This is a genomic window from Streptomyces sp. SX-6, assembly GCF_059089585.1.
This window is the reverse complement of record NZ_JBTHHU010000012.1, coordinates 111,488-166,996: the sequence shown is the minus strand read 5'-3', so window position 1 is coordinate 166,996 and position 55,509 is coordinate 111,488. Positions and strand designations below refer to the sequence as shown.

Here is a 55,509-nt window from a genome sequence, read left to right as displayed (position 1 = left end):
GTCACCCGGCTGCTGGTGCTGCACGAACTCGCCGCGGACGCATGGTCCGAGATGGTGCCGGAGGGGGAGCCGGAAGAGCAGGAAGAGCCGGAAGAGCAACAGGCCGAACGCATACCGACGCGGATCCGGCTGATCGTCACAGCGGCGGTCGCACTGGCGGTCGCCATCGCCGTGGGCCTGCTGATCGCCCGCCCATGGCAGGACGACGACAAAGGAAAGGGAGAAAGTACGAGCAGCGCGGCCACCCAGGCCGCGTTCGTCTTTGTGCAGGGACGCGCGCACCCGTGCAAGGTGGAGCGCAAGAGCGACGGGCTGCACGCCGGCTACAGCGACACCCGCACCACACTGATGGATTTCAACAGCACGGGCTGGGAAGTCCTAGAGGCCCAGTGCTTGTTGAAGCACCACGGCCAGGACCCGGGTGCCCCCGACGGTGCCTACGGGGCACGGTCGAAGGAAGCGGCCAAGCGCTTCCAGAAGCAGCGGGGCCTGGTCGTCGACGGCATCGTGGGGCCGGACACCTGGGGGGAGCTGCGCAAGTGAGCGGCGAACGTACCGTTCCCGCGGAATGCGGACGACTGGCCGCGGAATTGCGCGAGTTGAAGGACCGTACGGGCCTGAGCCTGGCCGCGCTCGCCGGGCGCACCCCGTACAGCAAGTCGTCCTGGGAGCGCTACCTCAACGGCAAGAAGCTGCCGCCGAGGCAGGCGGTCGACGCACTGTGCGGCCTGGCGGACGAGCCCGCCGGGCGGCTGCTGGCGCTGTGGGAACTGGCGGAACAGGCATGGAGCGGACGGGCCGGTGTGCCGCCCGAGGAGGAGCCGGCGGAAGAAGTCGAGCCCGCCCGGCGGCAGTTCGGCCGCCGTGTGAAGCGCACGTTCATCGTGTCCGGGGCGGCCGTGGTCGCCGCGGCCGTCGCCGTGCCGCTGTTGCTCATGTCCTCCGACGGACGGGCGTCCGGGGGCTCCGGGAACTCCGGGAACTCCGGGCCCGGCAGGGTCGCGGCCACCGCTTCGTACTCGCAGTCGTTCGAACCCGGCTGCAAAGGCGCCGAGTGCGACGGCGCGGACCCCATGCAGATGGGGTGCGGGGTGCAGGGCCTGGTGGCCACCCTCCTCACCCACCGTACGGTCGGCGGCCGCCGCCTGGAGATCCGCTACGCCGAGGTGTGCGGGGCCGTATGGGTACGGGCCGTGAAGCTGCGGCTCGGCGATCGCGTGGAGTTGTCCGTGCCGGGCGCCGACGCCAAGGTGGTCAGGGCCGTGAGCGAGCGGGACACGGAGGTCTACCTCTCGACCGCGATGACGGCCACCCGCGAGCCCCGCAAGGCGCGGGTCTGCCTGAAGCCCGCCGGCGGGGGCGACCCCGACTGTGCCGGTCTGCCCGGGGCGTGACGACCTGTGCAGGCCGGCCCGGGGCATGACGACGGCGGCCGGCCCTCCACCCCCGTGGGAGGACCGGCCGCCGCGTTCCAAGATCAGCATTAAGGAAGGCGAAATTCCGGAACAAGGCGCGAGCGGGCTCTGTGGCGCGGAAGTGACGATTCCGGTACGAGGTCTCCGCCCTGTACCGAACCGGCCACCGGTTCGGTACGACGCCCGCAGGCGCCGCAGGGGCGTACGCCAGGCAACTCTGATCAATCCCAAACACCACCGTGCGCAGGCCTGTTGGGAACTGACATGCTGAGTCGGGGCATCTCCTGCCAGAGGAGCGGCGGTACCGGGGGACAAGGGGAGGGCAATGCCACGTTGGAGGGCGCTACCGGAGGAACTCGACCCGCAGATCCGCGAGTTCACCGAGCAGCTCCGCAGACTCGTCGAACGCAGCGGGCTGAGCATCGGCGCCGTCGCGGACCGCACCGGGTACAGCAAGACCTCGTGGGAGCGCTATCTGAGCGGTCGGCTGCTGCCGCCGCGCGGCGCCGCGGAGGCGCTCGCCGAGGTGACGGGCACCAACGCCGCCCATGTGGGCACCCTGTGGGAGCTGGCGGAGCGCGCCTGGAGCCGCGCGGAGCTGCGGCACGACGAGACGATGGAGGCCGTCCGGGTCGCGGAGGCGCGCGCCGCGCTCGGCGAGTACGGCCCCGCGCCGGAGGCCGAGGCGAAGCAGGAGCGCTCCGCGGATGGCCCGGTCGGCACCGCCCTGCGCAGCGAGGGCACGTCCGCCCCCTCCCGGCCCCGGCCGCCGAAGGCGGACGGAGCGGACGGAGTGGACGTACGGGACAAGGCCATCCCCCTCACCCCCGACCGCGACGAGCAGCGCCACCGCCGCCGTAAGGCCGTGCAGTTCGCCATGGGCGCCGTCGGCGTGGGCCTGATCGCCGTCGCGGGGGTGCTGCTGCTCGGCGACGGACCGGACGGCTCGAAGAAGACCGAGCTGGTCGCCCCCACCCCCGGCGGCTCGACCAGCGCCTTGGGCCTGCCCGCCGGGGTCAAGTGCAACGGCGGCGCGTGCACCGGCAAGGACCCCGAGTCCATGGGCTGCGGCGGGCAGCACGCGACCACCGCGGGCTCGGCGACCGTCGGCACGTCCTACCTCGAGGTCCGCTACAGCCGCACCTGCGGTGCCGCCTGGGCGCGCATCACCCAGGGCGCCCCTGGGGACACGCTCAGGGTCAGCGCCGCGGACCTCACGGGCCACGGCCGGATACAGCGCGGCACGGACGGCCACACCACGATGGTCGCCGTCTCGGCCCCGGCGGACGCCAAGGCGTGCGCGGTGCTCAGGTCCGGCCGTACGGGCTGCACGGAGCCGTCCGCGGCGGCGACGGGCGGCGGGTGAGAGGCGTCCCACACCGGGTCGGCGATACGGGACCGGCCGGGTCGGATAGCCTGACGGGCGGATCTCTTGACACCGGGGGATCCGCAAGATGGGCAGGGACACCCACCCCAGTTCGCAGCAGGAGATCGCCATGACCCGCACTCCCGTCAATGTCACCGTTACCGGCGCGGCCGGTCAGATCGGCTACGCGCTGCTCTTCCGCATCGCCTCCGGTCACCTTCTCGGCGCGGACGTGCCGGTCAAGCTGCGACTGCTGGAGATCCCGCAGGGCCTGAAGGCCGCCGAGGGCACCGCGATGGAGCTCGACGACTGCGCCTTCCCGCTGCTGCGCGGCATCGAGATCACCGACGACCCGAACGTCGCCTTCGCCGGCGCCAACGTCGCGCTGCTCGTCGGCGCCCGCCCCCGCACCAAGGGCATGGAGCGCGGTGACCTCCTCGAGGCCAACGGCGGCATCTTCAAGCCGCAGGGCAAGGCCATCAACGACCACGCCGCGGACGACATCAAGGTCCTGGTCGTCGGCAACCCGGCCAACACCAACGCCCTCATCGCCCAGGCCGCCGCGCCGGACGTCCCGGCCGAGCGCTTCACCGCGATGACCCGCCTCGACCACAACCGCGCGGTCACCCAGCTGGCGAAGAAGACCGGCGTCTCCGTCGCCGACGTCAAGAAGCTGACGATCTGGGGCAACCACTCCGCCACCCAGTACCCGGACATCTTCCACGCCGAGGTCGCGGGCAAGAACGCCGCCGAGGTCGTCAACGACGAGCAGTGGCTGGCCGACACCTTCATCCCCACCGTCGCCAAGCGCGGTGCCGCGATCATCGAGGCCCGTGGCGCCTCCTCGGCCGCCTCCGCCGCCAACGCCGCCATCGACCACGTCCACACCTGGGTCAACGGCACGGCCGCGGGCGACTGGACCTCCATGGGCATTCCCTCGGACGGTTCCTACGGCGTCCCCGAGGGCCTCATCTCCTCCTTCCCGGTCACCTGCAAGGACGGCAAGTACGAGATCGTCCAGGGCCTGGAGATCAACGACTTCTCGCGTGCCCGCATCGACGCCTCGGTGCAGGAGCTCGCGGAGGAGCGCGACGCGGTCCGCGGACTCGGCCTGATCTGATCTGTTTCTCACGAGAGCGGCCCATCACCTTCCGGCGATGGGCCGCTCTCGCGTGTGGTCGGTCACGCGGCATGCCGCCGGGCCCAGAAGGCGTGCCGGGGCCAACGGCGTTCCGCGGCATGCACGGTGCGGTGATCACTGACGTACGCGTCCAGCACCTGCCGCACCCTGGCCGCGTACTCCTCCAGCACCCCCGCCCCCCGTCCGCTCAACCGCCCGTCGACGGCCTCGCCCGCGCTCATCCCGGTGTAGAGCGCGGTGAGGATGCCCTGCGACGACAGCGGATCGAACGCGGCAGCGGCGTCCCCGGCGGCGACCCAGCCCTCCCCGTACACGGGATCCAGCCGGGCACTGTGCGCGGCGGCCCTGCGCGGTGCCGCGCCCGGCTCATGCCCCTGCGTACGGTGCGCGACGTGCCGGGTGCCCAACAGCCGCTCGACGAACTCCTGTTGGGAGTGCAGGGTCGCCGCCGCCGGCAGGTCGGCGTCCGTGAAGTACGCGACCAGCCGTCGGCGGGACGGCAGGAGCGCGGTGTACCACCACCCGTCCGGTTCCGACTCGACCAGCGAGCGGCTGTCCGCCGCGTCGTCGTCCGGGCCGAGGGTGAGATGGGTGGCGATCAGCCGGTCGCGCCGGTGCCGCCGGGCACCGCAGCGCACGGCGAGGGCGCTGCCGCGCCCGGTCGCGTCGATCAGCCAGGCGCAGTGCACGGTGCGCGCCCCGAGAGCCAGCCGCCAGCCGTCGCCGTGCCTCAACGGGCGTCGTACGGCCGTACGTTCGGCGACCTCGGCTCCGGCGCCCCGGGCACCGTCCCGGAGCCGCCGGTCGAACACTTCCCGGTCGAGGTGCCAGCCGAGCCCGTACGGGTCGCGGATGAAGTCCACGGTGTGCAACGCACTCGAGCCCCACGCGGACACATTGCCGTGGCAGGCCAGATGCCCCGGCCCCGGCACCCGGTCGCCCACCCCCAGGTCGCCCAGGATGACCCGGGCCGCCGGTACGAGCGCCTCTCCGATCTTCGGGGGCCCCGTACCGGCGTCCGCCAGCAGCACGGACCGGCCCGCCCGGGCCAGCACGAGCGCCGCGGCCGCGCCGGCGGGACCGCCGCCCGCGACCACGACGTCGTAGCGGTCGTCGGTCACGGGGCCTGGCGGAACGGGTCGAACTTCTCGAGGTATCCGGCCGTGATGTCCTCCCTGTGGAAGCCGAGCTTCCGGGCCGTCTCGACCGCGCGGTTGACCGCGTTCGCCCCGCCCTGGGGGAGCCGCGCCTCGGGTACCAGGAGGTTGACCAGGTTGCGGTGGAGCGGCGCCTTGTCGAGCGGGGCCTCGGGCTTGGACTCCACGTGGATCTTGTCGGGGAACTTGCCGTCCCCGCCCGTGTAGTCGCGTTCCTCGACGATCCCGAGCTTGTACCAGTCGGTGACCATCTGGTTGATCTGGGCCGCGTAGTCGCCCTTCAGCCCGCGGATCCACACCGCGCGCCGTGCGAACGCGCCCTCGCGGTCGGGCTTGGTCTTGTCGTTGACGATGGCGAAGTCATCTTCCGTCAGCACCTGGTTGGGCACCCGCGCGGGCCAGAACGTGGGCAGGTACGGGCTGTACCGCGGCCCGAGCCCCTTGGTGGACTCGTACCCCGACCGGCAGCTCGCGGTGTCGGACTGCCAGGGGATCGCCATCCACCGGGTGAGGCCGCCCGGCACCTGGGCATACAACGGCCCGTTGACGGCCAGGGCCTCGTCGGGGAGGAGCAGAGGCCCGTAGTCCGGCTCCGGGGGCGTCCGGTGACGGATCCGGAAGGGTGCGGCGTACATGGTGGCGTGGCGGACGGGCCAGGTGACCTCGCACCCCGGGTGGAAGGCGTCGGCCAGCGCGCCGTCCAGGGCGGCCCGGGTCAGCAGCTCCGGCTGCTCGTCGAGCGGCGCATCGACGATCTTGGGGTGCGGCTCGCGCCGGCTCTTCAGCTGGAACGACCCGTCCACCCACTGCTGGAGCACCCATACCTGCGTCGGTGTCAACACCAGGTTCTGCAGCTCCGATTCGGCGGGGATGGCCATCCCGTCGCCGTAGACCCACGGCCAGGGCGACGGGGACGCGCCGTCGCGCCCGTAGTCCCGCATGGCGATGAACACCTGGCGGCGGAACTCGCGGTTGGCGTCGCCCGGATCACTGAGCCGTGCCTTCACCTTCTCGTCCATGAAGTAGTTCGGCCCGCCCCAGCCGAATTGGGCGGCGAAACCGTTGTTGACCCACTGGAGATCGCAGAAGTGGCTCAGGATGGGCTCGATGTCATCGGGGTACGTCACCGTCTGCGGCGGCTCCAGCCGGCCGTCCGAGACGAAGACGTCGTAGAGCAGGTCGTAGAGGGTACGGATGGTCTTGACGCCGGGCGCGTAGTCCGGCGGAGCGACCACGACCCAGGCCGGGTCGGCCATGAACGTCACCTTGTCGATGGTGACTTGGGCGGTGACCGGACCGTCCGACGTGTCGTCGTACCAGCCGTCGTTGTTGCCGAAGGTGACGAGCGGCGTCACCGGCTCGGTGAACGATCCCGAGTTCCCGCGTCCGCCGAGGACGAGCAGCCGCCCGCTGTCGTCGGTGCGCAACTCGCCGAGGTAGACCTTCTGCTTCTTGATCTGCCCGGTGTCGAAGGCCACCGGCTTGGCATCCTTGACGCCGCTGATGCTCCGTACGCCCGGGTCGTTGACCAGGGACGCGCGGTCCGCCACATCCGCGTTCCGCCGCCCGAGCAGCTTGGGGTCCAGCCGCCGGGCGTCGGGGATGTCGAGGGCGAGGTTGAAGTTGTACCAGGCCGCTTTCTGGTTGGCGAGGTGCGCACTCCATACGATCGTGGTGTTCGCGTCCGAGGCCAGAATCTCGCGGACCACGTGACCGGCGGCGTTGTAGCCGTACAGCCGGAAGCGGGCGGCCTGCCGCCTGATCGCCCCTTGTGCGTCCTTGTACGACCCGGCCGGTAAGGGCCCCTGGTCCGGCGACTCGGGTCCGATGAAGTAGTCGTTCTGGGCGGTGCTGTTGCCGACGCGGGCGAAGCCGATCGGCGGGTAAATGGCGACGCGCGTGATCGTTTGATCCATGGCAGGCCCTTTGTCCGGGGGTTGATGGGCGGAACTGTAGGGATGCGCCTGCACGGTGCAACAGTCCGCGTACCCCGGGTAGAAGGGTGATTCGGCCGACGTGAATTGGCTCTGCCCACGCGGGCCTTCGCGGTCACAGGTGCCGTGGACGCTCGACACGCGTGGGCATCCGGTCAAGTGGCCTGCGGAATCCCTGACTTCGTTGGCGTATTTCCCACGCTCGACACACACCACCTCGCTGCTAAGTTCCGTTGCTGTTGCGAACTCGTGGTAGGCCCGCGGCCCGTGGGCCCGAGTGCGTCATCGGAGGCCGGAGTGAAGGGCAGCATCTACATATCCGGCGCCGCGTGTGCGGCGCTGTTGGCAGGAATGACCCTGGTGGGCACGGCGCATGCCGCCACGCCGAAGGCGGCCCCGGAGTGCTCGGTGGCCGATCACGGCGACTGGTCCCTGGGCCCGAGGGACCTGCCGGTCAAGGCTCCGGTGGGCCCGCTCGTCAAGGGGTACAACAAGCTCGGCGGAGCGGCCAGTGCCAAGGCGTTCCTGGACAAGTGGAAATTGGACAACTGGGATTGGAACTACCCCGGCAACCATGGTTTCGCCGGGAAGCCGACGCACGTCACGGTGAAGTACGACAAGAAGCACGAGGTGTACCTGGACCGCTTCGGCTTCCCCGGCGGCACGTTCGTCTCGCCCGACGCGAAAACCAAGCCCGCGCTGTACGCGCAGCGGGCCATACCGCCGTCCAATCTCCAGACGTACCGGAATGAGGACGGCTCGTACGGTGCGACGTGCAACTACCACGTCTACCACCTTCGTCAGGACCAGTCCTTCACCGGCCTGAAGGGCTCCATCGCCCCGTGGTTCGGACAGCCCGGCGGCGGCGTCCAGATCATGCTCGACCAGCCGGTCCAGAAACTCCTGGACGCCCATGTCCTGGAGGAGGTCAAGTCCAACCGCAGGGCACACACCCCCCGGCACGTGGCCCGGCCCGCAACGCTGACCCGTACGACCGTCCGCACCGCCCTCACCCGTGCCGGTGTGCCCGACGCGTACTACCGCATCCCCGGCGTGCACACCCCGATCCTTCCCGCCTCGGAGTACTACGTGCTGCGGCAGGCCGGCGGTAAGTGGGTCGTCAGCCTGACCGAGCGCGGCGAGGACCGCGTCATCGCCCGCTACGCCGACGAGTCGGCGGCCTGCGACCGCCTGTACGCGGAACTGACGCGATAGCGGGGGCTGTTGCCGCCGGTCCGAGCGGCCGCCACAGCGCTCACCCGGACCGGCGGCGGTTCCACTCCTCCGCACTCACGGAGTTCATCATGCAGTCCCGCCACGCTCCGTTGATGAACACATGCCGGTGCCTCACACCGTCGGGGACGAACCCCAGCCTCCCCAGCGCTCCGTGCTCTTCGAGGTCCTTGATCCTTGCGATGTTGTCCAGAGGTATCCATCCGCCGACCCGCTCCAGCCGGAGCTCCTGGAAGGCGAAGTCGAGGATCACACAGTGGGCGTCGGTGCCGTAGCCGTGACCCCATTCGTCTGCGGCGATGGCGCAGCCGATCTCCTCGCCATGGGAGCCCGAGCGCACCAGGCGGACGAAGCCGATCGCTCGGTCTTCGCCGAGCGGTGTCACCGCCAGATAGAACTCGGTTCGCGGAGAGCGCTGTGCTCGCTCGACCACAGTCTCGAGCCTGACCCGCGTCTCGCCGAGGTCACGGCTGTCGAACGACAGCCACCTGGTGACACGGTCATCGCCGAATACGCGCTGCATGTCATCGGCGTCGTCGACGCGGAACTCGCGCACCGCGACCTTGTCGCCGAGTAGACGGAGAGGATAGGTCAAGGGAGCCTCCTCATCTGTGCGGGGCGCCCATCCAATAGACGCACCGCGAGACGCGGCAAGACCCCGCAGGCCACTTCCGGACACCCCTGAGTCATGCACTCCCGCGGAGCGCCGCCCGCACGGCCACCGCACCGCGCGCAGTGGCATCCACCGCCCCGGACACGTCCTCCTCGCGACAGGCCCGGCACAGCGTCTCGTCCCCCACGGGCCGGAACAGCAGCGGCTGCATGTGCCCACCCCGGCACTCGCGCAGCTGCGCCACGCGCGGCTTCTGCGGCGTGTGCACTACGGGCGGCGCCTCCGGCAGCTTCCGGACCAGCCGGTTGCGTACGAGCGCCGCCGCGTGGTGGACGGGCTCCGGGAGCCCGGAGGTCAGCTCCTCGCGCAGCTCGCGCGGACCGGCCCCGCGCAGCAGCCAGTCGGCGGCGAGCGGAGCCAGCTCCTTGACCTCCCGGCCGGTCAGGCGCAGGCGGCGCTCGCGGTGAGAGATCGAGGCGAGGATGAGCGCTGCGCGCTCGACGAGGTCATCGGGCAGGCAGGAGCGCGGAGTTGGCAGGTTCTGCGGGGCGGGAGGGAGGTCAGTGTTCTTCTCCTCAGTGTTTTCTGGGTAACGACCGACCGGCCGAGGGGTCGGTTCGCCGACGGTCGGTTTCGTAGCAGTCGGCTGCGAGGGCCGGTGGCCGTCGCGGACGGCGACGGCGTCGTCCGGCGTGAGCGGCACGTCCGCGACCAGCTGGGTCGTCGTCCAACGGCCATCGGCTCCCTGCCGCCGCCACTCGTGCGCGTAACCCTCCTCCTTCAGCTGCTTCTTGGCCCGCTGGAACGCAGCGTTCTTGAGCCCGGCGCGGCGGGCCGCTTCCGACAGCGACAGGTGGGAGGTGTCCGGCACGGACATCAGCCAGAGCAGGAGACGGACGGCGTCCGAGGAGAGGCGCGGGTGCCGGATGATCTCGTTCGGAACTTGGGTGAAGTGACGCTCGGGCGCGATATGGTGACGCAGCATTGCCTGGGTTCCTCACATTCCTGGGCGGTGCAGGCCCCCGGGTGTCCTGTCATGACACGGCGGGGGCCGCTTCGTTCGTTAGGTGAGCGTATGCACAACTCGGCGATGCTGACCAAGTGTTGGGTAACAGAGGCACCAGGGCTGGATGTGCGCATCGCGGGAGGGGCTCGCGCTCAATGGCGCGCGCCCTAGTTGAGACCTACCCGAGTGGGCATTGAAGCTCCGGGTGGGCACGGTTCGGGGAGCACATCACCAGCGCCACCGACAGGAACGTGGTCCCCCGGAGGTAGAACCCGAGCGAGACATCCCCATCGAGCGCCAGACGCTCAGCAGCGGAGGCAACGAGGGTAACCATCCATGTCGTGTTCCTCTCGTGCTCCGACGCGAAGCGGGGCGTATGTTCGGTGAGTTGATGCCCCAGCCAGTCCGCGGCCTCCTTCGGTTCATCCCAGGTGCCCCGGATCAGCTGGGGCGGTTTCAGCAGCCAGGACGCCGTTTCGATCGGCGGAACGTCGGTGGTCTTCCACTCTGCGACGGTTTCCCGGTACCGCTGTTGGACTTCGTCGGGGCTCGTGGCCGTCGGTGCCAACGAGGGCGGTGGGCGACGGATGCTCTCCTTGTCGAACGTCGCCTTCTCGCCGGTCCATAGGTACCCGTGAACGTGCAACTGGTCGTCCTGTCAAGAGCATTGGAAGGCGGCCCTCACTCCGGAGAGTGAAGGCCGCCGGTCAACGAGTGGCCGTGAGACCGTGTGTCAGGCCGTGAGGCCGAAGCGCGCCGGGTCGATACCGGCCGCATCCAGTTCCGCTGTGGTGAACCTCAGCGGCTCGGCGCCGGGCCGTTTGCTGTCGCCCATGGCCCAGGCGCCGTCGCCGATACGGGCGAGGGTCACGCACGCTTCGCCGTCGGGGTGGGTGTTGCCTCCGCATGCCTTGGCGAACTGGGCGCCGTCGAGGGTGAGGTTGTACAGGTCGGTCATCGCTGTGCCTTCCTGGTTGAGGTGAGTAACGGACACCGGGCTAGCCGTCGTGACCGGAGGCGCGTTGCCCCGGAGGGTTCCGCTTCATGGACTCCGCGAAAATCAGGGCGTTGATCAGCTTCCGGGCTGTGGCCAGTGGAACCGTCCCGAGGAAGATGGACGGCTCACTGCTGAGGGACGCGCGGCCCTCCAGCAGCGGCCACGAGTCCGTGTCCCCGACCTTGATGTCCATCTCCGCAAGCACTCGCCCGAGCATGAAAGCGATGTCATCGGCTTTCTTCTTGCCTGCCATGAAGGCATCGGCTTGCAGTGCGGCTGCTTCGGCATCCGTGGTCATGACGAGAGATTGTGGTGCATAAATCGAGTGAACACGAAGCGCATTCCCGTGATGTACTAAAGATCATGAACGGTAGGTGTCAGCCCATGCGGACAGGCGTTCCCGTGCGTCGTCCTGGAACAATGCCTGCTCTTCATAGCCGGTGAATTCTTCGAGGTATGTGGATACATCGCGAGGGTCACGGAACATCATCACGCCGGTGGAGGCCTCCACGGTCGCCATGCGTTCGTCATAGACGGTAAACGTGGTCAGTGGGCACCCTGGCAGATATGTGTCCACGGGGATGACTCCGAGCTTCACTGCGGGCAAGTGTGAGAGCGACACCAAGTGGTCGATCTGGACAGCCATGGCGTGCGGTGGGATCTTCAGGAAGCGTACGGCTTGTTCGGTGAGAATGAACGTGAACGACTTCGATTCGTCGTAGAGCACGGCCTGTCGCTCAAGCTTCTTGTTCATCACTTTCCCGAGATCGCCTTGTACGTCATCAAGGCTGGCTTTGATGTACTCAGGTGTAGAAAGCAGGCCGGTAATCATGGAAAGCAGGAAGAATCGGAACTCGGTGGTGATTTTCTCTATCTCCGCCAGCTCGACTTGGCCCTTGTCGAGTCCCTTGCGGAGGAGCGACCGGGAGTCCTGCCATTCGGTGTTGGCGATCCTGGCCAGCGCCGTTACCTCAGCGATGAGGCCAGGAGGTGCACCCAGCGCCCGCAAGATCAGTTCTACGTCCATGAGCGATGGGGTTCGTTTACCCGTCTCAATCTTGCTGATTTTCGATTGGCTCATGGAACAACGCTGAGCGAGCCGGTCCCCTGTGAGGCCGGCTCGCTTGCGTAGCTCTTTCAATGTCTCCGCCAGGTCAGCCTTGCTCTGACCCAGCTCTACAGGTTCAAGCGTCAAGCTGTTTCACGTACTCCGAGAACGGAACAGCCTCGGCGAGCGCGATTCGCTGCCATTCCACGAACGGTTCGGGGTCGCTGTCGAACAGTTCGCGGTTGATCTGCCTTCCGTCCGGCTCGTAGTTCATGAGCACGACGGTGGACCGGTCGAACATCCAGAAATCCTGGACGCCTGCCAGCGGGTTGGGCCGGTCCGTTACGTCAAGGATGCGAATGTCTTCCCCTGCCTCGAATTGCGGAGCGTAGTACTGTGCGAACTCGAACCGGAGGTAGTCCGAGAGTGGCCGCGTGACGATGTGCACTCGCCCGATGCTGCCGCCGGTTTCCCGGTGCTTCTGGATCAGTTCAATCCACTCGTCATCTTCCTCGGGAAGTTCCACCGGCCGTCCGGAGAGGAACCGAGAGAATTCCTCGGCTTCCTGCGGGACGACGTACTGCGGCAGCGTTTCGAGTCGCCACGCTTCCTTTGTGAAGTCCCGGAACTTGGCGTCCCAGGCGTCACCAGTCAAGAGCACGGAATGCCTCCCTCAGAACGCTCTCGGGGATCTTGACCAGTGCCTCACCGACCGGGGGCTGGAACGCCGTGGAGGCTTCGCCCTGGACGACGAACCCGCCGTCCGAGTCGTCGAGGTAGACGTTCGGGCAGTCCTTCTTGCCACACTCGCCCTGTCCGCTGCCCGTGAGCCGCGTAAGCGCCATGTGCCAACTCCCTCGGAGTCTGACCCTGGTTGGGCCGTCTGCATCCGACCGTAGGCAGGGCTGGCACGCGGCGTCCATGCCGTCTCGGGGATATTCCCGTGATGGACTAAAGATCAAGCTTCGGAGTGCCCCTGTGTCTCTGCAGCAGACGACGGATCGTGGCGTGGAGACGCGTCGGGCCCGTATCGTCAGCGAGTTCGAGGCGGTATGGGAGCGGGCGGTGCCTCGCGGAGTACCGCTTGGCGTGAGCCGCTACTTGCCCTTCAGGGCTACGCCGGACTGAACGTGCTGTGCGCGCCCTGGAATTGGAAGAGGAGTGCAAAGTGGCAGTAAAGTGGCCAATGTTATTTGGGTGGGGTTGAACTGCTGGTAGCAGGCAGGGGGCTCCTCGCGTGCGTGGAGGTGTGTGTGAAAAAGGCTCGCGGCCAAGCCGTATCCGACAACATGTGGGCTTCCCCGGCGCTCTTCTGCCTTGTCGCCTTCATCGCGTTCGTCGTGTTCCGAACCGATGCCGCGGTCAGGGCTGGATGGATCGCGTATTTCTGTGGGTGGGTGCCCCCTGTCTGCATGACGGTGTGGTGCGTGGTACGCCGCAAGTCGCTCGGCGTCGGCGGAGCGTTCGCGTACGCCTGCCTCGTGGTGGCTGGACTGCTCTTCTGGGCGAACCACGGCTGAAGCAAGCGAGGATGCCTCACGGTGCTGACGGCGTGTCAGCGGTGAGTTGGTGACGTTGCAAGTCTGGATATATCCCGATTGGCAACGTCACCAACTCACCGCTGACACGCCGTCATCCGTGCAGCAGCTCCGCCCGGCACCGCCCATGCTCACGCGGGTGCGGGGAATGCCCTGTTGCTCTGTCAGGATCCCGCCGCGATGATCATCCCCGGTTTCTCGGTCATTCGACACTTCAAGGAGACACTTCATGGCGGTCGAGATTGCCGGTACGGGCTACGCGCTCGGGTCGGACGTAGTCGACAGCACCGAGTTGGCCCTCTCTCACGGCCTGGAGCCCGACTGGTTCGTGCGCCGGACCGGTACCCGGCAGCGGCGCGTCTACGCCGAGGGCGAGAGCCTGCTCTCTCTGGCGGCTGACGCGATCGGCAAGGCCTGCGCGGATGCGGGCGTTGCCCCGCAGGAGATCGGCAGCGAGACCCTGCTGGTCTTCCCCCAGGTCGGCATTCCCACGTTTCTGGTTCCCTCCCAGGCGGTCCTGCTGGCCGGGCGCGCGGGCATCCGGTGCGCGAAGACGATGAGCGTGGACGGCTCGTGTGCCGAGGTGATTCCCGCGCTGGAGACGGCGATCACCATGCTGGAGGCGGGCCGCTGCGAGCGTGCGATCGTCGTGGCCGGCCAGGACGCGGTCAACCTCTCGGGCCACCAGGACCTCAGCCTGGCCGGCCTCTTCGGGGCCGGCGCCGCGGCCGTGGTCCTCACCCGCGACGCACACCATGGGATGCGGCTGGACGTGCGCGGCAGCCACTGGGAGACCCACCCGCAGCAGTGGGAACTCGGCATCCAGCCCGTCCACTCCAACCGCAGGACCGACGAGGGCTTCGAGGTCAGCTTCGGCTACTACACGATGCAGGGCACCGAGATCGTCCAGGCCTCGCGTAGGTTCGTCCCCCCGGTCGTCAACACCGTCCTCACCCAGGCCGGCTGGACCACTGACGACCTCGACGCGGTCTTCGTCCACCAGCCCAACACCCGGTTCCTGCAGATCGTCATGAAGGCCTGCAAGATCAGCATGGACATCGTCCCCAACCCGTGCGCCGACATCGGCAACCTCGGCCCGGCCAACGTCCTGGCCACCCTCGCCATGGCCCGGGAGGAAGGCACCCTGCAGCCGGGCACCCGGGCCCTGCTCCTGTCCTTCGGCGTCGGCTTCTCCTGCGGAGCCATCGCCGCCGTTCTGTAACACCACATGCCCGCAGCAACGGCGCCTCCGTGCGCCGTTTCTACGGCAGAGCGGGATCGGCGGTCTCGCCTCGAGGCGAGGCTTGTGCTGGACTGTGCACCATAAGTCCGTACGCGACGACGGGGTGAGCACGATGCCTCTTGAGGGCGAGTACGAGCCGAGTCCGGCGCAGTGGATACGCGAACAGGTCGACCTGTACGAGAGTTCGGACGGCACGCAGGGGACGACGCTCTGGGACACGGGCCTGCCCGTCGTCATTCTCACGACGCGCGGCGTGAAGAGCGGCAAGATTCGCAAGATTCCGCTGATGCGCGTGGAGCACGAGGGGCGGTATGCGGCTGTGGCTTCCAAGGGTGGCTACCCGCGGCACCCGGACTGGTACTTCAACGTCAAGTCCGACCCGCACGTGGTGCTCCAGGACGGGGCCGTACGCCAGAACATGACGGCCCGTGAGATTACCGGGGACGAGAAGGCCGAGTGGTGGGAGCGCGCGGTCGCCGCGTATCCGCCGTACGCCGAATACCAGGAGAAGACCGACCGCGTGATCCCCGTCTTCCTGCTGGATCCGTGTACGTGACAGGGCCGGGCAGTCTCATCTGACCTTGTCCCCGGAAGGCGAACTGCGAACTGACTCGGATCGCGTCAGTGGGCGTGTCAGGGGCGTGACAGGTGCGTGTCAGGGCCGGTCGCGATGGTTGGACGCATGAAGAGTTCGGCGATCGCGGTTTCAGGGCTGCGCAAGGCATATGGCGACAAAGTCGTGCTCGACGGCATCGGCTTCGAGGTCGCCGCGGGTTCGGTTTTCTCGATGCTCGGCCCCAACGGGGCGGGCAAGACGACGACGGTGAACGTCCTGACGACGTTGATGAAGGCGGACGCCGGGATGGTGCGCGTCGCCGGGCACGATGTGGCGGCCAAGACCAAAGAGGTGCGCGCCGCCATCGGCGTGACCGGGCAGTTCGCCGCGGTGGACGAGCTGTTGACCGGCCGGGAGAACCTGCGGATGATGGCGGACCTGAAGCGCGTGCGCTCCGGTGACCGGGTGGTCGCGGGGCTGCTGGAACGGTTCGACCTGGGGGAGTCGGCGGACAAGAGGGCGTCGGCGTACTCCGGCGGTATGCGCCGGAAGCTGGACCTGGCGATGACGCTGGTCGGCGACCCGCAGATCATCTTCCTGGACGAGCCGACGACGGGTCTGGACCCGCGCAGCAGGCGCACGATGTGGGGGATCGTCCGCGAGCTGGTGGCCGACGGCACCACCATCTTCCTCACCACCCAGTATCTGGACGAGGCCGACGAACTCGCCGACCGTATCGCGGTGTTGAACGGTGGCACGATCGTCGCCGAAGGGACCGCCGACGAGCTGAAGCGGCTCATCCCCGGCGGGTACGTGCGGCTGCGGTTCACCGACCCGGCCGCGTACCGGTCCGCCGCCACCGCGCTGCGCGAGGTCACCGCGGACGACGAGACGCTGTCGCTGCAGATCCCGAGCGACGGCAGCCAGCGCGAGCTGCGCGCCGTCCTCGACTGGCTGGACTCGGTCGGCATCGAGGCGGACGAGCTGACCGTACACACCCCCGACCTCGATGAGGTCTTCCTCGCTCTGACCGAGCGCACGAGCACGGAGGCAGTGGCCAAGTGAGCAGCATATCGGCGCCGTTCGGCGATACGGCGATCATGCTTCGTCGCAACTTCAAGCACACGGCCCGGAATCCGGTCACGCTGTTCAACGCGATTCTGCTGCCCATCGTCATCATGCTGATGTTCGTCTGGGTGTTCGGCGGCGCCTTCAATGTCTCGGGCAAATACATCGATTACGCGGTGCCGGGCATGCTCGTGATGGCCATCACCTACGGGTTGGGGCCGACCTCGGCGGCCGTGAACGACGACATGACGAAGGGTATCATCAACCGGTTCAGGACCATGGACGTCTCCTACGGCGCCGTGCTGGCCGGCCATGTCGTCTCCACGACAGTGCGCAGCCTGCTCAGCTGCGCGGCCATCACCGGAGTCGGCTTCGCGATGGGGTTCCGTCCGCATGCGAGCTTCCCCCAGTGGCTCGGAGTGGTCGGCATCCTGCTGTTGCTCGCCTTCGCGACGAGCTGGCTCACGGTCGCCATGGGTCTGGGGGCGAAGTCCGTGGAATCGGCGGGCATGGCCACCGTGCCGTTGATCATGCTGCCGTTCCTGAGCAGCGCGTTCGTCCCCGCGGACACGATGGGCGTCGGTGTGCGGCAGTTCGCGGAGTACCAGCCCTTCACGCCGATCATCGAGACGCTGCGCGCACTGCTCGCGGGGGGCGAGCCACAGGCCGGCAAGGCGATCGCGGCCGCCGCCTGGTGCGTCGGGTTCGCGCTCGTCGGCTACGTGTGGTCGGTCTCCGCGTTCAAGAAGCGAGCGTGACCTCGACCAGCCGGGGCCAGTCGGTCCGCGCCCCCTCCCGAGCCGCCTCGGCGAACTTCGCGTCGCCGAGGCGGCGTCGTGCTGCCTGCTCGATCCGGGCCGCGTCCGGGTGAGAGCGGTCCCGCAGCCCCATCACGCCCGCGCTCGCCGCGAGCAGCCGCGCCGCCTGCTCGTGCTCGTCGCGGCGCAGTGCCAGGTCCGCGACCCCGATGAGCATGTGCGCGATCGCCAGCGCGTGCCCCGCCTCGGACGCCGCCTCACAGGCCGCCGCGCGGTGCGCCCTGGCCTCGCCGAGGTCGTCGGCGAGGTAGCCGAGCAGGTCGTGCCTCACCGCGCGGAACTGCGCCCGCTCCGCTTCGTCGCCCAGCAGGGCTGTCGCGATGCGGAGTTGCTCGTACGCCTCCTCGGCGTTGCCGCCCCACCGGGCGAGCTCCGCCTTCGCGAGAGCCAGCGTGGCCAGCGCGTCCGGCCAGGTGACCCGCTCCGCGCACCGCTCCGCCTCCGCGACGGCGGCCGCGGCGGAGTCCTCGGCGCCCAGCAGCCAGTACAGCCGTGCCTGCCGCGACCGCAGCTGGATGACGTCCTCGATGGCGCCGACCTCGGTGACGACCGTGATCGCCTGCTCGTAGTGCTCGCACGCACCGGCGAACTCACCGTGCAGGGCGAGCCGGTCCGCGAGCTCGGTCAGGGCGAGCGAGATACCGCACCGCTCGCCGAGCGCCCGGAACTCGGCGAGCGCCGCCTCCAGGTACGCGCCCGCCTCCTGCCCGTCCTGGCCGAACGCGATCCGCATCTTGCCCATGTGCCACCGGGCCAGCGCACGAACCCAGGGGTCCTCGTCGTCCAGCAGCGGTTCGAACGCGGACAGGGACGCCCCGGGCTCCCGCAGTATGCGCTCCAGCGGGGCGACGAGCCTCACGTGCGGATAGCGGTGCCCGCCGCTCCCGCCGTGCCCGCTGAGCCGGTGCGCCTCGCGGATCCACTCCGCGGCCTGGCGCTCGTCGCCCAGCCCGGAGGTCACGAACATCACGACCAGCGCGTACACCGTGGCCCGGACCTCGTCCGTCACCTCGCCGGGCATCCTGGCGGCCGCGGTGATCAGCTCGACGCCCTCGGTCCTGAGCCCGCCGAGCCACCAGTAGAAGCCCGTACCCGCCGCGAGCCGCATCGCCGCCTGCGCATCGCCCGCGGCGAGCGCGCCGCGCATCGCCGCACCGATGTTGTCGTGCTCGGCCCCGAGCGTGGCCAGCCACTCCAGTTGCTCGGCGCGGCGCAGGTGCGGCTCCGCGGTCTCGGCGAGCTCGGTGAAGAAGGCCAGGTGCGCGTGGCGCGCCAGGTCCGATTCCCCGGCCTCCGCGAGCCGGTGCGCGGCGTACTCCTTGATCGTGCCGAGCATGCGGTAGCGCGGGGCGCCGTCGCCCTCGGCCAGCAGCAGCGACTTGTCGGCCAGAGCGGTGAGTAGCTCGAGCACCTGCTCCCGCTCGACCGCGTCGCCGATGTTGTCCGCGTCGACCGCGTCGACCGCGTCGTGCGCGTCGTGCGCGTTGTCCGCGCCCGCGCAGACCTGTTCGGCCGCCTCCAGGCTCGCCCCGCCGGAGAACACCGAGAGCCTGCGCAGGACCACGCGTTCGGCATCGGTGAGCAGTTCCCAGCTCCAGTCGACCACCGCGCGCAGCGTCTTGTGCCGCGGCAGCGCGGTGCGGCTGCCGCTGGTCAGCAGGCGGAAGCGGTCGTCGAGCCGGTTGGCGAGCTGGTCGATGGGCATCGTGCGCAGCCGGGCCGCGGCCAGTTCGATCGCCAGCGGCATCCCGTCCAGCGCCCGGCAGACGCGCACCATCGTCGCCAGCGTGCGGGTGTCGGCCGCGAGGTCCCGGCGCACCGCCCCGGCCCGGTCCCGCAGCAGCTGGACGGCGGGCGAGGACGCGATCTCGCCCGGGCCCGCGTCCCCCTCCGGCACGGCCAGCGGCTCGACCGGCCACAGCGCCTCCCCGGTGATGCCGAGCGGTTCCCTGCTCGTCGCCAGGATCCGCAGCCGCCGGCACTCCCCGAGCAGCCGGTGGGCGAACATCGCCGCGGACTCGATGACGTGCTCGCAGTTGTCCAGGATCAGCAGTGCCTCGCGCTCGCGGATCGCGGCGATGATCCGGTCCGTCAGCTCCGCGTTCCGGGCCCCGCCGAGCAGGGCGTCCCGCAGGCCCAGTCCGGCGAGCGCCGACTGCGCCACGTCGCCGTCCGCGCCGATCGCGGCGAGCTCCACCAGCCAGGCCCCGTCCGGCAGATCGCCGAGCAGCGTGCGCGCGGTCTCGGTGGCCAGCCTGGTCTTCCCCGAGCCGCCCGGCCCGATCACGGTGGTGAGCCGGTGTCCGGCGATGAGCCCGCGGACCGCGGTGACATCGGCGTCCCTGCCGACGAAGGTGGTCAGCTCGGCGCGCAGGTTGGTCCTGGGGCTCTCCTCGCGCCGCCCCAACTCGCCGCGCAGCAGGGCGACATGCAGCGCGGACAGCTCCGGCGAGGGGTCGACGCCCAGCGCGTCGGCCAGCGCCTCCTTCGCGCGCTGGTACACCAGCAGCGCCTCGCTGTCGCGGCCGGCCGCGACGAGGGCGCGCATCAGCGCGGCGACGAGCCGTTCCCGCAGCGGGTACGCGGCCACGAGGTCGGTCAGCTCCGTGACCATCTCCGCACCGCGCCCGAGGGTGACCTCCGTGTCGACCCACTCCTCCGTGGCGGTCAGGCGCAGCCCCTCGAGCCGGATGACCGCGGCGTCGAACGCGGCGCTGTCCTGCGGACCGACGTCCTGCATGGCCGCACCGCGCCACAGCCCGAGGGCCTCGCGCAGCAGCCGCACCCGCCGGGAGACGTCCTCGGTACGGGCCTGGCCCGCGACGACGAGGCGTTCGAACCGTACGGCGTCGACGGCGTCGGGCTCCACCGCCAGCCGGTAGCCGTCTGTCTGCCCCTCGATCACCCCGTCCGGCAGGACCTTCCGCAGCCGGGAGACCAGGCGCTGCAGGGCGTTCGTCGCGTCGGCGGGCGGGCGTTCCCCCCAGATCCAGTCGACGAGCGACGCCTTCGGGACCACGTGCCCCGGCCTGAGCGCGAGGGCGATCAGCAGCCCGCGCAACCGCGCACCCGGCACGTCGGCCGAGCCGTCGTCGCCTGTGCGGACCTCCAGCGGCCCGAGTATCCCGATCTGCACCCGCTGATTTTGCCATGGGTGTTCGGCAGGCATCTTTCGAAGCCGTAAGCGACGGTGCGACTCTGCCGGTCAACGGCTGCGGTGGCGATGGACAGTTCACGCACGACCCCGCGACCCCGCGACCCCGCGACCCCGCGACTCCTGAGGAGGAGCACCAATGTCGTCAGGCCTGCCCGACTTCGAGACGCTGCTGAGCTCGGCCCAACGGTCGGCCGTGCACCTGGAGATGCGTGACATCTACGGCGTCGGCGAGGAACAGGAGCACGTCACCGCGTGGCGGCGAGGCGAGCCGATCGACCCCGGGGCCCCGCACTGCCGGGCGTGGGCAAGCCTCGTCAGGGGCACGGTCGACCGTGGCGTCGTGATGCGCCGGGCACGCATCGTGTCGGAACCGGTGACGGAATACATCCGGTACGAGCACGCGATCACGCCCGTCAACACCGGTGCGGGGGAGCAGGTGAGATGGCTGCCGAGGCGGTCGGCCTCGGACATCGCGCTGCCGGGCAATGACTTCTGGCTGATGGACGACCGCATCGTGCGGTTCAACATCTTCACGGGGGACGGCGCGGCACTCGAACCGCAGGACAGCGAGGCCGCGGCGGTGATCGCGCTCTGCGCCGCGGCGTTCGAGGCGGTGTGGGAGCGGGCGGTGCCGCACGAGGACTACCGCTTGGCGTAAGCCCCCAACTCCAGCCGGTCCCGCAGCCCCGCCGCCGTGAACGCGGCGTCCAGGTGCGCGTGCCCCTCCGTGAAGTGCCCCCAGCTGTCGAAGTGGACGGGGACCACGCGCCGGGCGGCCAGGATGGCGGCGGCCTCGGCGGCCTGGCGGCTGTCGAGGGTGAGCAGGGCGCCGTCGAAGAGGCCGGTGCGGGCGGCGCCGGCGAAGAGGACGGCGGTGTCGACGGGGGCGAAGCGGTCGGCGATCTGCCGGACCACGTCCAGCGAGGCGTTGTCGCCGCTGACGTAGACGGTGGGCAGGTCGGGGGCGGTCAGGACGAAGCCGATCACCTCGCCGGTGACGGGTTCGCAGCCCTCGGGGCCGTGCTGGGCGGGAGCGGCGGTCACGGTCAGGGTGCCGCCGTCGGGGCGGGGCAGGTCGACGGTCTCCCAGGGGGCCAGGCCCCGGGCGGTGCCGCCGAGGCGGCCCGCGCCGCCGCGGGTGGTGAGGGTCAGGGGGACGTCCGCCAGCAGTGCGCGGCCCGCGTGGTCGAGGTTGTCGGGGTGCTCGTCGTGGGAGAGCAACACCACGTCGATCGGGGCGAGTTGGGCGGGCGTGGCGGCGGTGGGGGCGGTCTTGGTGAGGGACCGGCTGTCGCCTATGGGGTACTCACCGGGGGCGTCGAAGGTGGGGTCGGTGAGGAACCGCAGACCGCCGTACTCGATCAGGGCGGTCGGGCCGCCGAAGGTGCTGACTGGAGGGTGCTCGGTAGGCGTCATGCTCGTGTCCTCACGGGTAAGTGGGAGGTTTTCCGTGAGATAAAGGTAGCCCCGTCTCACGGAAACGCGCAAGGGTTAGCATGAGAACCATGACGGACGCCTCCGCGATCCCCGAGCCCGCACCGGGTGCGGAGCAGTACCGCGCACTCGACTTCGCCAACACCGCGCTCGCCCTGCCGGGCGGCCTGTACCTGGACCTGCTCGGCTCGCCCGAGGCGGCTGCGCAATGGCTGACCGAACGCGATCTCGTACCGGCCGGTACCGAGCTGTACGAGGTGTGCGCGGTCCGGGTACGAGCCCTGCGGGATCAGGTGCGAGCCCTGCTCGCCTCCCGGATCGACGCCATCCCCGCACCGGACGCGGCACTGCGCGCCGTCAACGAGGCGCTGACCGGCGCCCCCACGGCCGCGCTGCTGCGCTGGGATCCCGCGCAGGGCCTGCACCGGGTCCAGGCGCACCCCATCGACCAGGTCGTCGACCACGCCCTCGCGGTCATCGCCGCCGACGCCGCCGACCTGCTCACCGGCCCCGACGCCGCACGGCTCGCCGCCTGCGGCTCGCCCCCGTGCCAGCGCTACCTGCTGCGCACCCACGCCCGCCGCCACTGGTGCTCGGTGCGCTGCGGCGACCGTGCCCGTGCGGCCCGCGCCTACGCGCGCCGCACGCAGGGCGTGTGAACCTGGAAGAGGGGCGAAGTGCGAGAGGGGGCCAGTCATGATCGGGCTGCCCGGAAGAAAGCACAGGCACAAGGACGAGCGCAAGCGCGAGCAGCAGGAGAAAGCGGCAAAGGCCCGGAAGGGGAAGGACCGGGAGGAGAAGGCGAGCGAAGAGATCTATAAGCATAAGCCCGCACCCGAACAGAGCGTTCTTGGATGGGGCCACCGCGGCGAGTCGCCTCCCTGAAACGAACCGGTCATTCAGAATTCAAATGAGCCGGGTTTCCCGGATCCGCCGACCGCAGGTCAGGCCATGAATCGGAAGAGGACGATTTCACTTCTGCGGAAGTGATTGACCCGCCTCACCGGGCGCGATACCACCAAGGGACACGAGTTTCCCAACAGTTGAGGAGCGTCGGCATGCTGCGCATTGACGTCAGTATGTTCTCCGGCCGCCCTGACCCGTCCTGGATCATCACCGACGAGAGCACGGTGAGAAGTCTGTTATCGGACGTGGCCGACGCGGCGGAAGAAGCGGTGGGGATACCCGGGGCGGGGTACGACGGCCTGGGGTATCGCGAGGTCGTGGTCTCCGCGGTCAGTGACGACGAGCCCTGGCCCGAGTCCGTACCCCGCAGTTTCGCGCTGGGCACCCTGGGTGCCCGGAACCTCGGCCGTTCGGCCGAGTTGGCCCGCCGGGTCGTGGAGGACATGACCCGCCACGCGGACACGGAGCTGGCCGAGCACGAGCAGACGCCGCTCGACGAGGGGCTCCGCGACCTCGTACTCGGCGAGATCGACACCTTCGCGGCCGACCCGCCGGCCTGGACCCGGTCCCCGGTCCTCGCCGGGTACCCCGCGCGTACGACCGCTCAGGAAGCCGAACCGACCGTCACCTGCTACATCGAACTCGGCGCGTACAACCCCGGCTTCTGGAACACCCCGGCCGTCCAGCCCAAGAACAACTGCTACAACTACGCGAGCAACAGGCGCACCGACACCTTCGCCCAGCCCGGCCGGGCGCACGGAGCCATGACCGGGGTCATGGCCTGTCCGAACGTCGCCAACGCCGCCCTGGCCGACCGTCTCGTCCGGCGGGGCCAGTGCCTGCCGGACAGCGAAAAGCCCCGCTGGCTCATGGCACTTGTCGTCTGGCCGGGCACGGACTACCACTGGTACAGGTTCCACAACGGCAACTTCTGGGGGCACAAGCCTGGCACGACGCCGGCCCGGAACTACGACAACAGCGGTCACACGATCACGAATCCGGAAACGGCCAACCGCGGCGGCTACCGTGATTTCTGCGGCTACTTCTACGCCGGGAAATCGGTCGTCATCAGGTGAGTAGACCCATGCTGGTGGAACTGGAACTGTTCAGCGGTCGCCCCAATCCCCGTTGGTCCCTCGATCCCGGGGCCGCCGAGGAATTCCGCGCGCTGACGGCCGGACTTCCACCCGCGAGCCCGGTGGCCCCGCCCCCGCCCCCGGGGCTGGGCTACCGCGGCTTCACGGTCACGGACGCCGGCCGCGTGATCAATGTCTTCGCCGGCCGGGTGACCGAGGGGACGGTGTCCCGGACCGACCCGGACCGGTCCCTGGAGTACTGGCTGCTGACCCGGATGCCCCCGTCGCTGCGCCACCTCCGTTCCATCGTGGCCGAGGCGCTCGAGGACGGTCAGGACGACTGACGCAGCGTGCTCAGCGACTCCCTGGCAATCTCCGCCAGGGCGACCGGGCACAGCAGGTGCTCCAGCGGTGCGTCCCGGCCTTCCCTGATGCCCTGTTCGTAGAGGGCGCGCCCTCCGGGGCTGGTCAGCATGATGCCGACCTCCACGGCGGCCGGGCCGCTGCCGGGCGGGGGCGTGTGCTGCTCGTGCGCGCACGACGCGTCGGCGTAGTGCGACAACGCCTTCTCCAGCGCCGAGACGAGCTCGCCGATCGCGGATTCCCTCCCGTCGATGACGATGTCGGAGACGGCGATCCAGGACAGTGCCACCGCGACCAGCAGACATCCGGGGCGCTCCGCCGGGTCGGCGGTCCGGAGAACCGACGCGTGGTAGGAGATCTCCTCGGCGATCTCCGTCCCGGGCTCCGGGTAGCCGTTGAGCAGGGCCGAGAGCGAGTCGATGGCTTCCCGGGCTCCCACGTGCAACCGAGGCGGAATGTCCGTGGCGGAGCCGGGCTCGATGATGTCCATGGCGATGCGCGCGAATCCCGCGACGTTGCGCGGGCAGAGCCATGCCTCCCGTGGATGGTCCTCGTCCCACTCGGCATCCTGGTCGGCCAGTTCGGGCAACTGCCCGGCGAGATCCTCGTCGTATTCGGCCTCGTGCTCCTCGTACGGGTGCGTCTCATGGCCGCAGGGCCGGTCGCGCAGCGCATGGTCGGTGGCCTTCAACGCCGCCTTGGCTTGCGGCGCGACGTCGTCGCCGGACCCGTACGCGACGTAGGGAGCCATCAGGACCAGCCCGATCGTCCATACAAAGGCCGACTCCCCGCCGGGGTGGGCGACAAGGCGCGCGGCGCAGCCGAGGGCCGTGTGGTCGTACTCGTCGTTCCACAGGGTGTCGTAGTTCTCGTTGATCTCGTCCCAGGAGCGGGCGAGTTCGTCGACAGGTATGTCGTCAATGGGCATTGGGAGAGCCTAGTTGAGGGTTAGAAGGAGAGGCCGAGCGCCCTGTCGCGGTCGCGGGCCTCGAGTGCGTCGACGAGCGCGGCATGGTGTTCGTACCGCTCCTGGAGTTGCTCGGCCGCATCGGGTTCGGCGAGGGGCAGCAGCGTCGCGTACAGCGAGCGCAGCAGCGCGTTCGGGCTGACGGCCGTGAGCCGCGTACGGAGCCGGTGGTCGGCGGCGGCGAAGGCGGCCGGGTCGGACTCGCGTGCGGCCTTGGCGAGGTCCGCCAACTCGCGCCGGATCGCGGCGAGATCGGCCGGCGAGGCGTGCCAGAGGGCGTCCTCGACCAGGAGCGGACCCAGGGCGTCGCGGATGCGGCGGGCCTCCTCGGCGCGGGCGCCGTCCGGCTGGTGGGTGTCCAGGGTGTCCAGCGCGAGAACGGAGTTGCCCAGGCGGCGCATGGGTGACTGTTCGGCGGCGAAGAGGCCGCCGCCGGGGCCGGGGCGTACGGTGACCAGGCCGCGGGACTGGAGCAGCCGCAGGGTCTCGTTGAACGTGCCGACCGACACCCCGCAGGTGGCGCGGAGTTCCTCCTTGGTGCCCAGGCGTACGCCCGGCTCCGCGTCCGCGACCAGGGCCGCGATGCGCTCGGCGGCGACCTCGGCGCGGGAGGCCGCGGTGCGCTCCCAGTCGCCGCGCCGCAGGGCGGGCGCCTCGAGGCCCCCTCGGGTGTCGTCTGCGGCTGCCATGCGGCCTCCCCGTGCCTCAACTCGTAAATGATTATGGTCAATAGCATCGCATCTCTTGACGTCCTTTCAAAGCCCCATGCATGATCACGGTAATCATCATGATGGATTGGAGGGGACGCCATGATGACCGAGCAGGACTTCCGGGATCTGATGGCCGGGGTCTGCGCCCCGGTGACCGTCGTGACCGCCACCGAGGACGAGGCGCCGTACGGGGCGACCGTCAGCGCGTTCGCGTCGCTGTCCCTGCGCCCGCCGATGGTGTCGGTGGCCCTGGACCGCGGTTCGGGACTACTGGCCCGCATCCTGGCGACCGGGCGGTTCGGGGTGAACGTGCTCGGCGCGGAACAGGAGGCGCTGGCAACGCGGTTCGCCCGCCGGTCGGCCAGTCGTTTCGCCGGGGTCCGGTGGGAGTACGACCACGGGCTGCCGCGGCTGCCGGACGCGCCGGGCTGGCTCGTGTGCGAGCTGGCCTCGGTGGTCGAGGGCGGTGACCACCTATTGCTGCTGGGGACGGTCGTCCACGCCCGTACGTCCACGGCGGCGCCGCTGGTCTACGGCCACCGGACCTTCGGTACGCACTCCGCGTTCGCCCCCGTCGCGTAACCCGCGTAACTCCCGTCGTTTCAGCACATGTTCAAGGCTTTGGAGACAGGCATGAGCATCACCGACACTTCAGTCACTTCCGCCCCGACCACCGCCGAGATGGTGGCGCGGGCCACCGCGCTGCACCCGCTGCTGCGCGAGCACTCCGCCAGAATCGAGGCGGACCGCAGGATCACCGACGAGGTGATCGACGCGCTCACGGACACGGGGCTGTTCAAGCTGACCGTGCCGCGGCGCTTCGGCGGATACGAGGCCGACATGCGCACCCTGGTCGACGTGTCGTCCGCCGTCGCGGAGGGCGACGGCTCCACGGGGTGGGTCGTGGCCGTGGTCAACACCTGCACCTTCCTGGCCGGACTGTTCCCCCTCGAGGCACAGGAGGAGGTATGGGGCGCCGACCCCGACGCACGGGTCACCGGTGTCTTCACCCCCGCCACCATCACCAACCGCAAGGTCGAGGGCGGCTGGCGCACGTCCGGCAAGTGGTACTACAACTCCGGTGCTTGGCACTCGACTTGGGCCGTGCTGGGCATGCCGCTGGTCGACGAGAGCGGCGCCGTCGTCGACCAGGCGATGGCGCTGGTGTCGCGCACGGACCTGGAGATGCAGGACGTCTGGCACGTCGCGGGGATGCGCGGCACCGGCAGCAACTGCCTGATCGCCGAGGACGTCTTCGTGCCCGAGCACCGCGTCATCTCCGTGCCGCGCGCGATCGATGGCGAGCTGCCCACGGTGCACGGGCCGACGGGCCTGTTCCGCTCGGCGCTCGCGCCGCTCCTCGCCCTGGGCCTCGCCGGGCCCCAAGTGGGCATGGCGCGGGCCGCGTTGAAGCTGGTCATGGAGAAGGCGGTGACCAAGCCGATCTCGTACACCTACTACGAGACGCAGGCCGAGTCGGTCGCCGTACAGCTCCAGATCGCCGAGGCTTCTCTGCGGATCGACACCGCGCAGTTGCATGTGCACCGCGCCGCCGCGGACATCGACGAGGCCGCCGCCCGCGGCGCCGAGCTCGAGGTGCTGAAGCGTGCCCGGGTCCGCGCGGATGCCGGGCACGCCATCAAGAACGCCGTCGACGCCATCGGCATCCTGCTCGACGTGCACGGCGGCGGTTCCTTCGCCGACGCGAATCCGCTGCAGCGCATCTGGCGGGACTCGAGCGTCGCCGGCCGGCACTCGGTCGCCCAGCCCGCGGTGGGCCTGGAGGTCTACGGCAAGGTGCTGCTGGGCATCGAGGAGCGGATCACGCCCTTCGTGTGACGGGGCACCGGCCCGGCGCGGTGGTCACCACGCCGGGCCGTACGTCCCTGGTCCTAGGACCGAAAGGCGAGCAGGATCACGCCTTTCACCAGAGGCCTGGAGCGCACTCCACCGCCTACCGTCGAGGTCGTACGGATTGTTGACCCCGAAAGGGATGGACCATGACGCAGGCGGACTCCGGGCACGGGTGGAACGGCGACGAGCTGGACCTGGACGCCTACCTGGCCCGTATCGGATACGAGGGGGAGCGGGCGCCGACGCTGGAGGTGCTGCGGGGGCTGCAGCGGGCGCACGTCACGTCGATACCGTTCGAGAACATCAACGCGGTGCTGGGGCTGCCCGTGCTGCTGGACCTCGCGTCCCTGCAGGACAAGCTGGTGCGCGGCCGGCGCGGCGGCTACTGCTTCGAGCACATCGTGCTGTTCGCCGCCGTGCTCGAGCGGTTCGGGTTCGAGTTCACCGGGCTGATGGGCCGGGTGACGCTGGGCGCGCAGAAGGTGCTGCCGGCCACTCACGGTCTGCTGGCGGTCTCGCCCGTGGACGACGACCGGCTGTGGCTGTGCGACGTGGGGTTCGGCTCCGGCCCGCTGGAGCCGATCGAGATCGCCGACGGCAACGAGGTCGACCTCGAGGGCTGGTGCTTCCGGATGGAGCGGCGCGACGGTGCGCTCGGCGTCGACGACTGGTGGCTTCACCAGTACCGGGCGAACGGCTGGGAGGACCGGCACACGTTCACGCTGAGGTCGCAGTACACGATCGACTACGTGGTGGGCAGCCACTACGTCTCCACGCACGAGCGCTCGCCGTTCGTGAAGCGCCTGTTCACCCAGAAGTTCAGCGCCACGCAGCACGACCGGCTCGATGCCACGACGCTGACCACGTTCCGCCCCGACGGCTCGTCGACCGAGCGGAAGGTCGAACCGGACGAGCTGGGGCGGGTGCTGGAGGAGACGTTCGGGATCGTGGTGGGCGAGGACGTCCTGGACCGGCTGCGCAAGGAAGGGCTCGACTCGGCCTGAACCGGTGCGATCCGGCCATGTCGGGGCATGTGCGGTTGGCCGGTTCTGTCGGCCGGCCATTGCCGGGGTTGAATGCCACGACGATGATCACCAGTCGTATCGAACCGATCACACACAGGACTGGAGATCCCGACGTGGCACCCCGCATCGTGTTCCGCGCCCTCACCGCGGCCCTGGCCGTGGCAACCCTCGGCATGCCCCTCGCGCAGGGGGCGTACGCCTCCGAGGCGCGGGGCACCGCCGTGCACGCTGCGTCCGACAACCCCTTCCGCTGGATGGAGTTGGAGGGCCTCAAGGCCGAGTACCGCTTCATGTGCCCGGCGGGCGTCTGCGTGGACTACTGGTCGCTGGTCCTCACCGAGGACGTGGCGAAGCGGACGTACGCGGGCGGCCAGTTCTTCGTCTACGCGCCCGCGACCGGCGAGTTCGGGTTCTTCCTCGACACGGACATCGCACGCCGCACGGTGGACCACCCGCAGCAAGTACGTCTGATAGACAGCGACTTCCTCAAGTCGCACCCCCGGGTCGAGATCCGCTACGGCAACCCGGACCAGCCGAAGAAGGCCCGGGTCGTCGCCTCGGCGACGACTCTTATGTAGGCGTCAGCGCTTCAGGCCGCTGAAAACCGTGGCGATCTGGTGCCACACCTGCGGTTCCCGCGCGAGGTAGCTGAGGACCGGCACGAACAGTGCGGCGTTGTTGAGCGTGAACCAGCGCCGCAGACGCGGGTCGATGGGCCACGTGGGTGCCTTCCGCAGGGTGTGGTGCCACTCCAGGAGGACGGTCAGCTCCCTGTCGATGCTCTCGTGGCCGCTGGTGGCACGGACCAGGGTCTTCTGCACCGTCCGGATCCTCGGTATCAGCCGGGTCGCCTCCGCGTTCCAGTGACCGGCCTGCCTGCGCATCTCCCGGTGGATCGCCCACATCGGCAGCAGGAAGGCGAGGAGTTCGAAGGTGATGGCCAGCACGAGGAGCCCCAGGTAGGGGCCGCGCCACGGCAGGTAGTAGGGCAGTGCCGGGATGATGAACCACCAGACGGCGAGGTACGCGGCGGGCAGGCCGACGATGAGGGACTGTCGGAAGTAGAACCTGCCGATCGGGCCGAGGCCGAGCGCGCCGTCCGGGTGGCCCGGCATGAGGTGGTACGCGCACGGCCGGCGGCGCCAGATGGCTCCGTACGCGACCATGCGCCCGAGGCGCTGCCCTGCGACCACCCCGGCCAGGGGCTGGATGACCAGCCCGGCCGGATCGTGGGACGCGATGTGCGACAGATCGTTCGGGGCGTGCAGCAGGTCGATCGGGTGCACCGAGAGCAGCCAGGTCACGAGCAGGGCCGAACCGACCACCGCGCCCGCCACTTTCGCGTTCCGTCGGGCCATGAGCCACAAGTCCTCGAGGAATGTGCGGAGTTCGGGCGCCGAGAGGCAGATGGTTCCGCTGTCGACGAGGGTGTTCAGGGTGGTGTGGAGGGTGCCGCTCAGTGATTCGCTCAGCTCTACCCCGGCGAGGAAGGCGAGAAAGCCGCTGAGGTACATCCAGTCCCAGCCCAGATGGCCGGCCCCTTGCCCTACGTAGCTGCTGGCCACGATGGTCGGGACGAGCGAGGCCAGCAGGAGGCGGCGCCGGGCGGCGGACATCGGGTGGGGGCGGAGGGAGTCGACCGCGACGGTGCCGATGACCAGGATGGTCCAGGCGATGACGACCACCCGGACGGGGTTCTCCCTGCCCGCCGTGTACTCCGTGGCGGCCACCACGACACCGAGCAGTGCCGGCGCCGCGCAGGCGGGCCAGTGCCGGACGGTGCGGACGGCCGCGGGTATCCATGGCTGCACGCGCATGAGTGTGCGCCGGATTCGCGCCGTCATCACCCAGGGGTGCGACGGCGCAGTGGAGGAAGCAGGGGCGCACAGGCGCGCGTTCAGGCGGGCGTGAGGCCGAGCGAGCGGAGCAGCCGGTCGAGTTCCTCGCGGTAGATCTTGGCGGGGTTGGGGGTCTGTGTGCCCAAGTGACCGTAGATCTCCAGGGAGACCAGGCCGTGCAGGTGTCCCCAGATGCGCAGGGCGACGGCCACGGCGGCGGGCGGCAGGCCGGGGAAGGTCTCGCGCACCTTGTCGACCAGCTTGGGGTCGAAGTCGGACCACTCGAAGCTGCTGCCCGCGTAGAGCGGTTCGGCCTGCGGCCAGGCTTCGGCGGCCAGCCGGGTGAGGCCGGTGCAGATGCGGTGTTCGGCCTCCGGCGCGGCGCCGCTCTCGGGTGGGCGGTAGCCGGGTACGGGGGCACCGTAAATCAGTCGGAATCCCTCGGGGTTGGTGAGCGCCCAGTCCCGGAAGGCGCAGGCCCACGCCCGGATCCTGCCGGCCGGATCCTCGGCGGGTAGGGCATCGCGCGCCGCGTCCACAGCATCGGCGAGCGAGGTGTACAAGTCGCGGATGAGCGTGGTGACCAGATCGTCGCGGGTGGCGAAGTAGCCGTAGATGGCGTTGGCGGACATGCCCATCTCGCGCGCGATGGCGCGAAGGGTGATCGCGTCGGGTCCGCCTGAGGACATCAGCCCGAGGGCAATGGTCTTGATCTCGGCCGTGGTCTCGGCCCGCAGTCGCTCACGACGTCCTCTGGTGCTTGCCACGCACGCACTCTACAACGTCACTTTGCTGCTTGCCGTGCTAAAACTTCACGCCGTACAGTCACTGCACGGCGTCACATGTTCGGGGCGGCAACGCCCTTCGATCAAGGGGAGAGTCATGCACGTAGGAGTCATCGGCGCGACCGGCGCCATCGGGCAGCGCATCGTCACCGAAGCCCTCGGGCGCGGGCACCGCGTCACGGCGTTCACGCGCGACGCCTCACGCATCAGCGAGGAGCGGGAGAACGTCGTCTGGAAGAGCGTCGACGTCCTCGACGCCGACAGCGTCACGGCGGTCATCGACGGACTGGACGTGCTCATCAGCGGCTTCCAGCCCGGCAACGCCGCCAAGGACTTCGCCGAGACGGTCCGGCGCTCGATCGAGGACCCGACGGTCTACGCCACCGCCGCCAGAGCCCTGTTGAAGGCGCTGGACACCAGGCCGCACACCCGGCTCATCGTGATCGGCGGCGCGGGCAGCCTCGAGGTCGAGCCCGGACTCGTCCGGGCCGACTCCGACGAGCACCTGAACGAGAGCCTCGACTACCTCGGCCTGCCACGGGAGTACGCCGCTGCGGTACGAGGACACCGGGATGCCCTCAACGTCCTGCGCCTGTCCAACCGGCTGTGGACGTACCTGAGTCCGGCCGAGGAGATCGCCCCGGGCGAGCGCACCGGCCGGTTCCGGATCGGTGGGGACCAGCCGGTGCTCGACGCCGACGGGCGCAGCCGCATCTCCATCGAGGACACCGCCGTGGCGATCCTCGACGAGGTCGAACTGCCGCGCTTCGTCCAGCGGCGCTTCACGATCGGGTACTGAGTCACGCTCCGCGCAGTGCCGCGCGTACGGCCGCCGCGCCCCGTGCGGTGGCGGCCACCGCACCGGAGGTGTCCGCCACGCGGCAGGCACGGCACAGGGTTTCGTCCCCCACGGGCTGGAAGAGGAGCGGCTGCGTGTGGTCGCCCCGGCACTCGCGCGAGCGCGCCACGCGCGGTTGCTTCGGTGCCGACACAGGTCGCTGGGCGGCCACTGGCGGTGCCTCCGGCATCTTGCGCACCAGGCGGTCGCGGACGAACGCCGCCGGGTGGTGGACCGGCTCCGGGAGGCCGGTGGTCAGCTGCGCGCGCAGATCGCGGACGCTCGCTCCGCGCAGCAGCCAGTCGGCGGCGAGCGGGGCGAGCTCCTTGACCTCCCGGCCGGTCAGGCACAGACGGCGCTCGCTGTGCGAGACGGAGGCGAGGGCGAGCGCCGCGCGCTCGACCAGCTCATCGGGCAGATGCAGGGCGGGCGTTGGGGCGAGGGCTGGGGAGGGTGGGCGGTAAGAGTCCTTCTCCTTTTCCGTGTTTTCTTGGGGACGACCGACGGGCCGAGGTGTCGGCTGGCCGACGGTCGGTTTTACGGCAGTCGGAGGAGGACGGTGCCCGTCGCGGATGGCCCTCGCGTCCTCCGCCGACAGCGGGACGCTGGAGATCAGCTGCGTGGTCGCCCAGCGACCGTCGGCACCTTGGCGGCGCCACTCGTGGGCGTAACCCTCCGCCTTGAGCTGCTTCTTGGCCCGCTGGAACGCGGCGTTCTTGATCCCGGCACGGCGGGCCGCTTCGGAGAGCGACACGTTCGCGGTGTCCTTCACCGACATCAGCCAGAGCAGCAGACGCACGGCGTCCGAACTCAGGTGTGGGTGGCGGATGATGTCGTTCGGAACTTGGGTGAAGCGGGCCTCAGGCACGCTAAAATGCCGCAGCATCTCCAGGTCCTCCTACGTGACCTTGGTGGTGTAGGCCCCCGCGGTGTCCTGAGATGACACTTGCGGGGGCCGCTTCGTTCTCGAAGCTCGATGCGGCTGACCGTACACGCAACGCCGCCTTGTGTGCCTCCAGTTGGCGCTTCGGGGTGGCGGCTTGGCTTGATGGGAGGCGTGCGTGTCAGTCTTCACGCCGCTGTAGGTCTTGTGTGCGCCGTTGACCACCAGTGCCGGTGAGCGGCAAGCTCGTGCAATCCGAAGTAACCCCTACGCTGTGGGAGGTAGTTATGGCGCTGGTGTTCGTCGCCAAGGACCCCGACACGGACGAGCGGAACTGCCCGACTGTGTGGGTAGACCTTGAGGCGGAGGAGATGCTGTTCCAGGGGTGGAAGGTCGACGAGGCAGTGAGGGACGTGTGCCTGAAGACGGGGCCCATCCCGGAAGATGAAGCGGTCGTGCGGCTGCCGTTGCGCATGGTGGCTGCCATCAGGAGGGCGTGTGATGAAGCAGAACGGGCCGGAGTTCGAATTCGATGATGTGCTAGCCCGCTGCACGCGTTCCGCGGTCCACTTGGAGATGCGGGACGCCTATGCAGTGGACAACGAGGTTGGTCGTTTCGCCGATTGGAAGGCCGGGCACCGGCATGACCCGGCCGACCGCGCATCGTGGTGGCGTCCATGGCACTCGCTGATCGCTGAGACTGTAGCTCGTGGCGTTGTGGTGCGTCGGGCGCGCATCGTCTCTGAGCCGGTGAGCGAGTACATCCGATTCGAGTACGACGGAACGTTCATGAACGTCGCAGCAGGTGAGCTGGTCCGCTGGCTCCCGAGGAGCGAGGCGTCTGACCTTGCGTTGCCCGGTAACGACTGCTGGGTCTTCGACGGTGAGATCGTCCGCTTCGGGTACTTCTCCGGTGATGGTCAGTACCTCGGAGAGGAGTGGACGAAGTCCCCAGCGGTGGCGCAGCTTTGCTCGTCAGCCTTCGATGGCGTCTGGGAGCGTGCCATCTCCCACGAAGAGTTCAAGGTCTGAGCACCTGATCCAGCGGATAGCCAGCTCTCATGCCCCTTCCATCGTCATCCAGCGCCCAGGCTGCCCGTGAGGCTGTCGCTGCGAGGCTTCGCGACCTGCGCCTGGATGCTGAACTGACGGGGCGTGAGCTGGCTGCCCGTGCTGGTTGGAGCGCTGCGAAAGCATCTCGCATCGAGAACGCAAAGACACCACCGTCCGACGCTGACATCAGGGCTTGGTGTCTGACTTGTAACGCACCTGCGCAAGCTGCCGACTTGATTGCTGCCAACCGCACTGCCGATTCGATGTACGTCGAGTGGCGCAGGAAACAGCGCACCGGCCTGCGCAGGCTTCAGGAGTCGGCGATCCCCCTCTTTGAGAGGACACGGCACTTTCGCGTCTACTGCTCCAACGTTGTTCCCGGGTTGGTTCAGACGGATGGGTATGCAACGGCGTTGCTGTCAGCGATTGCCGATTTTCGACAGCTCCCCAACGATGTTGAAGAGGCTGTAGAAGCACGCTTGGCCCGATCTCATGTGATTCGTGAGGGAGATCACCGATTTGCCTTGATCGTCGAGGAAGATGTCCTGTACTACGGCTTCGGTGGCGTCGAGGTGATGGCCGGACAACTTGGTTATCTATTGGCCGTGATGTCGCTCCCGTCCGTATCGCTGGGGATCATCCCCCGTTCGGCATCTCGTCGCATGTGGCCACTTGAAACTTTCATGATCTTCGATGGCGAGCAGGCTGCGATCGAGCTTCTTTCGGCCGATGTGACCGTTACTGAGCCAAGCGAAGTAGCCCTGTACATACGCGCGTTTGCCGAGTTGGCGGAGATGGCGGTCTACGGGTCGCAAGCTCGCGCCATGGTGACCCAGGCCATTAGCTCGCTCGGGTAATTCACGTGCAATCTCGCGTAACAACGTAGAGGGCGTCACCGGGCCATCGCTAGCGTCGCTGCCGTGTACCTGAGCTGGCGGGGGTCGTCCGACACCCGCGTTGCTCAGCGATGCCGCAAGACGCGAGAGGCGTGCGGAAGATGCGCGATGCAAACCGGTGGAGCACAGGGGGCATGCCTTGAAGATCACTACGAGCCGCGACGGCACCCCCATGGTCACCGTCTACAAGCGCCAGCCCGGCGTCACCCCGGACAAGGCGCAAACCAAGCAAGTACCCGTACAGGAGCTGGGCAGGCTGCGAGACGGATGGGTTGTGTGCAGGTGCCCGCTGTGCTGGACGTAGCAGATGGCCGGCCGGGTGCCGGTGGCGAAGGAGGTATGTGGGTGTCCCCGAAACTGTCCGACTTCGAGGACCTGTTGGCCACGGCCCAGAGGTCAGCGGTCCACCTGGAGATGCGCGACGGCTACATGCGCGACGATCCGCTGTTCGTGGCCTGGCAGAACGGGCACCGGGACGACCCGGCCGACCGGGAGTCGTGGTGGCGTCCCTGGCTGACCCTGATGCAGCAGACCACGACGCGTGGTGTGGAGGTCCGCCGCGCCCGCGTCATCAGCGAACCGGTCTCCGACTACGTGCAGTTCGAGTACGACCTGACGTTCACCAACATCGTGGCCGGAGAGCAGGTCCGTTGGCTGCCTCGCCACCACGCCACTGGTCTTGCCCTGCCGGGCAATGACTTCTGGCTTCTGGACGACTCCACGGTGGTGGTCAACCATTTCGGCGGGGAGGGCCAGTTCACTGCCGAGGAAGTCGTCACCGAACCGTCGCTGATCAAGCTCTGTGCATCGGCCTTCGAGGCGGTGTGGGAGCGGGCGGTGCCCCATGAGGAGTACCGACCGGCCTGACCGCTTTCTGGACACAGAAGTAAGCCCCGCACTGAACGTCAACCGATGGCCGGACCGACACCGGCCCGAAGGAGCTGTGAGCATGGCCCAGACGCTGGCCGACTTCGCAGAGCTGTTGGGTTCGGCCCAACGGTCCGCCGTTCACCTGGAGATGCGAGACGCCTACGGCGTCGACGAGGAGCGCGACGACTACGCGGCGTGGAAGAGGGATGGGATCGCGCGGAACGACCCTGAGTCCGCGCACTGGCGTGGCTGGGTGAAGCTCGTCAAGGACACGGTGGGGCGTGGCGTGGTGATGCGCCGGGCGCGCATCGTGTCGGAGCCGGTGTCCGAGTACATCCGGTACGAGCACGCGGGCACGTCCGTCAACGTTGGCGCGGGCGAACTGGTGAGGTGGCTTCCACGCCGTTCGGCATCGGACATCGCCCTGCCGGGCAATGACTTCTGGCTGATCGACGAACGGGTTGTCAGCTTCAACATCTTCACGGGCGATGGCGCTGCCCTGGATCCGCAGATCAGCGAATCCGCGGCCGTGATCAAGCTTTGCGCCACCGCCTTCGAGGCGGTATGGGAACGCGCGGTCCCGCACGAGGAGTTCAAGGTCTGACCGGGCAACCCCAGCGGGGCCGATGGTGGCCAGGGCCCGAGGGCCTGTTCTGAGTTGAGATCACGGTGGCGAGAGCGCTGCTCGCTGACACTGCTGGGACCCGGGCTTTTGCCTGGCCAAGAACGACTGTCTTCCGCCGGTCACATTTCTCTGTCGCGATCCGTCAGGTCAGTGACAGCAACATGAAAGCCTGAAGGAGACGGCGATGGAAACACGTTCGATCACGGCGAAGGTCCCGATGGCTCCGCGGATGCCCGAGGACCCCGCGGAGCTCGTCCCCGAGCTGGCGGAGGTGTCGGCGGCGCTGTTCAAGGTCACCGGCAACGGTTCCGTACCGCGCTCCACGATCAGCCTGGTCCAGCTGCGTGCTGGTCAGATCGTCGGCAGCACCTACCTGACTGTTCTGCACACGGGCTTCCTGCGCAAGGCCGGGGAGTCGGAGGAGCGGATCACGTCGGTGGCGTCCTGGCAGGACTCGCCGTACTTCACTGGCGCCGAGCGTGCCGCGCTGGCACTTGTGGAGGCTGTACTTCAGCCGTCCGCAGATGGTGAGAGGGTCTCCAACGAGCTGTATGCGCAGGCAGCCGAGCACTATGAAGCGAAGGCGCTCGCCACGCTGATGTTCGCGATTGGCCAGGTCAACTTCTTCATCCCCGTAGCGCTTATCGCCAAGCCGGTGCCCGGCCGGTCGTTCACCGACCCGTGGAAGTGAGGCCCCCGGGTAGCGCTCGCGTCGGGCGCTACCCGGGTCGGTCAGCTCCTCGATCAAATCGTCGAGACGTGTACGGGACGGGCCGCAGAAGACAGGATGGGACAGGGCCGCACGGGCCGGGTATGGCGTCCCGACCTCCCTGACCCGTACGGCCGTTGTCACGTCGCGGCTGAGGCTCCGCCACCGCGCGCAGAGGATGTCGGCGTGGCCGGAGCCTCAATGCCCGTTATGCGAACGCACTCACTTCTGCTCGTGGTAGCTGATGTGGTGTTTGGCCGCGATGGGGTTGATCTTCGCGGGGTCCAACTGCCCGTCGGTGAACACCGTGGGCCCCGCCTCGATCAGGTCCTCGACGTAGTGCTCCCAGCCTCCGGGCGACGAGATCTGCAGGACGCGAGGGGGCGGGTCGGAGGCGCGGCGGAGTGCATGCGGGACGCCGCGGGGCAGTAGGGCGAAGGTCCCCTTCGACGCCAGGTGCTTCCGGTCGTCGAACTCGATCTCGAGGACGCCGTCCAGCACGTAAATGCACTCGTCCGCCTGGTGGTGGGTGTGCCAAGGGATGTCCTTCGCCACGGTTACCTCCAGCAGCGAGAACTGGCCTTCCGTGTCGTCGGCCTCCGCTGGCAGCCGGTCGACGCGCGCGAAGTCGCCGCCCGCCTCATGGAACTGGCCCTCGGCCGGCGGCCTTGGTGCCCGACCTGACCGGCCCGAAGGTGTACGGCCTGGGCGACCTGAGCCGCGGCTATCTGCAGGCGCGCGGCAAGCACCGGATGCTGCTGCCCGTCCGGATGCCGGGCAAAGTCGGCCGCGCCTACCGCGCAGGCGAGAACCTGGCCCTGGAGGGCGCCTCGGTCGGACAGCGGACCTGGGAGGACTTCCTCGCCGAGCGCGTGACAGCGGACTGAGTGGCACCTGTACCTCGCAGCGGTGGCCAGGGCGTCTGACAGGGGTTCTCGGCGTCCATGGCGCCCGTACGCGCAAGAAGACGTGCAGGTCACGGGCGTCGCTGGCACTCGCATGGCCCGGCTGGGGCGGCGGCGGTACCGTGAGGCTTGGTGGTCGCATTTGTGCCGGTATCGGCGTAGATGTGACGGCACCGCTTGTGTCGGCGCACTTCAAGTGGGGCGCCGCCCTCACCCCCGAGGAGGGGGCATGGCTACAGGGACAGTCAAGTGGTTCAACGCCGAGAAGGGCTTCGGCTTCATCGAGCAGGATGGCGGCGGGCCCGACCTCTTCGTCCACTACTCGGAGATCGACGCCGGAGGGGGCTACCGCTCCCTTGACGAGGGGCAGAAGGTGGAGTTCGAGATCACCCAGGGCCAGAAGGGGCCGCAGGCCTCCGGGGTCAGGGTGATCTGAGGCCGAAGCCGTGCGAGGGGCTGGGAGGACGTGATGACCGATCGGCATACCGTGAGCGTGCTCGACTGGCATGACGACGGATCCTCCACGTCGTCCATCTGGGTCGTCAGCGCGGATGAGCGCGAACGACTGGTGGACCATCTGGGGCGTGTTCCGGACGTGGAAGGCGTTATCACGCCTGAACAGGCTGATCAGGCAAGGACGATCACCCGGTCCTGGCTCACCTGCACCAACAGGGACCCTCAGTGAGGCGTGAAACCGTCAACGCTCAGTGATTCAGGTCACTTTTTGCAAGAAAACAGGCATACCTTCGTCCCATTCGGTTAGGCGCGGCACGTTGTCGGCCCAACCGGAGGACGGAAGAACATGACGAGCCACGTCGAGACGATCCACGTGGACGGGGTGTGGCGCGCAGCCGCGTCCGGCGCGCACCGGGAGGTGCTCGACCCCGCCGACGCCACGACCCTCGCCGTGGTCTCCGAGGGCGGGACCGAGGACACCGACGCGGCCATCGCCGCCGCTCGCCGCGCCTTCGACGAAGGACCCTGGCCGCGTACGCCCGTCGCCGAACGGGCCGCGCTGCTGCGGCGCGTGGCGGACCTGCTCCAGCGCGACCGCGAGGAGATCGCGCTCATCGAGAGCCGCGACACCGGAAAGACCCTGGAGGAAGGGCGCGTTGACGTCGACGACGTCACCAACGCCTTCCGCTACTTCGCCGACCTCGTCATCAACGAGGGCGGCGGGCGCGTCGTCGACGCCGGTTCGGACGAGGTGCACAGCGTCGTCGTGCATGAGCCGGTCGGCGTCTGTGCGCTGATCACGCCGTGGAACTATCCGCTGCTGCAGGCCAGCTGGAAGATTGCCCCCGCGCTGGCGGCGGGCAATACGTTCGTCATCAAGCCCAGCGAGGTCACCCCGCTCTCGACCGTGCACCTCATCCGGCTGCTCGTCGAGGCCGGGCTTCCGGCCGGGGCGGCCAACATCGTGACCGGCGCGGGCGACCCCGTCGGCGCGCGGATGTCCGAGCACCCGGGCGTTGATCTGGTCTCGTTCACCGGCGGACTCTCCAGCGGTACGCGCGTGATGCGCGCCGCCGCGCCCACCGTGAAGAAGGTCGCCCTCGAACTCGGCGGCAAGAACCCCAACGTCGTCTTCGCCGACGCCTGCGAGACCGACGAGGACTTCGACACCGCCGTCGACCAGGCGCTCAACGCCGCGTTCATCCACAGCGGCCAGGTCTGCTCCGCGGGCTCCCGCCTCATCGTCGAGGAGTCCGTGCGCGAGCGCTTCGTCGCCGAACTCGCCCGCCGCGCCCAGCGGATCAGGCTCGGCCGCGGCACCGCCGAGGGCGTCGAGTGCGGCCCGCTCGTCTCGGAGGCGCAACTCGACAAGGTCGAGGCGTACGTCGCCTCCGCACTCGGCGAGGGCGCCGTGCTGCGCAGCGGCGGCGGACGGCCCAAGCCCTCCGACGACCGGCCCGTCACCGGCTACTTCTACGAGCCCACCGTCCTCGACAACTGCCACCGCGGCATGAAGGTCGTACGCGAGGAGACCTTCGGGCCCATCCTCACCGTCGAGACCTTCCGCACCGAGGACGAGGCCGTCGCCCTCGCCAACGACACCGAGTACGGGCTCGCCGGCGCGGTGTGGACGAAGGACGCGGGCCGCGCCCGCCGCGTCGCCGGACGGCTGCGCCACGGCACCGTGTGGATCAACGACTACCACCCCTACCTGCCGCAGGCGGAGTGGGGCGGCTTCGGCAAGTCCGGTATCGGCCGCGAACTGGGCCCCTCGGGGCTCGCCGAGTACCGCGAGGCCAAGCACATCTACCAGAACCTCGCGCCGCGCCCCGTGCGCTGGTTCGCCGGCTGACCTCAACCGGCTGACCCCAGCTCGCCTTTCACGACCGCACCGCCCACTTCGAGGAGTAGCCCCCGTATGCCCCCCGCACCCGAGACGCCCGAGAAGATCGTTGCCGACTACGTGGTGGTCGGCGGAGGAACGGCCGGATCCGTCATCGCCTCCCGGCTCGCAGAGGACCCCGGGACGAGTGTCGTCGTCATCGAGGGCGGCCCCTCCGACATCGACCGCGACGACGTGCTCACGCTGCGCCGCTGGCTCGGCCTGCTCGGCGGCGAGTTGGACTACGACTACCCCACGACGCCCCAGCCGCGCGGCAATTCGCACATCCGGCACAGCCGGGCGCGGGTGCTCGGGGGGTGCTCCTCGCACAACACCCTGATCTCCTTCAAGCCGCTGCCCGGCGACTGGGACGAGTGGGCGACGGCCGGGGCCGAGGGCTGGGACGCGAAGTCCATGGACCCGTACTTCGACCGGCTGCGCAACAACATCGTCGCGGTGGACGAGAAGGACCGCAACGCGATCGCCCGCGACTTCGTCGAGGCCGCGCGGCAGGCCACGGACGTGCCGCGCGTCGAGGGGTTCAACAAGAAGCCCTTCCACGAGGGCGTCGGCTTCTTCGACCTCGCCTACCACCCGGAGAACAACAAGCGTTCCTCCGCCTCCGTCGCCTACCTCCACCCGCACATGGAGGCCGGTGACCGCCCCAACCTCCGTATCCTGCTGGAGACCTGGGTGCACCGCCTCGAACTCGACGGCACCCGCGCGACGGGCGTACGGGCATGGACCGAGGACGGCACCGAGCTGCTGATCGAGGCCGGGCGCGAGGTCCTGCTCTGCGCGGGCGCGGTCGACACCCCGCGGCTGCTGATGCACTCCGGCATCGGCCCCCGGGCCGACCTCGAGGCGCTGGGCATCCCGGTCGTCCACGACCTGCCGGGCGTCGGCGAGAACCTGCTCGACCACCCCGAGTCCGTGATCGTGTGGGAGACGGACGGACCCATCCCCGACAACTCGGCGATGGACTCCGACGCGGGACTGTTCGTCCGGCGCGACCCGGCCTCGAACGGGCCGGACCTGATGTTCCACTTCTACCAGATCCCGTTCACCGACAACCCCGAGCGCCTGGGCTACGAAAAGCCCGAGCACGGCGTGTCGATGACCCCCAACATCCCCAAGCCGCACAGCCGCGGCCGCCTCTACCTCACCAGCGCGGACCCGTCCGTCAAACCCGCCCTGGACTTCCGCTACTTCACGGACGAGGATGACTACGACGCCCGTACCCTCGTCGACGGCATCCGCCTCGCCCGCGAGATAGCGCGGACCGAGCCGCTGGCCTCCTGGCTCAAGCGCGAGGTCTGCCCCGGCCCGGAGATCACCTCCGACGAGGGGCTCAGCGAGTACGCCCGCAAGGTCGCCCACACCGTCTACCACCCGGCGGGCACCTGCCGCATGGGTGCCGCCGACGACGAACTCGCCGTCGTCGACCCGGCGTTGCGCATCCGAGGCCTCGAGGGCGTCCGCATCGCCGACGCGTCGGTGTTCCCGACCATGACCGCCGTCAACCCGATGATCGGTGTGCTGATGGTGGGGGAGAAGTGCGCGGAAATGCTTGTGCGGGGCGATGATCGGAAGGGGAATTCCCAATGACCGAACCTGTGACTGCACCTGTGACTGCACCTGTGACTGCACCTGTGGCCGCACCTGCGACCGAACCTGTCTTCTCCGTGCACAACCTGTGGAAGGTCTTCGGCCAGAAGGCCGAGCGCGTTCCGGGCAGTGAACTGGCCGGGCTGTCGCCCGAGGAACTGCGCCGCAAGGCGGGCTGCACCGTCGCCGTGCGCGACATCTCCTTCGACGTCCGACCCGGCGAGGTCTTCGTCGTCATGGGCCTCTCCGGCTCCGGCAAGTCCACGCTCGTCCGCTGCCTGACCCGGCTCATCGAGCCCACGGCCGGCACGATCGCCATCGACGGCGAGGACGTGTGCGCGATGGACAAGAACTCCCTGCGCGAGCTGCGCCGCCACCGCGCCGCCATGGTGTTCCAGCACTTCGGGCTGCTCCCGCACCGCACCGTCCTCGACAACGTCGCCTACGGCCTGGAGATCCAGGGCGTCGCCAAGGCCGAACGCCGGGCCAAGGCCGCCGAGATGGTGGACAAGGTCGGCCTCGCCGGCTTCGAGGAGCGCCGCCCCGCCCAGCTCTCCGGCGGCCAGCAGCAGCGCGTCGGCCTCGCCCGCGCCCTGGCCGCCGACCCCGAAGTCCTGCTGTTCGACGAGCCGTTCAGCGCCCTCGACCCGCTGATCCGCCGCGACATGCAGGAGGAGGTCGTCCGCCTCCACCGCGACGAGGGCCGCACCATGGTCTTCATCACCCACGATCTCTCCGAGGCCCTGCGCCTCGGCGACCGCATCGCGCTGATGCGCGACGGCCGCCTCGTGCAGTGCGGCACACCGGAGGAGATCGTCGGCTCCCCGGCCGACGACTACGTTCGCGAGTTCGTCCGCGACGTCCCCCGCGAGCAGGTCATCACCGTGCGCCGCGCCATGCGGCCCGTCGCCGTCGGCGACGCGGACGGCGGCCCGGTGGTGCCCCTCGGCACGACCGTCGCCGACGCCATCGACGTCGTCGCCCGCGACGGCAGCCCCGCCCGCGTCGTCGACCAGGGCCGGTGCGTGGGTGTCGTCGACTTCCAGTGCCTGCTCCGCGTCGTCGCGGGCCTCGACGGCCCGGGCGACCCGGCCGGCCTCGACAGGATCGAGAAAGCCGCGGCATGAGCACCACCAGCAGTACCAGTCTTCTCGCAGTACCCGCGCGGCTGAGACAGCCCGCCGCCCGCAAGGTCCTCGCGGTCCTCGCGGTCGGCGTGGTGCTCGCACCCGTCGCCAACGCCCTGTGGGGCAGCGGCAGTTGGCCGCACGAGCTGACCGTCTCCCTGAACGACCCGCTCAAGCACGCCGGTGACTGGATCGTCGACAACCGCGACCACCACTGGCTCTTCCTCTACTTCTTCGGCTGGATCAGCGCCGCGATCATCGGCGCCGTCCGGGTCGTCTACGTCGTGCTCCTCGCCCTCGGCTGGGCCGGGGTCACAGCGGCAGCGGGCCTGATCGCCTGGCGCGCGGCCGGCGTACGGGCCGCCGTCACGGCGCTCGCCTCGTTCGCCGCGTGCGGGCTGCTCGGCATGTGGGTGCCCACGATGCGCACGCTCGCGCTGATGGTCGTCGCCGTCGCCGTGTCCGTCGCCGTCGGCGCCCTGCTCGGCCTCGCGGCCGGGCTCTCGGACCGTACGTTCCGCGCGCTGCGGCCCGTCCTCGACACCATGCAGGCGCTGCCCGCCTTCGCCTACCTGCTGCCCGTCGTGCTGGTCTTCGGCATCGGCGTCGCCCCCGCGGTCCTCGCCACCGTCGTCTACGCGGCCCCGCCCATGGCCCGGCTCACCGCGCTCGGCCTGCGCTCCACCGACAAGGGCGTCCTGGAGGCCGTCGAATCACTCGGCGCCACGGGCCGCCAGCGCCTGCTCACGGCCCGCCTCCCGATGGCCCGCGGGCAGCTGCTGCTCGGCGTCAACCAGACGATCATGATGGCCCTGTCCATGGCCGTCATCGCCTCCGTCATCGGCGCGGACGGCCTCGGCGACCGCGTCTATCAGGCCCTGTCCACGGTCGACGTGGGCGCGGCCCTGACGGCGGGCATCCCGATCGTCCTCCTCGCCATCGTCTTCGACCGCTGCTCTGCGGGCAGTCGTTCCGCAGGGCGATGGGGGCACCTCCCACGCCGTTCAGGCTGTGGGGGAGGGTGGGCGCAGAGCCACCCACCGGCCCGCACCCGAACCCTGCTCACCTGGGCGGCCGGCCTGGCAACGGTCGTAGCCGCCGCCCTGGTCGGCGGCCAGACCTGGCCCGGGACCTGGACCGTCGCCATCGCGCGACCGGTCAACCAGGCCAAGGACTGGCTGGTCGACCACCTCTACACCGGCATCCCCGGCATCGGCGGCACCGCCGACTGGGCCGCGCACTACACCGGCTGGGTCCTCGACCCGCTGCGCGACGGCCTCCAGGGCCTCCCCTGGTGGGCGGCGCTCCTGCTCGTCGCCGCCCTCGCCTGGCCGCTGGGCACCTGGCGCACCACCCTCACCGCGGTCCTCTCGCTCGCCGTGATCGGCGTGCTGGGCCGCTGGGACGAGGCCATGGACACCCTGTCCCAGGTCATCGCCGCCGTGGGCGTCACGCTGCTGCTCGGCTTCGCCGTCGCGGTCGCCGTGGCCCGCAGCGAACGGTTCGAGCGCCTGCTGCGCCCCGTCCTGGACGTCTTCCAGACGATGCCGCAGTTCGTGTACCTCATCCCGGTCGTCGCCCTGTTCGGCGTCGGCCGTGCCCCGGCCGCCGCTGCCGCGATCGTCTACGCGCTGCCCGCCGTCATCCGCATCGCGGGCCAGGGACTGCGCCAGGCCGACCCGGCCGCGCTCGAGTCCTCCCGCTCGCTGGGCGCGACCGGCGGACAGCAGCTGCGGCACGTCCAGTTCCCGCTCGCGAAGGCCGAGTTGCTGCTCGCCGTCAACCAGGCCGTGGTGCTCGTCCTCTCCGTCGTCATCATCGGCGGCCTCGTCGGCGGCGGCGCCCTCGGCTACGACGTCGTCTTCGGCCTCGCCCAGGGCGACCTGGCCACCGGCCTGGTCGCGGGCGTCTCCATCGCCTGCCTGGGGCTGATGCTCGACCGGGTCACCCAGCCGACGAAGGGAGCGCGTGATGGCTCGTAAGACACTGACAGCGGCCGCCGCCCTCGGCCTGCTCGCCCTCACCGGCTGCGGCGCCGCCGACATGACCAAGCAGGGCTCGCCCTACGCGAACGCCGCCGGCGCCAAGTCGGTCACCCTGTCCGTGCAGTCCTGGGTCGGCGCCCGCGCCAACGCGGCCGTCGCGCAGTACCTGTTGGAGCACGAACTCGGCTACCGCGTCGACACCGTCCAGGTCGACGAGGTGCCCGCCTGGGACGCGCTCAGCCAGGGCCGCGTCGACGCGATCCTCGAGGACTGGGGCCACCCCGACCAGGAGAAGCGCTACGTCCAGGACAAGAAGACCGTCACGGACGGCGGCCAACTCGGGGTCACCGGCCACATCGGCTGGTGGGTCCCCAAGTACTTCGCCGACGCCCACCCGGACGTCCTCGACTGGAAGAACCTCAACAAGTACGCGTCCATGCTCCGCTCGACGGAGAGCGGCGGCAAGGGCCAGCTCCTCGACGGCTCGCCGTCCTACGTCACCAACGACAAGGCGCTGGTGCAGAACCTCAACCTGGACTACCAGGTGGTCTTCGCGGGTTCGGAAGCCGCACAGATCACGCAGATCAAGCAGTTCGCGAAGGACAAGAAGCCCTTCCTGACGTACTGGTACGAGCCGCAGTGGCTCTTCAACGAAGTACCGATGGTCGAGGTCAAGCTCCCTCCGAACACGGACGAGTGCGCGGAGAAGGGTGTCAAGGACCCGTCCACCGTCAACTGCGGTTACCCGACCACCTCGTTGAAGAAGTTCTTCAACACCGAATTCACGAAGAAGGGCGGCGACGCCGCCCGCTTCCTGAAGAAGTTCCAATGGACCAAGGCCGACCAGAACGAGGTCGCCCAGCTGATGGCCGAGGACAAACTGTCCACCGAAGAGGCCGCGAAGCGGTGGGTTAAATCCCACCCGGAGGTGTGGAAGAAGTGGCTTTGAGCGAGCCCTTACGCAGCGAGCCCTTGCGTTACGAGAACGTGGAAAACGCCGTCCTGTACGACATCTTCACGGAGACGGCGGCACGCCTTGCCGTCCAGTACGAGGCCGCTCCGGCGGCCGAGAAGGCGGCGCGGCTGCGCGCCACGCAGTGCTCCGTCCCCGCGGACGACCGCGATCAGCTGATCGCGTACATCCGGCTGTGGAGGGCGGAGCTGGAGGGGCTGAAGACGGCCGGGCGCTGAAGGCACTGAAGGCGCGAAGGTGCTGAAGGGCCCGATCTGGGCGGATATGCGACGCTTGTTGCGTGAATATCCAGCTCCGCTCGTTTGTCTCGCATTGGCCGCTGTACGTGCCGGCGGTGGCAGCTGTCGTCCTGGCGTTGACCTGGGGACGATCACTATCGGCGGGGCTGGTGGTGCTCGTGGGGTGTGCGCTGGCGGGCGCGGTGCTGTCCGCCGTGCATCACGCGGAGGTGATCGCACACAGGGTCGGGGAGCCGTTCGGGTCGCTGCTGCTGGCCCTCGCGGTGACCGTCATCGAGGTCGCTCTGATCGTGACGCTCATGGCCGACGGCGGCGACAAGAGCAGCACCCTGGCCCGCGACACCGTCTTCGCCGCCCTGATGATCACGTGCAACGGCATCGTCGGCCTGTGTCTGCTGGTGGGCGCGCTGCGCCGGCGGGTCGCGGTGTTCAACGCCGAGGGGACGGGCGCCGCGTTCGGGGCGGTGGCGACGCTGGCGGGCCTGAGCCTGGTCCTGCCGACGTTCACCACCAGCACTCCGGGACCGCGCTTCTCACCCGCGCAGCTCGTCTTCGCCGCGGCGGCCGCGCTGATCCTGTACGGGCTGTTCGTGGCGACGCAGACGGTGCGGCACCGCGACTACTTCCTGCCGGTGACGTCCTCGGGCGAGGTCATCGACACCGACGACCACGCCGAGCCGCCCTCGGCGCGGGCCGCGCTGACCAGCCTGGGCCTGCTCTTCGTCGCGCTGATCGCGGTGGTCGGCCTGGCCAAGGGCGTCTCGCCGACGATCGAATCGGCGGTGACGGCGGCAGGGCTGCCCGCGTCGGTCGTCGGTGTCGTCATCGCGCTGCTGGTCCTGCTGCCCGAGTCGATCGCGGCCCTGCGGGCGGCACGCGGCGACCGGGTGCAGACCAGTCTCAACCTCGCGCTGGGCTCGGCCATGGCGAGCATCGGCCTGACGATCCCCGCGGTCGCGGTGGCGTCGATCTGGCTCAACGGCCCGCTGGTCCTCGGCCTGGGCGCGACACACATGGTGCTGCTGACCCTGACGATCGCCGTCGGCACCCTGACCGTGATCCCGGGCCGCGCGACGCCGCTCCAGGGCGGAGTGCACCTCTCGCTCCTGGCGGCCTACATCGTGCTCGCCGTCAGCCCGTGAACTCCGCGGGCCCGGCTGACAGGGAACAGGGCAGAACCGAGCCGAGCGTCCGCCTCGGGCGGTATCGTGTCCGGCAGCAGCCGGGCGTCCCCGGTGCGCTGCATGGAAGTATGAGAAAGCCCCCGGAAACGGACGGCTATCCGTTCCGAGGGCTCCCCGGGAGCTATCGGTCCTCTGCCCCATGGTTGTGGTGGGACAGCGGACCGTCCTGGCGGTCAAGGGCCTGTTCGAGGCCCCATCCTGCGAGTTTGGCCATGGCGCCGGCAAGGGCGGCCCAGGCCAAGTACTTCGCGCGGCGCTGGACAGCTGCCCAGTTGATCCGCTTCGGTTGCTCCTTTGAATGACGCCCCATAGGCGTCTCCTCCCCATCGGGTGGTTGCACCCGTAGCCGGCGGGTGCCCCGGGGACACCCGTACCGGGTGCCCTCGGCGAGCATCCGGACGCGAGTAGTCCCGTGGGGAGGAGACGCACGAGAGTGCGTCGTCGGTGACCTTAGCAACTGGGTGCCGATGAAGGCGTGCGCAGATCAGTGGTGCTCAATGCTGCACTGTTCAGGCCGACTTCGGCCCGTGATTGAGCGCATGTGCAGTTTATGTGCGAACCCATAGGCGTCCCCGAGTGCGCCCTCGGCCGGCCGGGATCTCCGGGGAGCTTGAGAGAATCCCGCCGTGACGATTCGCGTGCTGATCATCGACGACCAGGACATGGTGCGCCGCGGCCTGCGGCGCATCCTGGAGGCCCAGCCGGACATCGAAGTGGTGGGTGAGGCCGCCGACGGAGTGGCAGGGCTGGAGACGGCCCGGCTCGTGCGCCCCGATGTTGTCCTCGTGGACATCCGCATGCCCCGCATGGACGGGCTGGAGGTGACGCGCCGACTCCTGGCCGCCGACGCGGAATTCCCCGTGCGGGTGGTCGTGGTGACGACGTTCGACCTGGACGAGTACGTCTATCCGGCGCTGCGGAGCGGTGCGTCGGGGTTCGTGCTCAAGCGCTCGGGACCCGCGCTGCTCGTGGAGGCGGTCCGTGCCGCGATGGCGGGGGAGAGCCTGATCAGTCCGTCGATCACGGTACGGCTCCTGCGCCATGTCACGAGAAGCGCCCCTGGTGGCGAGCGGCAGGCGCTCGTCGAACCGCTGACCAAGCGGGAGACCGAGATCGCCGGCAAGGTGGCCGAGGGGCTGACCAACGCCGACATCGCGAGCGAGATGTTCATTTCGCTCGGCACCGTCAAGACCCACGTCGCCAGCGTTCAGCGCAAGCTCGGCGTACGCAACCGGGTCGGCATAGCCGTCCGTTCCTGGGAATTGGGGTACGCCCGGCCGTGAGCGTGGACAAGCGATCGAGGATCCGCCGCCCCGGCTGTCTGCACGGGGCGGCGGCGGTGGTGCTGGGCGTACTGACTCTGGCCGGTCCGCCCAGCGGGGTGCTGCTCGCCCTTGCGACCACGGCGGTCGTCCTGGCCGTCATGACGCGGTGGCCCCGCGGACAGATCACGTTCGCCATGGCAGCCGGTGCGGCCATGGCGATATCCGTGCTGGTGGACCTCGTCTACCCGGGGAACTTCCGGCCGGCCGGGCTGTGGATGCCCTTCGAGATGACGGCACTTCTGGTGCTCACCGGGCGCCTGATCCGGCATACGCCGCCGCCGAGGCAGGCCTTCGCCCTGGGGCTCGCGTGCGTACTCACCACGCTGGCGCTGCCGCTGCGCAGCACCCTGCGCAACCCGGTCCTCGGCTGGAACGCGTCCGTAACCGCCGTACTGCTCACGGGGATTCCCGTCGCCATTGCCGTTGCCATCGCGCGCTATCTGCGCAGGACGGACGAGCGCCGACGGCAGGCAGTGCTCCGCGCCCGCCGCGAACAGCGGCTGCACCTGGCCCGGGTGCTCCACGACTTCGTCGCCCACGAACTCACCGGCATGGTGCTGGAGGTCCAGGCGGCCCGGGCGGACACCTACGAACCGGAGCAGTACGACGCGTTCCTGGAGCGGTTGGAGGACTCCGGAACACGGGCGCTGGACTCGCTGGACCGTACCCTGCAAGCCCTGCGCGATGCCGAGGAACACCCCGGCACGCAGGCGCAGGAGCCCGCCACCCGCGTGTACGGCCTCGGGGATCTGCGCGGCCTCGTCGAGCGGTTCGCCGAGTCCGGCTCGGTCCGCGCCGAACTGCGGCTGGACGACGACCTGGTGGGGACACTGCCGCGCGAGATCGACGAGGCGGCGTACACGGTGGTGCTCGAGGCCCTGACCAACATCCGGCGGCACGCGGCCACCGCCGGTCTGGTCACCGTCACGGTGGACCGGACGACCGACGGCCCGTCCTTCCGGGTCGGGATCGCCGACGACGGCGGTCGCGGCACCACCCCGCACCGGGAGCGCGACGGAGGAGGCACCGGCCTCGTCGGGCTCACCGAACGGATCGCGATCCTCGGCGGCACCCTGACCGCCGGCCCGTCCGGCGACGGCTGGAGTGTCGTCGGGACGCTGCCCGCGCCCGCCGGAAAACCGGTCCACGGATCTCTGTCCAACGGCTGATGTGCGCGCCGCCTCCGCGAACCATCCTGAGGACATCCCCAGAGATGAGAACCGGAGGCAGCCGTGTTTCCTCGCACGTTCACAAAGGGTGCGGTGGCGGTCGCGTCCGTCGCCGCCCTTGTCGGCCTGACGGCGTGCGCCAGCGCCAAGGACGCCGACCCCGAGACGAAGACCTTCCCGTTCAGCGGACGCACCCTGAACGTCAAGTCCCACGAGATACCCACCGACCTCGTCCCCACGGACCGCAAGGACGTGAAGGTGACGCGCTGGTTCGACGCCAAGCTGGGCGCCGAGAAGCACGCCTCCTGGGAGCTGTCCGGGAACGACCTCGAACTCAAGGCCAAGTGCGGGTCGTTCGCCAACTGCGACGTGCGCTTCCGGGTCGAGGTGCCCAAGACCGTCAAGGTCCTGCGCAACGGCCGCGAGACAAGCCTGAAGGGCACGCCCCATGCTTGAACTGGTCGACGTCACCAAGGTCTACCGGGGCGGCAAACGCGCCGTGGGCTCCATGACCATGCGCCTAGGCAACGGAATGCTGGGCCTGCTGGGCCCCAACGGCGCGGGCAAGTCCTCGCTCATGCGGATCGCCGCGACCGTCACCCGCCCCACCTCCGGCAAGGTCCTCTTCAACGGTACGGACGTCGTGGCACAGCCCGACGCGCTGCGCCGCGTCCTCGGCTACCTACCGCAGGACTTCGGCGTGTACCCGAACCTCACCTCGCGGGAGTTCCTCGGCTACTGCGCCGCGGCGAAGGGCGTGTCGGCGCGTACGGCACGCGCCCGCATCGACGAGCTGCTGGAGCTCGTCAACCTCACCGAGGCCGTCAAGCGACCCCTCGGCAAGTACTCCGGAGGCATGCTGCGGCGCGTAGGCATCGCCCAGGCCCTGCTCGCCGACCCGCAGGTCATCATCGTGGACGAGCCGACGGCAGGCCTCGACCCGGAGGAGCGCGTACGCTTTCGCAACCTGCTGAGCGACCTCGCCTCGGACCGGGTGGTCATGCTCTCCACGCACATCGTCTCCGACGTCGAGTCGGTGGCGTCCGACATCGCCGTGGTCGCCCAGGGACGGCTTCAACGCCGTGGCACGCCTGAGGAGTTGCTGGCTGCTGTGGAGGGCCAGGTGTGGGAGATCCTGGCGAACCCGGCTGACATCCCGGCGATCCGGGAACGCCACCTGGTCAGCCGGATGATCCGTGGCGCGAGTGGCGTGCGGGTGCGGCTGTTGTCCCCCATGCCTCCGTACGCGGGCGCGCAGGAAGCGGCGCCCGACCTCGAGGACGCGTACCTGGGCATCGTGAACCAGGCCGTACCGGCGGTGCGGCGATGATGCTGTGGACACTCGCCGTCGCCGACTTCTGGGACCGCGTGCGGCGCCCCGCGTACGGGGCGATCCTCGCCGCCGCGATCGGCCTCGGATACCTGGCCACTCCGGGCAAGGAGGCCGGCTGGGTCGTCATGCAGATCGGCATCTATCGGGGTGAGTACAACAGCGCCTACATCGGCATGGTCGTCGCCCTGGCGAGCGCGGTGTGGCTCTCGCTCGGCGGCTTCTACGTCGTACGCAACGGGATCACCCGGGACGAGAGCACGGGCGTGGGCCGTCTCCTCGCGGCCACGCCGCTGAAGAACTCCTCTTATCTGGCGGCCAAGTTCCTCAGCAGTGTCCTCGTCCTCTCCTCCATGCTCGGCGTGCTCGTCGTCACCGCCGTCGTCATGCAGCTCGCGCGCGGCGAGGTGATGACGGTCGATCCCGTGGAGTTGCTCTCGCCGTTCGTGCTCATCGCACTGCCGCTGATGGTTCTGACGGCAGCAGCCGCACTGCTCTTCGAGGCCGTCCCGGCGCTCCGGGCGGGCATGGGCAACATCGTGTGGTTCTTCCTGTGGGCCTGCATCGCGCTCGGCGGCCAGTCGCCGAACGCGCCGCTCGGCGGCATCGGCGTCCACGGCGTCGTCCAGTCGCTGGGCGCCGACATGAAGGCCCAGGGCATCGACATCAAGCACATCGGCGAGTTCAGCCTGGGCCTGACCGCCATCGACAAGCCGCTGAAGACGTTTGCCTGGCACGGCTTCGACCCGAGCGCCGAATTCCTGCTCGGCAGGCTCGCGTTCGTCGCGATCGCGCTCGCCCTGGCGCTGACCCCCACCGTGTGGTTCCCCCGCTTCGACCCCGCCCGCTCCCGCGAACAGCAGGCCCCGGCGGCCGCTACGGCCGTCGACTACTCCGCCGAGCGGGCCGACACCTTCAAGGGCCGCCCCCGCACCGTGGTCCGCCAGGGCAACCCCGTGCTGCGGCTCTTCCTCGGCGAGGTACGGATCCTCATCCAGGGAACTCCGGTCTGGTGGTGGCTTGTTGTCCTCGCCCTGTCCCTCATCGCCCAGATGGCGAACCCGGTGTCCGGCGTCACCCGGATCCTGCTCCCACTCGCCTGGATCTGGCCCGTGGTGCTGTGGTCGCGCCTCGGCACCCAGCGGCACGAACACGGAGTCGAGGCCATCCTCGGCGCCTATCCTTCGGCCCGGCTGCGGATGGTGACGGAATGGGCTGCGGGCGTCCTCCTGACCGCTGTGTGCGGCATCGGCCCAGCAGTGCGCATGCTGGTCGGCCACGACCAACAGGGGCTGCTGCACTGGCTCTGCGGCGCGCTGTTCATCCCCTCCTTCGCCCTCGCGCTGGGTTCACTGAGCCGTACGCACCGGCTCTTCCAGGCGGTCTATCTGCCCCTGTGGTACGGAACGGTCAATGGAATGGCCCCGATCGACTTCATGGGAGCCATCCGCGACGCCCATGGCACGCCTGCGGGGCTTCCTCCGGTCGCGCTGCTGATCGGCACCGCGGTGATGCTCGGTGTCGTGTACGCGGCCAGCGCGATTCGCCGGGCAATGGCGTGACGGATGAATCCACTTGTGGACCCGCCACGCGCTATCGTGTCCTGTGTGCGGCCGGGCGCACCCGGCTCGTGGCAAGAGGATGACCTAAGAAAGCCCCCGGAAACGGATGGCCATCCGTTCCGAGGGCTCCCCAGGAGCTATCGGTCCTCTGCCCCATGGTGTTGGTGGGACAGCGGACCGTCCTGGCGGTCAAGGGCCTGTTCAAGGCCCCACCCTGCGAGTTTGGCCATTGCGCCGGCAAGGGCGGCCCAGGCGCCAGGCACTTCGGCCATGTGATGGCAAGTCCATGGCTGTTCCGGTCGGCTTCGTTCGGGTCTACAGCACCTCTTGCGGACCTGCCGCGCGGTATCGTGTCCCATATGCGGTCGGGCGTCCCTGGCTCGCGACAAGAGGATGACCAAGAAAGCCCCCGGAAGCGGACGGCTCATCCGTTCCGAGGGCTCCCCAGGAGCTATCGGTCCTCTGCCCCATGTTGCTGGTGGGACAGCGGACCGTCCTGGCGGTCAAGGATCTGGTCGAGACCCCACCCCGCGAGTTTGGCCGTGGCGCCAGCGAGGGCGGCCCAGGCCAAGTACTTCGCGCGGCGCCGGACAGCTGTCCAGTTGATGCGCTTCGGATGCTCCTTTGAATGACGCCCCATAGGCGTCTCCTCCCCATCGGGGTGGTTGCACCCATGGCCGATGGGTGCCCCGGGGACACCCGTACCGGACGGATGCCCACGGCGAGCACCCGGACGTCAGCTGTCCCTTGGGGAGGAGACGCACGAGAGTGCGTCGTCGGGAACCTTACCAACTCATATGTAGGGCAAGGGAACGTCGGTCAAATGACGGCAAATCCTTGGCTGTTCCGGTCGACTTCGCTCGCACCAGCAGCCCAGATGCATGTCAAAATCCCCGACGGGAAGCGGAGTTACTGGAGCGACCAGAAGGGGTGCCGTGAGCCATGTTCCATGGGCGTGTGGCGATCGTGACGGGTGCGGCCTCGGGTATGGGCCTTGCGCTCAGCCGTAGGCTCATCACGGCGGGGGCCACGGTGGTGATGGCGGACATCGACGGCGGGAAAGTGACCGAACTCGCCTCCTCCCTTGGCGAGTCGGCCGACTCGGTCACCGTCGACGTGACCCGGGAATCCGAGGTCACGACGCTGGTGGAGGGCGCCGCCGAACGGCACGGCCGCGTCGACCTCGTATTCAACAACGCCGGAATCGGCGGCACTTTGCCCTTCGACAGGGCCACCACGGAGCACTGGGAGCGCATCGTCTCCGTCAACCTCTGGAGCGCGATCCACGGCACCCGCGCCGCGTATGCGCTCATGCGCCGCCAGGGCTTCGGGCACATCGTCAACACCGCATCCATTTCCGGGCTGATCCCGGTGCCGATGCAGACGCTGTACAACACCACCAAGTACGCCGTGGTCGGCCTCTCCCGGTCCCTGCGGCCGGAGGCCGCCGCCCATGGGGTCCGGGTCTCGGTGGTGTGCCCCGGCATGGTGGACACCGGCATCTTCGGCGTACCGATTCTCGGCGAGCGGAAGCGCGAAGTTCCCGCGCCGCCAGGGGCTGTTCCTGCCGACCGGGCGGCGGCCATCATCCTCTCCGGCGTGGCCCGCAACCGTGCGGTCATCGCCTTCCCGGCCCGTGACCGGGTTGGCGAGTGGCTCCAGCGCCATGCGCCCGGGGTGATGGAGCGGCGCATGAGGGCGCTCTACAGGCGCAGGGCAGCGGCGTTGCCGCGCTGACGGCCCTGTATGCCGGTGATGAAGGTGGCCCAGGCGCACCCGGAGAAGGTGAGTATGGGGCCGCCGGGGGTCTTGGAGTCGCGTATGGCGGCGCCGTCGGCGAGCGCGGCGGCTTCGACGCACTCGCCCGCGTGGCCGTCGCTGTAGCTGCTCTTGAACCAGCTGGGTGCGTTGCTCATGATGCGTGCTCCTCGAGGGTGCGCTGAATCAGAACGGCTGACTTGTGCGGGCTCAGTGCGAGCGCGCGCAGTTGGTCAAATGTCTTTGCGTACTGGCGGACGCTGTCTGGTGCTTCCAAATAGATGGAGTCGGTGATGCCATCCCGATAGACGACATCGGGATCTGCCTGCTCGGGGAAGCCGAGAATCGTGAACGCTCCGGCGATGGGGTAGGCGCCGGCGGTGAACGGCAGGATCTGCACCGTCACGTTCTTCAACTGGCCCACGTACAGCATATGCTTGAGCTGCTGGCGCATAGCCTCTCTGTTGCCGACGACGTGCCGAAGGACGCTTTCGTGGGCAATGGCCCATACATCGGGCGGATCTTCGCGATGGAGGATTTCCTGGCGTTCCAGACGGGTGTTCACGTGGTGTTGAATCTCGTCGTCGTCCCATTGGTGCGTCGCCCGATGCAGTTCAGCGATGTATGCCGGAGTCTGCATGAGGCCTGGAACCACTTCACACTGGTAGTGGCGGAGAGACGAAGCGGCCTGCTCCAGGCCCACGTAGCCGGAGAGCCGTGGCGGGACGGACATGCCGCTGGTGTGCCACCATCCGCGGACCTTCGAATCCTTCGCCAGTTGCATGAGGAACTCGCGTAGTTCATCGCCGGTTTGGTAGAAGCGGCACAGCGCGTCGACATCTGAGGGCTGCACTCTCCCGCTCCCGGTCTCGAGCCGGTTGACC

General features: G+C 69.2%; 62 protein-coding genes (2 of these 62 only partly in view). 42 read left to right on the top strand and 20 right to left on the bottom strand.

Going from position 1 to position 55,509, the window contains the following annotated elements:
• From ACV530_RS17565 to ACV530_RS17550, 4 genes are all read left to right on the top strand, one after another.
• On the top strand, window positions 1–543 hold the 3' portion of the coding sequence (locus ACV530_RS17565; protein ID WP_494333435.1) for a helix-turn-helix domain-containing protein. It extends 216 nt beyond the left edge of the window; 543 of the gene's 759 nt are visible here — the last part of the coding sequence; the start codon falls outside the window, past its left edge; it ends in the stop codon at window positions 541–543.
• A complete protein-coding gene (locus tag ACV530_RS17560; protein WP_494333434.1) occupies window positions 540–1,394 on the top strand; it encodes a helix-turn-helix domain-containing protein in 855 nt (284 codons plus the stop codon). The genes ACV530_RS17565 and ACV530_RS17560 overlap by 4 nt, the downstream gene beginning before the upstream one ends.
• 346 nt (window positions 1,395–1,740) lie before the next feature.
• Complete coding sequence (locus ACV530_RS17555; protein ID WP_494333433.1) at window positions 1,741–2,781, top strand: helix-turn-helix domain-containing protein; 1,041 nt, start codon at window positions 1,741–1,743, stop codon at window positions 2,779–2,781.
• Between the two features lie 130 nt (window positions 2,782–2,911).
• Entirely contained in the window at window positions 2,912–3,901 is a 990-nt protein-coding gene (locus ACV530_RS17550) for a malate dehydrogenase (RefSeq protein WP_494333432.1), read from the top strand.
• 62 nt (window positions 3,902–3,963) lie between these two features.
• Here ACV530_RS17550 and ACV530_RS17545 read toward each other — a convergent pair whose 3' ends face one another.
• Window positions 3,964–5,043: an FAD-dependent monooxygenase gene (locus tag ACV530_RS17545; protein ID WP_494333431.1), complete on the bottom strand. Its 1,080-nt coding sequence runs from the start codon at window positions 5,041–5,043 to the stop codon at window positions 3,964–3,966.
• Window positions 5,040–6,995, bottom strand: coding sequence for a LodA/GoxA family CTQ-dependent oxidase (locus tag ACV530_RS17540; protein ID WP_494333430.1), 1,956 nt, complete (start codon window positions 6,993–6,995; stop codon window positions 5,040–5,042). The genes ACV530_RS17545 and ACV530_RS17540 overlap by 4 nt, the downstream gene beginning before the upstream one ends.
• A gap of 315 nt (window positions 6,996–7,310) precedes the next feature.
• On the opposite strand from ACV530_RS17540, the gene ACV530_RS17535 reads away from it, so the two are divergent.
• On the top strand, window positions 7,311–8,228 hold the full coding sequence (locus ACV530_RS17535; RefSeq protein ID WP_494333429.1) for a TNT domain-containing protein: 918 nt from the start codon (window positions 7,311–7,313) through the stop codon (window positions 8,226–8,228).
• A 40-nt stretch (window positions 8,229–8,268) separates the two neighbouring features.
• On the opposite strand, the gene ACV530_RS17530 is transcribed toward ACV530_RS17535, so the two are convergent.
• From ACV530_RS17530 to ACV530_RS17495, 8 genes are all read right to left on the bottom strand, one after another.
• Entirely contained in the window at window positions 8,269–8,841 is a 573-nt protein-coding gene (locus ACV530_RS17530) for a GNAT family N-acetyltransferase (protein WP_494333428.1), read from the bottom strand.
• Window positions 8,842–8,932: 91 nt separating this feature from the next.
• A complete protein-coding gene (locus ACV530_RS17525) occupies window positions 8,933–9,844 on the bottom strand; it encodes a hypothetical protein (RefSeq protein ID WP_494333427.1) in 912 nt (303 codons plus the stop codon).
• Window positions 9,845–10,043: 199 nt separating this feature from the next.
• Entirely contained in the window at window positions 10,044–10,511 is a 468-nt protein-coding gene (locus ACV530_RS17520; protein ID WP_494333426.1) for a hypothetical protein, read from the bottom strand.
• An 87-nt stretch (window positions 10,512–10,598) separates the two neighbouring features.
• Window positions 10,599–10,823, bottom strand: a complete 225-nt coding sequence (locus tag ACV530_RS17515) for a DUF397 domain-containing protein (RefSeq protein ID WP_494333425.1) — start codon at window positions 10,821–10,823, stop codon at window positions 10,599–10,601.
• Window positions 10,824–10,863: 40 nt separating this feature from the next.
• Entirely contained in the window at window positions 10,864–11,160 is a 297-nt protein-coding gene (locus ACV530_RS17510) for a hypothetical protein (RefSeq protein WP_494333424.1), read from the bottom strand.
• Window positions 11,161–11,223: 63 nt separating this feature from the next.
• Window positions 11,224–12,057, bottom strand: a complete 834-nt coding sequence (locus ACV530_RS17505; protein WP_494333423.1) for a Scr1 family TA system antitoxin-like transcriptional regulator — start codon at window positions 12,055–12,057, stop codon at window positions 11,224–11,226.
• Complete coding sequence (locus ACV530_RS17500; RefSeq protein WP_494333422.1) at window positions 12,047–12,571, bottom strand: DUF6879 family protein; 525 nt, start codon at window positions 12,569–12,571, stop codon at window positions 12,047–12,049. Before ACV530_RS17500 ends, ACV530_RS17505 begins: the two co-directional genes overlap by 11 nt.
• Window positions 12,555–12,755 carry a hypothetical protein gene (locus ACV530_RS17495; RefSeq protein WP_494333421.1) on the bottom strand — a complete coding sequence of 67 codons (201 nt, stop codon included), beginning with the start codon at window positions 12,753–12,755 and terminating at the stop codon, window positions 12,555–12,557. The genes ACV530_RS17500 and ACV530_RS17495 overlap by 17 nt, the downstream gene beginning before the upstream one ends.
• Window positions 12,756–13,307: 552 nt before the next feature.
• Between ACV530_RS17495 and ACV530_RS17490 the strand changes: the two genes are divergently transcribed.
• The 5 genes from ACV530_RS17490 to ACV530_RS17470 all read left to right on the top strand — a co-directional run bounded on the left by ACV530_RS17490 (window position 13,308) and on the right by ACV530_RS17470 (window position 17,073).
• Entirely contained in the window at window positions 13,308–13,430 is a 123-nt protein-coding gene (locus ACV530_RS17490; RefSeq protein WP_494333420.1) for a hypothetical protein, read from the top strand.
• 247 nt (window positions 13,431–13,677) lie between these two features.
• On the top strand, window positions 13,678–14,670 hold the full coding sequence (locus tag ACV530_RS17485; protein WP_494333419.1) for a 3-oxoacyl-ACP synthase III family protein: 993 nt from the start codon (window positions 13,678–13,680) through the stop codon (window positions 14,668–14,670).
• A 133-nt stretch (window positions 14,671–14,803) separates the two neighbouring features.
• Window positions 14,804–15,247 carry a nitroreductase family deazaflavin-dependent oxidoreductase gene (locus tag ACV530_RS17480; RefSeq protein WP_494333418.1) on the top strand — a complete coding sequence of 148 codons (444 nt, stop codon included), beginning with the start codon at window positions 14,804–14,806 and terminating at the stop codon, window positions 15,245–15,247.
• A 126-nt stretch (window positions 15,248–15,373) separates the two neighbouring features.
• Window positions 15,374–16,312, top strand: a complete 939-nt coding sequence (locus tag ACV530_RS17475) for an ATP-binding cassette domain-containing protein (RefSeq protein WP_494333417.1) — start codon at window positions 15,374–15,376, stop codon at window positions 16,310–16,312.
• Window positions 16,309–17,073 carry an ABC transporter permease gene (locus tag ACV530_RS17470; protein ID WP_494333416.1) on the top strand — a complete coding sequence of 255 codons (765 nt, stop codon included), beginning with the start codon at window positions 16,309–16,311 and terminating at the stop codon, window positions 17,071–17,073. The genes ACV530_RS17475 and ACV530_RS17470 overlap by 4 nt, the downstream gene beginning before the upstream one ends.
• Here ACV530_RS17470 and ACV530_RS17465 read toward each other — a convergent pair.
• The gene (locus tag ACV530_RS17465; protein WP_494333415.1) at window positions 17,057–20,269 is read right to left on the bottom strand and encodes an AfsR/SARP family transcriptional regulator; all 3,213 of its coding nucleotides are present in this window, start codon (window positions 20,267–20,269) and stop codon (window positions 17,057–17,059) included. The two genes, ACV530_RS17470 and ACV530_RS17465, sit on opposite strands and share 17 nt — an antisense overlap.
• Before the next feature lie 157 nt (window positions 20,270–20,426).
• Between ACV530_RS17465 and ACV530_RS17460 the strand changes: the two genes are divergently transcribed.
• Window positions 20,427–20,948, top strand: coding sequence for a DUF6879 family protein (locus ACV530_RS17460; protein WP_494333414.1), 522 nt, complete (start codon window positions 20,427–20,429; stop codon window positions 20,946–20,948).
• Here ACV530_RS17460 and ACV530_RS17455 read toward each other — a convergent pair.
• Window positions 20,933–21,706: an MBL fold metallo-hydrolase gene (locus ACV530_RS17455; RefSeq protein ID WP_494333413.1), complete on the bottom strand. Its 774-nt coding sequence runs from the start codon at window positions 21,704–21,706 to the stop codon at window positions 20,933–20,935. The two genes, ACV530_RS17460 and ACV530_RS17455, sit on opposite strands and share 16 nt — an antisense overlap.
• Before the next feature lie 80 nt (window positions 21,707–21,786).
• On the opposite strand from ACV530_RS17455, the gene ACV530_RS17450 reads away from it, so the two are divergent.
• From ACV530_RS17450 to ACV530_RS17435, 4 genes are all read left to right on the top strand, one after another.
• Window positions 21,787–22,383: a CGNR zinc finger domain-containing protein gene (locus ACV530_RS17450; RefSeq protein WP_494333412.1), complete on the top strand. Its 597-nt coding sequence runs from the start codon at window positions 21,787–21,789 to the stop codon at window positions 22,381–22,383.
• Window positions 22,384–22,420: 37 nt separating this feature from the next.
• Complete coding sequence (locus ACV530_RS17445) at window positions 22,421–22,609, top strand: hypothetical protein (RefSeq protein ID WP_494333411.1); 189 nt, start codon at window positions 22,421–22,423, stop codon at window positions 22,607–22,609.
• A gap of 173 nt (window positions 22,610–22,782) precedes the next feature.
• Window positions 22,783–23,706, top strand: coding sequence for a hypothetical protein (locus ACV530_RS17440; RefSeq protein ID WP_494333410.1), 924 nt, complete (start codon window positions 22,783–22,785; stop codon window positions 23,704–23,706).
• 8 nt (window positions 23,707–23,714) lie between these two features.
• A complete protein-coding gene (locus ACV530_RS17435; protein WP_494333409.1) occupies window positions 23,715–24,050 on the top strand; it encodes a hypothetical protein in 336 nt (111 codons plus the stop codon).
• Here ACV530_RS17435 and ACV530_RS17430 read toward each other — a convergent pair.
• Together ACV530_RS17430 and ACV530_RS17425 are read right to left on the bottom strand one after the other, a co-directional pair.
• Window positions 24,038–24,997, bottom strand: coding sequence for a hypothetical protein (locus tag ACV530_RS17430; RefSeq protein WP_494333408.1), 960 nt, complete (start codon window positions 24,995–24,997; stop codon window positions 24,038–24,040). The two genes, ACV530_RS17435 and ACV530_RS17430, sit on opposite strands and share 13 nt — an antisense overlap.
• Window positions 24,998–25,017: 20 nt before the next feature.
• Window positions 25,018–25,725: a FadR/GntR family transcriptional regulator gene (locus ACV530_RS17425; RefSeq protein WP_494333407.1), complete on the bottom strand. Its 708-nt coding sequence runs from the start codon at window positions 25,723–25,725 to the stop codon at window positions 25,018–25,020.
• A gap of 120 nt (window positions 25,726–25,845) precedes the next feature.
• Here ACV530_RS17425 and ACV530_RS17420 point away from each other — a divergent pair, with 120 nt between their 5' ends.
• The 4 genes from ACV530_RS17420 to ACV530_RS17405 all read left to right on the top strand — a co-directional run bounded on the left by ACV530_RS17420 (window position 25,846) and on the right by ACV530_RS17405 (window position 29,203).
• Window positions 25,846–26,328, top strand: coding sequence for a flavin reductase family protein (locus tag ACV530_RS17420; RefSeq protein WP_494333406.1), 483 nt, complete (start codon window positions 25,846–25,848; stop codon window positions 26,326–26,328).
• Window positions 26,329–26,379: 51 nt separating this feature from the next.
• Complete coding sequence (locus ACV530_RS17415; protein WP_494333405.1) at window positions 26,380–27,585, top strand: acyl-CoA dehydrogenase family protein; 1,206 nt, start codon at window positions 26,380–26,382, stop codon at window positions 27,583–27,585.
• Between the two features lie 161 nt (window positions 27,586–27,746).
• The gene (locus tag ACV530_RS17410) at window positions 27,747–28,604 is read left to right on the top strand and encodes an arylamine N-acetyltransferase family protein (protein WP_494333404.1); all 858 of its coding nucleotides are present in this window, start codon (window positions 27,747–27,749) and stop codon (window positions 28,602–28,604) included.
• Between the two features lie 134 nt (window positions 28,605–28,738).
• Complete coding sequence (locus ACV530_RS17405) at window positions 28,739–29,203, top strand: hypothetical protein (protein ID WP_494333403.1); 465 nt, start codon at window positions 28,739–28,741, stop codon at window positions 29,201–29,203.
• Window positions 29,204–29,206: 3 nt separating this feature from the next.
• On the opposite strand, the gene ACV530_RS17400 is transcribed toward ACV530_RS17405, so the two are convergent.
• The gene (locus ACV530_RS17400) at window positions 29,207–30,436 is read right to left on the bottom strand and encodes a hypothetical protein (protein ID WP_494333402.1); all 1,230 of its coding nucleotides are present in this window, start codon (window positions 30,434–30,436) and stop codon (window positions 29,207–29,209) included.
• 86 nt (window positions 30,437–30,522) lie between these two features.
• Window positions 30,523–31,230 (bottom strand): TetR/AcrR family transcriptional regulator, encoded by a 708-nt coding sequence (locus ACV530_RS17395; protein ID WP_494333401.1) that lies wholly within the window; start codon window positions 31,228–31,230, stop codon window positions 30,523–30,525.
• A gap of 115 nt (window positions 31,231–31,345) precedes the next feature.
• Here ACV530_RS17395 and ACV530_RS17390 point away from each other — a divergent pair, with 115 nt between their 5' ends.
• On the top strand, window positions 31,346–32,047 hold the full coding sequence (locus tag ACV530_RS17390; protein WP_494333400.1) for an NAD(P)-dependent oxidoreductase: 702 nt from the start codon (window positions 31,346–31,348) through the stop codon (window positions 32,045–32,047).
• Between the two features lies 1 nt (window position 32,048).
• Here ACV530_RS17390 and ACV530_RS17385 read toward each other — a convergent pair whose 3' ends face one another.
• Complete coding sequence (locus ACV530_RS17385; RefSeq protein WP_494333399.1) at window positions 32,049–32,954, bottom strand: hypothetical protein; 906 nt, start codon at window positions 32,952–32,954, stop codon at window positions 32,049–32,051.
• Between the two features lie 302 nt (window positions 32,955–33,256).
• On the opposite strand from ACV530_RS17385, the gene ACV530_RS17380 reads away from it, so the two are divergent.
• The 6 genes from ACV530_RS17380 (at window position 33,257) to ACV530_RS17355 (ending at window position 37,104) form a co-directional block, all read left to right on the top strand.
• Complete coding sequence (locus ACV530_RS17380) at window positions 33,257–33,505, top strand: hypothetical protein (protein WP_494333398.1); 249 nt, start codon at window positions 33,257–33,259, stop codon at window positions 33,503–33,505.
• Entirely contained in the window at window positions 33,471–34,001 is a 531-nt protein-coding gene (locus ACV530_RS17375) for a DUF6879 family protein (RefSeq protein WP_494333397.1), read from the top strand. Before ACV530_RS17380 ends, ACV530_RS17375 begins: the two co-directional genes overlap by 35 nt.
• 29 nt (window positions 34,002–34,030) lie before the next feature.
• Window positions 34,031–34,879: a helix-turn-helix domain-containing protein gene (locus ACV530_RS17370; protein ID WP_494333396.1), complete on the top strand. Its 849-nt coding sequence runs from the start codon at window positions 34,031–34,033 to the stop codon at window positions 34,877–34,879.
• Between the two features lie 384 nt (window positions 34,880–35,263).
• Window positions 35,264–35,785 carry a DUF6879 family protein gene (locus tag ACV530_RS17365; RefSeq protein WP_494333395.1) on the top strand — a complete coding sequence of 174 codons (522 nt, stop codon included), beginning with the start codon at window positions 35,264–35,266 and terminating at the stop codon, window positions 35,783–35,785.
• 82 nt (window positions 35,786–35,867) lie between these two features.
• Window positions 35,868–36,392: a DUF6879 family protein gene (locus ACV530_RS17360; protein ID WP_494333394.1), complete on the top strand. Its 525-nt coding sequence runs from the start codon at window positions 35,868–35,870 to the stop codon at window positions 36,390–36,392.
• 205 nt (window positions 36,393–36,597) lie between these two features.
• Window positions 36,598–37,104: a carboxymuconolactone decarboxylase family protein gene (locus ACV530_RS17355; protein ID WP_494333393.1), complete on the top strand. Its 507-nt coding sequence runs from the start codon at window positions 36,598–36,600 to the stop codon at window positions 37,102–37,104.
• A 240-nt stretch (window positions 37,105–37,344) separates the two neighbouring features.
• On the opposite strand, the gene ACV530_RS17350 is transcribed toward ACV530_RS17355, so the two are convergent.
• Window positions 37,345–37,677, bottom strand: a complete 333-nt coding sequence (locus ACV530_RS17350) for a cupin domain-containing protein (RefSeq protein ID WP_494333392.1) — start codon at window positions 37,675–37,677, stop codon at window positions 37,345–37,347.
• A gap of 116 nt (window positions 37,678–37,793) precedes the next feature.
• Between ACV530_RS17350 and ACV530_RS17345 the strand changes: the two genes are divergently transcribed.
• From ACV530_RS17345 to ACV530_RS17270, 16 genes are all read left to right on the top strand, one after another.
• Entirely contained in the window at window positions 37,794–38,009 is a 216-nt protein-coding gene (locus ACV530_RS17345; protein ID WP_494333391.1) for a hypothetical protein, read from the top strand.
• 247 nt (window positions 38,010–38,256) lie between these two features.
• A complete protein-coding gene (locus ACV530_RS17340) occupies window positions 38,257–38,463 on the top strand; it encodes a cold-shock protein (protein ID WP_494333390.1) in 207 nt (68 codons plus the stop codon).
• A 33-nt stretch (window positions 38,464–38,496) separates the two neighbouring features.
• Window positions 38,497–38,712: a hypothetical protein gene (locus tag ACV530_RS17335; protein WP_494333389.1), complete on the top strand. Its 216-nt coding sequence runs from the start codon at window positions 38,497–38,499 to the stop codon at window positions 38,710–38,712.
• A 117-nt stretch (window positions 38,713–38,829) separates the two neighbouring features.
• The gene (locus tag ACV530_RS17330) at window positions 38,830–40,335 is read left to right on the top strand and encodes an aldehyde dehydrogenase family protein (protein ID WP_494333388.1); all 1,506 of its coding nucleotides are present in this window, start codon (window positions 38,830–38,832) and stop codon (window positions 40,333–40,335) included.
• A 66-nt stretch (window positions 40,336–40,401) separates the two neighbouring features.
• Complete coding sequence (locus tag ACV530_RS17325) at window positions 40,402–41,973, top strand: GMC family oxidoreductase (protein ID WP_494333387.1); 1,572 nt, start codon at window positions 40,402–40,404, stop codon at window positions 41,971–41,973.
• On the top strand, window positions 41,970–43,100 hold the full coding sequence (locus ACV530_RS17320; protein ID WP_494333386.1) for a quaternary amine ABC transporter ATP-binding protein: 1,131 nt from the start codon (window positions 41,970–41,972) through the stop codon (window positions 43,098–43,100). Before ACV530_RS17325 ends, ACV530_RS17320 begins: the two co-directional genes overlap by 4 nt.
• Window positions 43,097–45,082, top strand: coding sequence for an ABC transporter permease (locus ACV530_RS17315; protein WP_494333385.1), 1,986 nt, complete (start codon window positions 43,097–43,099; stop codon window positions 45,080–45,082). The genes ACV530_RS17320 and ACV530_RS17315 overlap by 4 nt, the downstream gene beginning before the upstream one ends.
• The gene (locus ACV530_RS17310; RefSeq protein ID WP_494333384.1) at window positions 45,072–46,034 is read left to right on the top strand and encodes an ABC transporter substrate-binding protein; all 963 of its coding nucleotides are present in this window, start codon (window positions 45,072–45,074) and stop codon (window positions 46,032–46,034) included. The genes ACV530_RS17315 and ACV530_RS17310 overlap by 11 nt, the downstream gene beginning before the upstream one ends.
• Window positions 46,031–46,276, top strand: a complete 246-nt coding sequence (locus tag ACV530_RS17305; RefSeq protein ID WP_494333383.1) for a hypothetical protein — start codon at window positions 46,031–46,033, stop codon at window positions 46,274–46,276. The genes ACV530_RS17310 and ACV530_RS17305 overlap by 4 nt, the downstream gene beginning before the upstream one ends.
• A gap of 62 nt (window positions 46,277–46,338) precedes the next feature.
• The gene (locus ACV530_RS17300; protein WP_494333382.1) at window positions 46,339–47,439 is read left to right on the top strand and encodes a calcium:cation antiporter; all 1,101 of its coding nucleotides are present in this window, start codon (window positions 46,339–46,341) and stop codon (window positions 47,437–47,439) included.
• Window positions 47,440–48,107: 668 nt separating this feature from the next.
• Entirely contained in the window at window positions 48,108–48,764 is a 657-nt protein-coding gene (locus ACV530_RS17295; RefSeq protein ID WP_494333381.1) for a response regulator, read from the top strand.
• The gene (locus ACV530_RS17290) at window positions 48,761–49,975 is read left to right on the top strand and encodes a sensor histidine kinase (RefSeq protein ID WP_494333380.1); all 1,215 of its coding nucleotides are present in this window, start codon (window positions 48,761–48,763) and stop codon (window positions 49,973–49,975) included. Before ACV530_RS17295 ends, ACV530_RS17290 begins: the two co-directional genes overlap by 4 nt.
• Window positions 49,976–50,068: 93 nt before the next feature.
• Window positions 50,069–50,431, top strand: a complete 363-nt coding sequence (locus tag ACV530_RS17285) for a hypothetical protein (protein WP_494333379.1) — start codon at window positions 50,069–50,071, stop codon at window positions 50,429–50,431.
• Complete coding sequence (locus ACV530_RS17280; protein ID WP_494333378.1) at window positions 50,424–51,305, top strand: ABC transporter ATP-binding protein; 882 nt, start codon at window positions 50,424–50,426, stop codon at window positions 51,303–51,305. Before ACV530_RS17285 ends, ACV530_RS17280 begins: the two co-directional genes overlap by 8 nt.
• Window positions 51,302–52,867 carry an ABC transporter permease gene (locus tag ACV530_RS17275; RefSeq protein ID WP_494333377.1) on the top strand — a complete coding sequence of 522 codons (1,566 nt, stop codon included), beginning with the start codon at window positions 51,302–51,304 and terminating at the stop codon, window positions 52,865–52,867. Before ACV530_RS17280 ends, ACV530_RS17275 begins: the two co-directional genes overlap by 4 nt.
• Window positions 52,868–53,824: 957 nt before the next feature.
• Window positions 53,825–54,604 carry an SDR family NAD(P)-dependent oxidoreductase gene (locus tag ACV530_RS17270; RefSeq protein ID WP_494333376.1) on the top strand — a complete coding sequence of 260 codons (780 nt, stop codon included), beginning with the start codon at window positions 53,825–53,827 and terminating at the stop codon, window positions 54,602–54,604.
• Here the strand turns inward: ACV530_RS17270 and ACV530_RS17265 are convergent.
• Window positions 54,571–54,783, bottom strand: coding sequence for a DUF397 domain-containing protein (locus ACV530_RS17265; protein WP_494333375.1), 213 nt, complete (start codon window positions 54,781–54,783; stop codon window positions 54,571–54,573). The genes ACV530_RS17270 and ACV530_RS17265 overlap by 34 nt on opposite strands.
• Window positions 54,780–55,509, bottom strand: the 3' portion of a protein-coding gene (locus tag ACV530_RS17260; RefSeq protein WP_494333374.1) for a helix-turn-helix domain-containing protein. It continues 119 nt past the right edge of the window; only the last 730 of its 849 coding nucleotides appear in the window; the start codon falls outside the window, past its right edge; the stop codon is at window positions 54,780–54,782. The genes ACV530_RS17265 and ACV530_RS17260 overlap by 4 nt, the downstream gene beginning before the upstream one ends.

Bases quoted from the DNA above. Each gene is read 5' to 3' on its own strand.
- ACV530_RS17415 (WP_494333405.1), top strand. From the start codon at position 26,380: ATGAGCATCACCGACACTTCAGTCACTTCCGCCCCGACCACCGCCGAG.
- ACV530_RS17430 (WP_494333408.1), bottom strand. From the start codon at position 24,997: ATGCCCATTGACGACATACCTGTCGACGAACTCGCCCGCTCCTGGGAC.
- ACV530_RS17410 (WP_494333404.1), top strand. From the start codon at position 27,747: ATGACGCAGGCGGACTCCGGGCACGGGTGGAACGGCGACGAGCTGGAC.
- ACV530_RS17355 (WP_494333393.1), top strand. From the start codon at position 36,598: ATGGAAACACGTTCGATCACGGCGAAGGTCCCGATGGCTCCGCGGATG.
- ACV530_RS17495 (WP_494333421.1), bottom strand. From the start codon at position 12,755: ATGGCGCTTACGCGGCTCACGGGCAGCGGACAGGGCGAGTGTGGCAAG.
- ACV530_RS17440 (WP_494333410.1), top strand. From the start codon at position 22,783: ATGCTGCGCATTGACGTCAGTATGTTCTCCGGCCGCCCTGACCCGTCC.
- ACV530_RS17265 (WP_494333375.1), bottom strand. From the start codon at position 54,783: ATGAGCAACGCACCCAGCTGGTTCAAGAGCAGCTACAGCGACGGCCAC.
- ACV530_RS17480 (WP_494333418.1), top strand. From the start codon at position 14,804: ATGCCTCTTGAGGGCGAGTACGAGCCGAGTCCGGCGCAGTGGATACGC.
- ACV530_RS17280 (WP_494333378.1), top strand. From the start codon at position 50,424: ATGCTTGAACTGGTCGACGTCACCAAGGTCTACCGGGGCGGCAAACGC.
- ACV530_RS17335 (WP_494333389.1), top strand. From the start codon at position 38,497: ATGACCGATCGGCATACCGTGAGCGTGCTCGACTGGCATGACGACGGA.
- ACV530_RS17510 (WP_494333424.1), bottom strand. From the start codon at position 11,160: ATGACCACGGATGCCGAAGCAGCCGCACTGCAAGCCGATGCCTTCATG.
- ACV530_RS17485 (WP_494333419.1), top strand. From the start codon at position 13,678: ATGGCGGTCGAGATTGCCGGTACGGGCTACGCGCTCGGGTCGGACGTA.
- ACV530_RS17540 (WP_494333430.1), bottom strand. From the start codon at position 6,995: ATGGATCAAACGATCACGCGCGTCGCCATTTACCCGCCGATCGGCTTC.
- ACV530_RS17450 (WP_494333412.1), top strand. From the start codon at position 21,787: ATGAGAACCATGACGGACGCCTCCGCGATCCCCGAGCCCGCACCGGGT.
- ACV530_RS17420 (WP_494333406.1), top strand. From the start codon at position 25,846: ATGATGACCGAGCAGGACTTCCGGGATCTGATGGCCGGGGTCTGCGCC.
- ACV530_RS17325 (WP_494333387.1), top strand. From the start codon at position 40,402: ATGCCCCCCGCACCCGAGACGCCCGAGAAGATCGTTGCCGACTACGTG.
- ACV530_RS17310 (WP_494333384.1), top strand. From the start codon at position 45,072: ATGGCTCGTAAGACACTGACAGCGGCCGCCGCCCTCGGCCTGCTCGCC.
- ACV530_RS17515 (WP_494333425.1), bottom strand. From the start codon at position 10,823: ATGACCGACCTGTACAACCTCACCCTCGACGGCGCCCAGTTCGCCAAG.
- ACV530_RS17275 (WP_494333377.1), top strand. From the start codon at position 51,302: ATGATGCTGTGGACACTCGCCGTCGCCGACTTCTGGGACCGCGTGCGG.
- ACV530_RS17435 (WP_494333409.1), top strand. From the start codon at position 23,715: ATGCTGGTGGAACTGGAACTGTTCAGCGGTCGCCCCAATCCCCGTTGG.
- ACV530_RS17330 (WP_494333388.1), top strand. From the start codon at position 38,830: ATGACGAGCCACGTCGAGACGATCCACGTGGACGGGGTGTGGCGCGCA.
- ACV530_RS17360 (WP_494333394.1), top strand. From the start codon at position 35,868: ATGGCCCAGACGCTGGCCGACTTCGCAGAGCTGTTGGGTTCGGCCCAA.
- ACV530_RS17525 (WP_494333427.1), bottom strand. From the start codon at position 9,844: ATGCTGCGTCACCATATCGCGCCCGAGCGTCACTTCACCCAAGTTCCG.
- ACV530_RS17555 (WP_494333433.1), top strand. From the start codon at position 1,741: ATGCCACGTTGGAGGGCGCTACCGGAGGAACTCGACCCGCAGATCCGC.
- ACV530_RS17445 (WP_494333411.1), top strand. From the start codon at position 22,421: ATGATCGGGCTGCCCGGAAGAAAGCACAGGCACAAGGACGAGCGCAAG.
- ACV530_RS17375 (WP_494333397.1), top strand. From the start codon at position 33,471: ATGAAGCAGAACGGGCCGGAGTTCGAATTCGATGATGTGCTAGCCCGC.
- ACV530_RS17460 (WP_494333414.1), top strand. From the start codon at position 20,427: ATGTCGTCAGGCCTGCCCGACTTCGAGACGCTGCTGAGCTCGGCCCAA.
- ACV530_RS17380 (WP_494333398.1), top strand. From the start codon at position 33,257: ATGGCGCTGGTGTTCGTCGCCAAGGACCCCGACACGGACGAGCGGAAC.
- ACV530_RS17340 (WP_494333390.1), top strand. From the start codon at position 38,257: ATGGCTACAGGGACAGTCAAGTGGTTCAACGCCGAGAAGGGCTTCGGC.
- ACV530_RS17455 (WP_494333413.1), bottom strand. From the start codon at position 21,706: ATGACGCCTACCGAGCACCCTCCAGTCAGCACCTTCGGCGGCCCGACC.
- ACV530_RS17425 (WP_494333407.1), bottom strand. From the start codon at position 25,725: ATGGCAGCCGCAGACGACACCCGAGGGGGCCTCGAGGCGCCCGCCCTG.
- ACV530_RS17390 (WP_494333400.1), top strand. From the start codon at position 31,346: ATGCACGTAGGAGTCATCGGCGCGACCGGCGCCATCGGGCAGCGCATC.
- ACV530_RS17370 (WP_494333396.1), top strand. From the start codon at position 34,031: ATGCCCCTTCCATCGTCATCCAGCGCCCAGGCTGCCCGTGAGGCTGTC.
- ACV530_RS17315 (WP_494333385.1), top strand. From the start codon at position 43,097: ATGAGCACCACCAGCAGTACCAGTCTTCTCGCAGTACCCGCGCGGCTG.
- ACV530_RS17475 (WP_494333417.1), top strand. From the start codon at position 15,374: ATGAAGAGTTCGGCGATCGCGGTTTCAGGGCTGCGCAAGGCATATGGC.
- ACV530_RS17320 (WP_494333386.1), top strand. From the start codon at position 41,970: ATGACCGAACCTGTGACTGCACCTGTGACTGCACCTGTGACTGCACCT.
- ACV530_RS17550 (WP_494333432.1), top strand. From the start codon at position 2,912: ATGACCCGCACTCCCGTCAATGTCACCGTTACCGGCGCGGCCGGTCAG.